This window comes from Massilioclostridium coli (assembly GCF_900095865.1).
In the GTDB taxonomy this organism is placed as follows: domain Bacteria; phylum Bacillota; class Clostridia; order Oscillospirales; family Ruminococcaceae; genus Massilioclostridium; species Massilioclostridium facile.
On record NZ_FMIZ01000005.1, the window covers coordinates 1 to 57,671 of the forward strand.

The window sequence follows — 57,671 nt, forward strand, 5'->3', positions numbered from 1 at the left end:
AGAAAAAAGGAAAAAGTAGTTGACAAAAGGGAGAAGGTGTGATATATTATTAAAGCTGCAACGGAAGAGCGGCCGGGAGGGCAAGAGGCGCCGTTGAGCAAAAAGGAAGAAACGAAAAAAGATGAAAAAACATCTTGACAAAGAGGAAGCGATATGATATAATAAATAAGTCGCTTCTGAGGCAAGCGAAACGAAAGAAACAAAAAACTTTCAAAAAAGCTTGACAAAATCACAGAGATGTGATAAAATAGTAAAGCTGCTTGAGGGCAGCGGTCAAGAAACGACAAAAACAGGACCTTGAAAATTAAACAATATAGTAAGTAACGAAAACGAACCAATCCTTGTTAATTCAAGAGTTTTAGTTATTTTAGAAAAAATGACGTTAGCGTATTCGAGTAATACGAGCTAGATTAAATCATCCGAGAGGATGTTTTGATATGATTAAATTAAGAGTTTGATCCTGGCTCAGGACGAACGCTGGCGGCGCGCCTAACACATGCAAGTCGAACGGAGATACCTGTTAGATCCCTTCGGGGTGACGATGGACTATCTTAGTGGCGGACGGGTGAGTAACACGTGAGCAACCTGCCTTACAGAGTGGGATAACGTTTGGAAACGAACGCTAATACCGCATAACATTAACTTATCGCATGGTAAGATAATCAAAGAAATTCGCTGTAAGATGGGCTCGCGTCTGATTAGATAGTTGGTGAGGTAACGGCTCACCAAGTCGACGATCAGTAGCCGGACTGAGAGGTTGAACGGCCACATTGGGACTGAGACACGGCCCAGACTCCTACGGGAGGCAGCAGTGGGGAATATTGCACAATGGGGGAAACCCTGATGCAGCGACGCCGCGTGAGGGAAGAAGGTTTTCGGATTGTAAACCTCTGTCTTCAGGGACGATAGTGACGGTACCTGAGGAGGAAGCTCCGGCTAACTACGTGCCAGCAGCCGCGGTAATACGTAGGGAGCGAGCGTTGTCCGGAATTACTGGGTGTAAAGGGAGCGTAGGCGGGACAGCAAGTTGAATGTGAAATCTATGGGCTCAACCCATAAACTGCGTTCAAAACTGTTGTTCTTGAGTGAAGTAGAGGTAGGCGGAATTCCTAGTGTAGCGGTGAAATGCGTAGATATTAGGAGGAACACCAGTGGCGAAGGCGGCCTACTGGGCTTTAACTGACGCTGAGGCTCGAAAGCGTGGGTAGCAAACAGGATTAGATACCCTGGTAGTCCACGCTGTAAACGATGATTACTAGGTGTGGGGGGGTCAACCTTCCGTGCCGGAGTTAACACAATAAGTAATCCACCTGGGGAGTACGACCGCAAGGTTGAAACTCAAAGGAATTGACGGGGGCCCGCACAAGCAGTGGAGTATGTGGTTTAATTCGAAGCAACGCGAAGAACCTTACCAGGTCTTGACATCCAACTAACGAGATAGAGATATGTTAGGTGCCCTTCGGGGAAAGTTGAGACAGGTGGTGCATGGTTGTCGTCAGCTCGTGTCGTGAGATGTTGGGTTAAGTCCCGCAACGAGCGCAACCCTTACCATTAGTTGCTACGCAAGAGCACTCTAATGGGACTGCCGTTGACAAAACGGAGGAAGGTGGGGATGACGTCAAATCATCATGCCCCTTATGACCTGGGCCACACACGTACTACAATGGCTATTAACAGAGGGAAGCAATACCGCGAGGAGGAGCAAACCCCTAAAAATAGTCTCAGTTCGGATTGCAGGCTGCAACCCGCCTGCATGAAGCCGGAATTGCTAGTAATCGCGGATCAGCATGCCGCGGTGAATACGTTCCCGGGCCTTGTACACACCGCCCGTCACACCATGAGAGTTGGCAACACCCGAAGCCAGTAGCCTAACCGCAAGGAGGGCGCTGTCGAAGGTGGGGTTGATGATTAGGGTGAAGTCGTAACAAGGTAGCCGTATCGGAAGGTGCGGCTGGATCACCTCCTTTCTATGGAGAACTGACAGGATGGTAAGTGTTAGGAGCTATATTGTTTAATTTTGAAGGCCCTGAGTCTTCAGAAAAATAATTGATGGGAAAAGCGGCAACCTAGAAACCCTGGAAAATGGGGGTGTAGCTCAGCTGGGAGAGCACCTGCCTTGCACGCAGGGGGTCAGGAGTTCGATCCTCCTCATCTCCACCACAACCGAAAGGTTGAACAGGGAAAAGAGAGACCGACAGCCGAATCTAACATGGGCTCATAGCTCAGGTGGTTAGAGCGCACGCCTGATAAGCGTGAGGTCGGTGGTTCGAGTCCACTTGAGCCCACCAAGTTACTTGAAAAAGTAACAAAGAAGAAGTACCTTGAAAACTGAATAAGTAAAGCGATAAAAGTAGTTAAGACAAATATCTTTTTTAAAAAAGGGTAAAAATACTACTACAATTTGAAAAAGTTGGAGAACATAATTCAAATGGTCAAGCTACAAAGAGCGCAGAGAGAATGCCTTGGCATTAGGAGCCGATGAAGGACGTGGTAAGCAACGATATGCTACGGGGAGTCGCAAGCAGACATCGATCCGTAGAATTCCGAATGGAGGAATCCGGCAGTGGTTATGCACTGTCATCATATACTGAATCCATAGGTATATGAGGGGAACCGCCTGAACTGAAACATCTAAGTAGGGCGAGGAAGAGAAATCAACCGAGATTTTCCTAGTAGTGGCGAGCGAACGGGAAAGAGGCCAAACCAAAGGTAGCAATATCTTTGGGGTTCGGACTGCAATGTGTATCTGACGAGTTAGGAGAAGTGCATGGGAAGGCACACCAAAGGAAGTGAAAGTCTTGTATCCGAAAACAGATCAGAGCTAGCAGTATCCAGAGTACCGCGGGACACGTGAAACCCCGTGGGAAGATAGGGGGACCACCCTCTAAGCCTAAATACTACCTAATGACCGATAGCGAAAAGTACTGTGAAGGAAAGGTGAAAAGAACCCCGGGAGGGGAGTGAAATAGAACCTGAAACTCTGTGCTTACAAGCAGATAGAGCACGTCAAAGTGTGATATCGTACCTATTGTAGAATGGTCCGGCGAGTATACGTATGTAGCAAGGTTAAGAACTTCAGGTTCGGAGCCGAAGCGAGAGCGAGTCTGAATGGGGCGTTTAGTTTCATGCGTATGACCCGAAACCAGGTGACCTATCCATGTCCAGGTTGAAGTGACGGTAACACGTCATGGAGGACCGAACCCACTCCCGTTGAAATGGTAGGGGATGAGATGTGGATAGCGGAGAAATTCCAATCGAACTTGGATATAGCTGGTTCTCCCCGAAATAGCTTTAGGGCTAGCGTTGCCATAAAGATTACCGGAGGTAAAGCACTGAATAGTCTAGGGGCCGAGAGGCTACCGAAACTTATCAAACTCTGAATGCCGGATAATCATGGGCAGCAGTCAGACTGTGTGAGATAAGTCTCATAGTCAAAAGGGAAAGAGCCCAGACCCACAGCTAAGGTCCCAAAGTACATTTAAGTGGAAAAGGATGTAGGATTGCGAAAACAACCAGGATGTTGGCTTAGAAGCAGCCACACATTTAAAGAGTGCGTAATAGCTCACTGGTCGAGTGGTCCTGCGCCGAAAATTTAACGGGGCTAAAATGTACACCGAAGCTTGGGCTTGATACGTAAGTATCAGGGGTAGGGGAGCGTCGTATACGGAGAGAAGTCATAGCGGAAGCGGTGGTGGACTGTATACGAGTGAGAATGCCGGAATGAGTAGCGAGAATTATGTGAGAATCATAATGGCCGAAAGCCTAAGGTTTTAGGAGGAAGGTTCGTCCGCTCCTAGTAAGCCGGGAGCTAAGGTGAGGCCGAAAGGCGTAGCCGATGCACATACGGTTGATATTCCGTAGCCTCCAAAAGATTTAAGCAAAGGGACACTTTAGAAGGGTGTAAGCCGGGCGTTGGTAGACCCGGTCGTAAGGGACTGAAATTAGAGTAAGGAAGTACACTTGGATGAAGGCGAGAAAAGCTTTGTGGATATCTTCGGAGCCCGTACCGCAAACCGACACAGGTAGGTAGGAAGAGGATTCTAAGGCCAACGGGAGAAGGGTTGTTAAGGAACTCGGCAAGTTGACCCCGTAACTTAGGGATAAGGGGTGCTCTAGCAATAGAGCCGCAGAGAATAGGCCCGGGCGACTGTTTATCAAAAACACAGGTCTCTGCTAAATCGAAAGATGACGTATAGGGGCTGACACCTGCCCAGTGCTGGAAGGTTAAGAGGAGGAGTGAGAGCTCTGAATTGAAGCCCCAGTGAACGGCGGCCGTAACTATAACGGTCCTAAGGTAGCGAAATTCCTTGTCAGGTAAGTTCTGACCCGCACGAATGGTGTAACGATCTGGGCACTGTCTCAACAATCCACCCGGCGAAATTGTAGTACCGGTGAAGATGCCGGTTACCCGCGACTAGACGGAAAGACCCCATGGAGCTTTACTGTAGCCTAATATTGGATTTTGGTATTTCATGTACAGGATAGGTGGGAGGCTAGGAAGCAAAGGCGTCAGCTTTTGTGGAGCCATCGTTGGGATACCACTCTTGGAGTGCTGAAATTCTAACCTGCGGCCATGAATCTGGTCGGGGGACATTGTTAGGTGGGCAGTTTGACTGGGGCGGTCGCCTCCTAAAAGGTAACGGAGGCGCTCAAAGGTTCGCTCAGTACGGACGGAAACCGTGCATTAGAGTGTAAACGCATAAGCGAGCCTAACTGCGAGACTGACAAGTCGAGCAGTAACGAAAGTTGGAGTTAGTGATCCGGCGGTATGTGAGTGGAAATGCCGTCGCTCAACGGATAAAAGCTACCCTGGGGATAACAGGCTGATCTCCCCCAAGAGTCCACATCGACGGGGAGGTTTGGCACCTCGATGTCGGCTCATCGCATCCTGGGGCTGGATTCGGTCCCAAGGGTTTGGCTGTTCGCCAATTAAAGCGGTACGCGAGCTGGGTTCAGAACGTCGTGAGACAGTTCGGTCCCTATCTGTCGTGGGCGTAGGATATTTGAAAGGAGCTGTCCCTAGTACGAGAGGACCGGGATGGACGCACCTCTGGTGTACCTGTTGTCATGCCAATGGCACGGCAGGGCAGCTATGTGCGGATCGGATAAACGCTGAAGGCATCTAAGCGTGAAGCCGTCCTTAAGATAAGATATCCCACTGGGTTAACCAGGTAAGACCCCTTGTAGACTACGAGGTTGATAGGCTCAAAGTGTAAGCGTCGTGAGGCGTTAAGCTAGCGAGTACTAATCGGTCGAGGGCTTGACCAATGATATGTTCTAAAATCGTGATACTTATTCAGTTTTGAGGGTACTGAACCTTCAAAAGAAATAGACGGTGTTAATGGCGATGAGGATCCACCTGTTCCCATACCGAACACAGTAGTTAAGCTCATCAACGTCGAAGATACTTGGCTGGAGACGGCCTGGGAAAATAGAAAAATGCCGTCACTTAAAAACAAGAGCGAGTAGGAGAATACTCGCTCATGTTTTCATATTATATGCGGTTGCATTTTTATGCGCCCTTAGCTCAGTTGGTAGAGCAACTGACTCTTAATCAGTGGGCCTAGGGTTCGAGTCCCTAAGGGCGCACCAATATGGCCCGTTGGTCAAGCGGTTAAGACACTGGCCTCTCACGCCGGAAACACGAGTTCGATTCTCGTACGGGTCACCAAACCCGTTTCTCTTTTAATTGGGATTTTATATGTGGGCCTTTAGCTCAGTTGGTTAGAGCAACCGGCTCATAACCGGTAGGTCCCGGGTTCGAGTCCCCGAAGGCCCACCATTTCAATTTTATACTTTATAGGGGTGTAGCTCAGTTGGTAGAGCAGCGGTCTCCAAAACCGCGTGCCAAAGGTTCGAGTCCTTTTACCCCTGCCAATGCTGCTATGGCTCAGGAGGCAGAGCACGTCCTTGGTAAGGACGAGGTCACCAGTTCGAATCTGGTTAGCAGCTCCAAAAAGCACGGTATTTATCCCGTGCTTTTTTTGTTGCCTATAAAAGTTTAACAAAATCCCTGGCAGAATCAGGAATAAATAAAAAATTCTTAAAAAAATAAGAAATTCTAACAGATGAAAAATACATTTTGTTTGAGAATGAAATGAAAGATTTCACAAAAGTAATTCAGGAATTTTTTTATACGATTTTCTTGCTACATAAGAGTAGGGAAAGAAAATCCGGACTGGTTTATCAGTAGTGGGGCAAGCGATGCAATAGTAGTCCTTCAATATTTTTTCCAAGAGTCGGTAAGTACTGACTCCTTTTGGATCTAAGGAAACCACTAATAAATTCATGGTTTTGATTGTATTGTTTATTGATAGAATAAAACTTAGGTGGAAAAAGTTGTCGTAATAGGGTTTTCTGTAGAACAGCATAAAGCGTTTTGAAGATGAAAGGCTAGATATCTAACTCACTTTTTAGAGCAATTGGATAGCAGTTTATAGTGCACATATAACAAAGAGAATTGTTAATTTTGGTTTGAAAAAAGTTATGGAATGCTCCTTAGAATTTATGATAAATGATAATTTACATAGAAAATAACTATAGGTTCGTTACATATTTTATTAAAAATCGTTTTTAAAATTTAAAATATATGGTAATATAGTATATAGAAAATGGATTATTTCTCTGTAACTTATAAATATAGTGTAAAAAATTATATTTTACTGTTTGGCATCATTATTAAAATCATATCGTAGGTATCTAAATTGGTATTTGAGATTAAACTTACTGATTGTGATAAATTAAAAGAACAACAGAAGCAAAAATAAGAATGATTACAGATTTAAGATAAAATCAGTATAGATATTGGATAATGATAATTTCTATAAACCAATAAAATGATATAAGTGGATGGTGGGTTTTGATATCACAGCTCGAATGTATGTTTATATGAGATTTTAAAAACAATGATTTGTTTTTAATCTGGTAAAGGAGTGGAAGGCCTATGGAAAAGAGGTTTGCCGTTTTTATTAGTGTACTCCTATCCGCTATTATCATTATAACAAGTGACATAATTGTTGATTACCGTTATAGGAATTCCTTTAATGAATGGATCCAATATCAAGTACCGCAAACTGCAAAAGCATATAAAAAGATACAACAAGATTTTCACTATACAATGGATAACGATGCTATCATTCCAAAAAAGTTTGATTTTACTTATGAAAAGAATTCTATCTTTCATGAGGATGAGAATAAAGATGCTTATTTTATGCTAAATAATTATCAAGAGAAACATGTGTCGGTTATATTTCAGTGTAATTATGCTATGGGGTCTCATATATCCCGTTCTTTTTATATTAACTTATTAGAAATAGAATCGGATCATGCTGCTTTAATTGACATCATCTCAGCCAGTTGTAATAAGGTAGTTGACTCATCTTTAACACTAGAAGAAGCAAATGGATTGGCGGTACAAATTTTATTACAGCAATCTCTTCCTTATCATACACCGCTCCATTACTTTAAAAACTATTCTTTTTCCTTATTTGTGGATGAAGAAGCACCACTTTCATATGGAGAAAAAATATTGCAGTTGGCAGTAAGATATCCATATACGGCTTCCATATTGTATGATGAAATAGCAGACTATAAATAGGAAATAAAAAAACTGAGGGTAACTAAACCCTCAGTTTTTTGTTTTATTTTTAGAGAGAAGTGAAACAAGGAAAAACGATTATTTCTTTTTACGGGAGATTGCCAATGCTGCACCTGCTGCTGCCAATACTGCGATTCCTGCGATTGGAGCAAAGTCCCCTGTTTTTGCTGCGGTTGCTTTTGTGGTTGTAGATTCTTGGCCTGTTTGTGTACCTTGTTCTACTGGATGATCTGGATCGGTGTTTGGTGCTGTAGATGGAGTTGTTTCGTCTACTGCTACTAAGCCATCTATTGCAGTTTGTACGTTTGCTACTGCTGTGTCCACTTCGTCTTGGGTTGCGTTTTCGTCTGCCAATACTGCGTTTGCGTTATTTACAGCAGCTGTCAGTACCGCATAACTTTCGGCTGTGTATGCATTTGCATCTTTTCCAATTGCTTCCGTCACTACATCTTCCAAGATTGATTTATCTGCTTTAAATCTCAGATTCAGCATTGCGTTTAACAAGTTGTTTTCCGCTTCATCAATTTCTGCCTGCATTGCATCGCCATTATTGTAAACCGTTTTAGCTGCGTCCAATGCTGTGGTGAATTCTGCTTTTCCAGCTTCTACATAGCGGTCCAAATCTGCGTTGATTTCATCCGCTGCTTGAATCACCAGTGACAAACTATCTTTATCTCCGGCTACAAAACCTAATTTATGGATTTCGTTGAGCAATGTAGTCCATGCGCTGTAAATGTCTTCTTCGGTAGAAGCTGCATTTGCGACAACTTCTTTGGCGTTTTCCAATGCTGCTTTGAAGGATTCCTGTACGGATGGGATTACATTGTTGAATTCTGGGTCAGCCAATTCTTTTTCCGCATATGCGATAACTTTATTAATGATTCCTCTGTCAGCCATAGCAACATAACCATCTGCCATAGATACGGTCAGTTTACCATCAGTGATAGCGAAGTTATATCCACCAGCTTCCAAGTTAAATTTCGCTGTCATCAAACCGTTATGTTCTTCCATACCTTTGTAAGTAACGCCGTCAATATTTTCAAATTCTGCTACAGCGTCTTCGGATACTGGTAGATATAAGGTTGCGGTTGTATTGGCTGGAACAACTGCTTCGTAAGTGGATAAATTGCCCTCGTCAGAAGTCCAGTTGGATTCGATTTCTCCATAAGCAGAATCGTAAGAACCATTTACATAATTGATACGTTCTTCGCTGTTATACTGTGTACCAGTATCCATTGTTGGTTGTAGAACAATTGATTTATAACCAGGATTGGATTCATCTGCGGAGATACCAGCCATGTATTTGTACAGCCATTCACTTACAATACCATAAGAATAGTGGTTGAACGAGTTCATTCCAGAAGAGCCAAAGCTGTATTCAGCGGAATATCCATCCCATTGCTCCCACATAGAGGTGGAACCTAATTTAACCTGGTTCAGCCAAGATGGATATTGGTCTTGTAATAACAGGTCATAAGCGGATTCCGCACCGCCTACTTCCGTGATAGCGGACAATACTACGTTTAATCCAAGGAATCCAATAGAGATTGTATTTTCAGAAGAAGTTGGACGGAAAGATTGGTCTTCATTTGCGATATTTTCTTGTAATCTATCGTATAATTGTTGTTTTTGTTCTTCACTGTTGTAGATACCTGCTCTTAAAGCCCACATAATACCGGTTTGTGTATCCATGCCTTTATGGGTTCCAATGGTATCCAAGTATGTTTTGGCATATTCTCTTGCTTGCTCTTCCAAACCATTATATTTTTCTACCATTGCCTGGTTGCCTACTGCAGCAGCCATTTTGCTCATTAATTGAGAGCAGTATACTTTATAAACTGCATTCATATAGGAATTATCCGTCTTTTCGAAGCCTACCCAGTCACCCAATGCACATTTATAGCCTTTTGCAAAATAGGCATCCATATAAGCGTCCATTTGGTCATAATATTTGGTAATGTAGCTGGTATCACCAGTAGTCTGGTAGAGATTCCATGGGATAATAACCCCTGCATCGCTCCATCCAGTTTCAATTGTACCACCGAAAAAGCCTTTGCCAGGTGTTGTTGGTACAAAGGTACCATAAGCATTGTCGCTGCGTTTCGCAAAGTCATCCATCATATCATTGTAAATGGAGAGGAAAGCTGTTACATCATAGTGATACAAAGCAGCTGGCGCAAAAATTTGAGCGTCACCTGTCCATCCAAGGCGTTCCGCACGGTTTGGGCAGTCGGTTGGCAATGTAATGTAGTTCGCTTTTTGGCTCCATTTTGTATTTTCAAACAGTTTGTTCACATCTGCATTGGAGGTTTCGATAAATCCGCGTTCTTCTCCTACAGAGGTAATATCTTCCGCATACAAGTCATATAGAGTAATGTCTTCTGTTGCGGTGATTTCAACATACTGGTAACCATGCCATGTGAAATTTGGCGTAAAGGTTTCCTGTCCTTCACCATCCAGATAGTAACGGTCGGCAAATGGTTTATCGTTTAAGGTTTCCCTAAATTGTCCGCCATCTGTCAAACCGGCCCAGTACAAAGTGCCTTTTGGACCGCAGCTTCCGCCTTGTTTATCAGTTGGGTTTAAGTTACCATCGTTTAACATTTCAGCTTGACGTACGTCAACCTGGGTTCCAGCAGGACCAGAAACAGTGATAGTGTTATAACCGGCAATATTTTGTCCAATATTCAAAATCAAGGTTTCGCCCTTTTTAATTTCGATTGGCTGGTTTACATCTACTGCAATTGGAACGACTTCTCCAGTAGCATATTCAGATGTACCGCCATTTTCTTTGGATTCAATTACTTCACTGTATTTAAAGGAGTCTTTTGCGATTGGATGAATTTTGTTGTCTTCTACATATGCAATTGCGCCGCTGTTTGCTTCCAGACGGCCAACTTTGCCTGTGAATTGTGTAACGCCATCCCAGGAAGAATCGTCAAATCCAACGGTGTTCCAGCCTTCCACAGAAGCTTCTTTTCTAGCATCATATTCAACGCCATTGAAGAAGTCGTTATCAATCAATGGGCCATTATCAAAGGATTTCCAATCTTGTGTGTTGGAATCAATAATTTGTTTGGTTCCATCTTCATATGTAATAATCATTTTTGCCAGGAATGACAATTTATCGCCAATCTGTTTTTCAAATTCACACCAGCTTTGGATACCGCCAGCAAACCAGCCACGTCCCAACTGTACGCCAAATGCAATATCTTTCTGGTCTTGTACATAGGAAGTAACATCGTAACCCTGATAATAAATATAGGAGTTGTAATCTGTCCAACCTGGAGCCAGAGTATCATCAATTGGATTTCCCTCTGCATCCTGCATCATTACCTGTTGCCCATTGATATAAGCATCATATACCCCTAAAGAGGTAATGTATAAACTAGCATTCGCTACTTTTTTGCTGGAATCCAATTTTTGTTCTGTGCGGAAATATGGGGAACGTTGATTTTGGTTTTCCGCATAAATCCATTGGGTATCACCCCAGTCGCAACCTGTCTGGAAATGAGCTGTAGCTGTTTCTTCTTGACCTAAGCTGTCTATGACAGTTACAGTCCAAAAATATTTGGTTTCCAAATCCAGCGGATCCCCTGCATATGGAATGGCAGAAGATAAGGAACTGTTTATAACTCCACTATCCCAAACAACCTCACCATCTTCGGAGCCTTTATGTAATTGGATCTGATAGGATACCTGTTCTTGCCCAACTAAATTGGAATCCATTTTCCAACTAAAACGGATGTTGTCCTGCTCAATACCGATTGGATTGTCTTGGAAATTTGTTTGCAAATCATAAATTTTTGTTTCCACTCCATTGACAATCGTCGTACCATTGATGATCTGGTCAACAGCGGATGACATTGGAGCTACCATCACAGAGATTGCTACACCAGCAGCCACCACTGAGGTGAAAATTTTTAACATTTTAGTATGTCGCATATTATTTTCTCCTTCCTAAATTCCAGTTTAAAACTGCTTTATTCACAAATATTGGCCAAACATTTATGATTTATCCCAATTATAGCATGATGAGAAAATATTTCCACTGTGATAATTTTCCTGGATTCTGCTTTTATTTGAATTTTACATAAAAACCTATTATTTTTTTGAATGTTTGTGTTATAATAAAACACAAAGGAGGGAAGAGAACCAATGTCTAATCTGAAATTAGAGTTAGCAAAAAAAGTTAAATCATCTGGATGCCGTTTAAAAAGAGATTTAAATACCACACAGGGAATGGAAGCTTCCCAATATATTGATTATTATGAGCATTTTCATTTTGAAGGAATGGCAGATAACATTATTCTATTTCCCCATTTTGGAAAAACAAGGGATCCTTATTTACATAACCATAACTTTTTTGAGCTGTTTTATGTTTATAAAGGCTCCTGTTTAAATATTCTTCCAGAAAAAGAAATGGTATTATCAGAAGGGGATTTTATGTTGTTAAATCCTAACGCGTTACATTCCCCGTTTACTCCAAGTGATGAGAATACCATTATCAATATTATCATCAAACCTTCTGTATTTGAGGATGTTATGTTGTCTTTAATTGCGGATAACAAGTTGTTTTCCAATTTTTTTGTAAACTACCTCTATCACATCAATATGACTTCAAACTACCTCTATTTTCCGAAGGATGACGAATATCCTACAAAATTTATTGTGGATATGTTGATTAAGGAATATATTTCACATGATATTTGCTGTACCAGCGTGATGCAGGCTATTTTGGTGAAGTTATTTGCAACGCTTTCCCGCAGTTACCGAAAATTAAACCAAGAGATTTTAGATGATACGCCAAAGAGCCAATTAGTAGTGGATATTATTGCTTATATTAACCAAAATATCTCCAATGTTTCACTAAAATCACTATCGGAACAATTTCAGTATTCTACTAGCTATATTTCTAAGATTATAACCAATTATACCGGTAAGAATTTTTCTGACATTGTCCATTTTTTGCGGTTAAACCAATCCAAAAAATATTTGGAAAATAAGAATTTAACGATTAATGAGATAACCCAAATGGTTGGGTTTAGTGATGCCAACTATTTTTATAAAGTGTTTAAAGCGAGGTTTCATATGTCTCCATCCGAATATCGAAAACAAATCTATGTAGATTTATCAGCAGCAAAATAAAGGCGATATTAAAACATGCACCTTCATTTTTTGAAGGTGCATGTTTTTTGTCTCTTCTATGATAAAAAATATTATATTATCAATAAACACAATATGATTAAATATCATAAAAAGGACTTCTCCATAAAAACATGGAGAAGTCCAACATAATATACTAACTACTAAACGAATTGATTGGTTTCAAAAAATCAATCATTTTTCAAGATAATATTAAAATACGGCAGTACCGAATACAATCCATAGTTGACTATTTTGATGTTATGATAAATCTACTTTTGGAAGCCCTGCAAATCCTTTTTCCAGATCCGCATCAGTTGGAACATAATCACTCATTTCACCATTATTGAATTTTTCGTAAGCCACCATATCAAAGTAGCCTGTGCCTGTCAAACCGAATAGGATTGTCTTTTCTTCTCCAGTTTCTTTGCACTTTATTGCTTCGTCTATGGCAACCTTAATGGCATGGCTGCTTTCTGGTGCAGGAAGAATCCCTTCAATCCGTGCGAATTTTTCGGCTGCTTCAAATACAGAAGTCTGTTCTACCGCTACCGCATCCATTAAGTTGTCATGATAGAGCTGTGATAGGATGGAACTCATACCATGGTAACGTAAACCTCCAGCATGGTTTGCGGATGGAATAAATCCGCTGCCCAGAGTATACATTTTTGCCAGCGGGCAAACCATTCCGGTATCACAATAATCATAAGCGAATTTACCCCTTGTGAAGCTTGGACAGCTGGCTGGTTCTACCGCGATAAATTGATAATCCTTTTCACCTCTGAGTTTTTCTCCCATAAATGGTGAAATCAATCCGCCAAGGTTGGAACCACCGCCAGCGCATCCAATGATAATATCCGGTTTTTCATCGTATTTTTCAAAAGCGGCTTTTGCCTCCAAACCAATAACAGTCTGATGTAGTAGAACCTGAGAGAGGACCGAACCCAATACATAACGGTAACCTTCCTGTGTAGTAGCAGCTTCCACCGCTTCAGAGATAGCGCAGCCCAAGCTTCCGGATGTACCCGGGAATTCTTTTAGAATTTTTCTTCCCACTTCAGTGGTGTCAGAAGGGGATGGGGTGACACTGGCACCATAAGTGCGCATTACTTCACGACGGAAGGGTTTTTGCTCGTAGGAGCATTTTACCATGTACACCTGGCAATCAAGCCCGAAATAAGCACATGCCATAGAAAGGGCGGTACCCCATTGGCCCGCACCGGTTTCTGTGGTAACCCCTTTTAGCCCTTGCTGTTTTGCATAGTATGCCTGTGCAATGGCGGAATTTAATTTATGGCTGCCAGAAGTGTTGTTCCCCTCAAATTTGTAATAGATTTTAGCGGGGGTGTCCAACGCTTTTTCCAAACAGTAAGCGCGCACCAATGGGGATGGACGGTACATTTTATAAAAGTCAATAATTTCCTGGGGAATATCAAAATAAGGGGTAGTATCATCCAGTTCCTGTTTTACCAGTTCATCACAAAAAACAGGGCGCAACTCTTCAAATGTAATTGGTTTTAATGTTTGAGGGTTTAAGATTGGAGCGGGTTTGTTTTTCATATCCGCACGTACGTTGTACCATTGTTTTGGAAGTTCGCTTTCTTCCAGATAAATCTTATAAGGTATTTTTTTCATAACAACTCATCCTTTCTATAAACAAAAAATCCCTTGCCCTAATCATAGGACAAGAGATCAAAACTCCTGCAGTGCCACCTAAATTCATTCATAATGAACGCACTTTTTCATGTACTACCATACATGCTCCACAATAACGGTTGGAATCCGTCGCCCCTATCTGCAAATACCATTGCTTTCAGTTTGCCCTCACAAGCCCATTCACCCAAATAATATTACTATGCTTCCAGCAACACATAGCTCTCTGAGAATATTGCTTTTAGGTTACTCTTCTTGTTCATTGGTTTTCGTTTTTTTTGATTATACTATTAAACAAAAACATTGTCAATACAAATTTTTATAATTAAGCAGTTATTGATAATTTATAAAAGAAAATTTTGTACAAAATAGCTATCCTTCATCTATGGATTTTTGCATTTGTTTTCGATATTCCGAGGGGGATAGCCCATATTTTTTCTTGAAAATCCGATGAAGGTAGCTGGTATCGTTTACGCCAATATTGTCAGCAATATCCCCCATGGAAAGCGACGTTGTTTCCAGCAATTTTTTTGCGGTTTGTAATTTAATATTATAAACAACTTCGGAATAGCTTTTTCCTAAGCTTTTCCGGAACAGCCGAGATATATGGGAAGTAGAATAATTAAATTCCTTTGCAACAGACTCTAATGATATGGTATCCAAGTGAGTCTGGATATACTGGATAATTCGGATGGCTACCTGATGATTTTTCATATCAGTATCATTGGCGACATAGTAATCGTTGCATATCCGTGCCAAATGGGCAAACAGTTGCAGGCAAATCCCTTTTAAAGCGGAATCACAACACAAATCATCATTTACATATTCTTCAATTAATTGCTTAATAAGGGACTCTACCGGATATTTTTCGATATAGGGGAATAAAATAAAATCCTCCACCTGGTTTAAATGGTAAAAGTAATCCAAAAAGAAATTAAACATTAAACGGTTGTCCGTCATCCAAGGGAAAACCGTCTGTTCCAGAAAATCTTTGGACAGCAAGATGTTAAACACAATATCGGTGGGATGTTCGAGATAAAGCCAGTGTAGGATGTGGGGGTTCATCAGTAAAACATCCCCTTGGTGGAGATGGATCGTTTCATCGTGGGTGACATGTACACAACTCCCACGGTAAACATACACCATTTCAAAATAATTATGCACATGAAAAAGGGGTTTTTGCTTATAATCTGGGTCATAAAGGTGAGGTAAGGCTACTATTGTATTTTCTCCAAATGTTTCTATATTTAGCGTATAATACCCTTTTTCCCGTACGATATCCATCAGTTTTTTTCCAAGGTCATTCGGCTTTGAAGGTTGAGAAGAAGCACCATTCTTGGTACGTCCCTGCCATCTCCCTTTTATTTGGTCTAACCATTTATCCATATTGCTGCCATCCTAACTTTTAATATTATATGCAATTATAACATATTTTTTATGTATTGTATAGGATATTTGCTGAAAATGAATTGCAAATGATTTCAGAATACCTGAAATTAATCATCAAATTACATGAATTTTTTCAAAAACATTTTATAATGGGTTATACAGTAAGTTACATGAGAATTTTCAAAAATTTTGAGGAGGAGGAAACTATGAAAAATCTCAAAACAAAAATATTGTCTGTATTGCTGTCCGTTGCTATGCTGGCAAGTATGACAGCTACTGTAATCCCTGCGTCAGCAGCAAATGGATACAGTACAACAATTACTTCTATGGAAACCAATTCCCTGGAAGATGCAACAACAGTGGATGATACCACCCCAAGGTTTAGTTGGGCAATGGATTCCAATCTAATCGGGCAAAAACAAACCGCTTACCAAATCCGGGTCACCAATGTAGAAACAGGAGAAGAGGTTTGGAACAGCGGAAAAGTAGAAGATAGCAATTCCACTTGGGTTGAATATCCGGGCACAGCAACTCCATTGCAGCCAAAAACTGCATATGAATGGGTGGTAACTGTGTGGGATAAAAATGGAACTCCAGTGGTATCTGAACCAGAACAGTTCACTACAGGGCTAATGAGCGAGGATTTAAGCACATGGGAAGGTGCTGAATGGATTGGTGCGGATGAACTGTATTTGGATGCGGCTTCCATGCCAGTATACCGGATGAACTACACCATGAGGATTAAACAAGGCGGAGAAAAATCCGGATTTGTATTTGGCGCGGATGATCCTAGGTTTAGCGCAACCATCTACAACAACTATTTAATCCATGGGGAAAACTACATCGCATACCAACTGAATGTTAGCCAAATGCCGGCAACAGTGGAAGTGTACCGTGTAGGATATTGTTCAACAGATACAGTGGAAACCCCAATCGCCACAATCGAAGTACCAGAAACAATCATCAATGACAAAAACAAAAATGGCTTCCATGATTATGAAATTGTGATTTCCGGAAACCAGATGGAAAGCATGAGCATTGATGGTCAAAAAATTTCTGATGCATTAACATTAAATCCAGGTGGTACGGAGTTATATCCACGTTTGAATAGCATTGGCTTTATCACCAGTGAAAATAATCAAAAAGCAACTGATTTCTCTAATATCTCGATTAAAAACTATCGTGAACCACAGGCGGAAGTGTTTGGAAAAGATACAGGCGCCACCTATGATATCTTTGAAGGAATAAAAGGCGTAACCGTAAAAGAAGATGGATCTATTTTGGTGAACAAAGGGATGCTTGCTTATGCGGACCCATCCTATGGTTCCATTCCAATGCTCAGAAAAGATTTTACAGCGGACAAAGAGATTGAGCGTGCAACTGTGTACGCCACTGCACGTGGTATTTATGAAATGAGCATCAACGGCCAGAGGGTAGGAGACGAATATTTTACTCCTGGTAACTCTGATTACCGCCAACAAATTCAGTACACATCCTATGATGTAACAAAGCTGTTGCAGAAAGGGGAAAACACCATCGGCGCAACATTGGCGTCTGGCTGGTATGGCGACGAGGCATCCTTTAATTTAACAGACTATAACTTCTATGGTGACCATCAGTCCTTCCTAGCAATGATGGAAATCAAATACACGGACGGGACAAGCTCCATTGTGAAAACAGATGATACCTGGCAGTATTATGGGGAAGGACCAGTAAGATACGCAGGAAACTTTAATGGCGAAACCTATGACGCAAATCTGGAAGCAGCAGTAGCAGGCTGGGATACCCCAGACTATGACGCATCCGCATGGAGAGCGGCAACCGTAATGGATTCTAAAGTAAGTGGGTATGAGCCAAAAATCGTAGCAAAAACAGACGAAGGGGTAAAACAGGTAGAAACCCTGGATGCAACTTTTGTCAGCAAAGAAACCCGTGGGGATGATAACCACACCGTATATATCTATGATATGGGTACTAACATGGTAGGTGTCCCACAGATTACCTTGCCAGAAGGTGAAGCGGGACAAGAAATCACACTGAGATTTGGTGAAAGTATTTATCCAGATCTGCCAGAAAACAACGAATATAACTATGGCGATTTGGCAGGCTTAATCTTAACTGAAAACTATAGAACCGCATTGAGTACAGACCGCTATACGATGAAAGGTGCAGAAGGCGGAGAAACTTTTGTACCAGAATTCACATTCCATGGATATCGGTATATTGAAATCTCCGGCGTAGACGAACAAATTCCAGAAGAAAACATCAAAGGGATTGTATTAAGCTCTATCACAGAACAGACAAGTAACTTTGATTCTTCCAACGAACTGGTAAACCAGTTGTTTGAAAATATCATGCGATCCACTTATGGGAACCATCTGTCCATCGCAACAGACTGCCCACAGCGTGACGAAAGGCTGGGATGGTCCGGAGATGCTCAGGTATTCTCCAGAACCGCAACCTATATGGCGGATATGAACTCTTTCTATGGTAACTTTCTATCCCTGATGAGAGATGCTCAGGGTAAACAAGATGGTACTTACGACAAATACGCTCCTAGCTATAATGCTGTTGTAGGAAATGCCATGAATTTGGGATATTGCTGGCAGGCAGCAGGTGTTGTTGTACCATATGAAACCTATTTGCAGTATGGAGATACCTCCATCATCACAGAGCACTACGATTCTATGAAGCTGCATATGGATGGTATGATGAGTAAAAAAGCAGCAGGTAAGGAATATTTGACTTCTAACACCGGTTTCCTGGCAGACCATCTGTCCGTTGCCTCTACCGATACCCCAATGTTATCTAATGCAACTTTCTACTATGTAACAAAAGCAATGGCGGATATGGCAGCGGCAATTGGCGAAACAGAAGACGCCCAATTGTATAGCGATTACGCGGCAGGCATTAAAGCAGAATGGAACGCCACCTATGTAGACCCAGAAACCCATAAAACTACTGCAAGTGGAAAAGTCCAGGATACCCAGGCATCCTATTCTTTGCCATTGGCATATGATGTATTTGACGAAACGAACAAACCATACGCAGAAGATTACTTGGTAGAAGCATGCGCAAGAGAAAATTATACGATTACAACAGGATTTGTAGGGACTGCCCCATTGTTACCAGCTTTGACAGAAGGTGGTAACATTGAAGATGCTTACAAAATGTTGGAACAAACCGAATATGCATCCTGGCTGTATCCAGTAACCCAGGGCGCAACCTCTATTTGGGAACGTTGGAACTCCTACACCGTAGAAAATGGCTATGGTGGAAATAACGGAATGAACTCTTTCAATCATTATTCCTTAGGCGCGGTAGGCGCATGGATGATGGGTTACCAGGTTGGTATCCAAAGGGATGATACCGCAGGATTCCAGAGCTTTGAATTACAGCCAACACCAGGTGGAAGCTTTACCTATACCAATGGTAGCTATGAATCAGATTATGGAACTATCGTTTCCAATTGGACAGCGGATCAAGGTGAATTGACCTCTTATGAAGCGGTAGTACCTGCAAATACAACCGCGACCCTATACTTGCCAGTAAGTGAAGAAGCAGTAGCAGACTTTACAGCAATAGATGGTATTACTTATGTAGGCATGGAAGAACACAATGGCCAAATGACAGCAAAATTCAACTTGGAAGCAGGTGGCTACAACTTTTCACTGCAAGATGGTAAATTGGTAGCAAGCATTGCAGATGGCTATGTAGCAGATGAAACAGAAACAGCAGATAAAGGTATCTTAAATTCTGTTATCGAATACGCAGATGCAGCAAAAGCAAGCGGTGAATATGATAATGCCATCGAAAGTGTACAAAAATCCTTTGATGAAGCGTTGACAAATGCGAAAGCAGTTGCAGAAAATGATGCAGCAACTCAAGAAGAAGTGGATGCAGCATGGCAGACCTTATTGAACGAAATCCATAAATTAGGATTTGTAGCAGGCGATAAAACAGAATTAGCAAGCTTAATTGCAGCAGCAGAAGAAATCGACCTGAGTAAGTATGTAGAAGCAGGTCAAGCGGAATTTACCACAGCATTGGAAGCAGCTCAGAGCGTATACAAAGACGGAGACGCAATGCAGACGGAAATCAATGAAGTAGCGGATAATCTGTTAAACGCAATGTTGAACCTGAGATACAAAGCAGATAAATCTATCCTGGAAGAAGTAGTAGCAAAAGCAAATCAGATAGATGCGAACGCATACACAGCAGAAAGCTACGCAGTACTGGAAGCGGCATTAAAAGATGCGAATGCAGTATTAGCAAATGAAAATGCAACTCAGGAAGAAGTAGACGCAGCAGTAACCAATGTACAGAGTGCAATGGATAGCTTAGTAGCAGTAGAAGGAACAGAAACTGAAACACCAACTACTGACAACAATGCTACCCAAACGGGACAGGAAAGCACAACAACCAAAGCGAACGCAGCAAAAACAGGGGACATTGCCCCAATTGCAGGCATCGCAGTATTAGCAGTAGCAGGTGCAGCACTGTTCCTCTTCAGCAGGAAAAAGTAATTCATATCTTGTAACCAAAAAGGAAGGTTCATAGTGAACCTTCCTTTTTTGATTGATTAGGGATACCACCGGCTATGCCGGTGGAGGTGCCTCGTAAAAAAGCTTTCGCTTCAAGTATCGAGCGAAGCGAGCTACTAACAAGCAATCTAGCAAGTTCATCAAGCTCGGAAAGAAGCATAAGTGCCCGTTTACGGGTGGCGGAGCAGTAGATGCAAGAGAAAGAATGTTCAGTGCGTCTTTAGATGCCCGCCAGTAAAATGCCCTTCTAGGGCTTAATCAAGCCTCCGGCTTTGCCAGAGGTCATGACTTTCGTTATTATAAAAAAGCGGTTAATTGAAGTATGGAATGATTTTATCTAGCAGTGAATGATGGCATCAAGGCAATACTCCGGTTTATACAATTTGTTTCAAATGCTAATTCTGTAGTTGATTATAAGGTTATTGTTTTTAATATGGTACCTTTAGATGTAAAAAATCCCCCAGTTTTACCGTGGAAAGAAAAAGAGTATAGCAACAATTGTAACAGCGAGTTTTATGCAAGCTGAAAAAGGAAAGACTGTACAAAAAATAGTAAATGAAAAGATTACCATTTTTGATCCGTTTACAGGTAAAATGCGTGTGATGCGATAATATCATTCATTACCCCTGATAGGGATTAAGCCGGTAATATCCCCTTTTAGAGACTGTGTAAGACAAACTTACGTTTAAAGCAATAATTATTATGTGGGAGTATAAAAGGTATTGTAAAAAACAAAATGTATTCTGTAAATAAAAAGTCTATTATTGAAAAGAGGCTCTATTTTTTATTTTTACAACGAAATATACTATAATAGCTAAAGGAACAGTAAGCAATAAAGCGGGATAAAATAAGGACAAATTTAAGTTTCCAAACAAAAATCCCCCAATCGCAGGGCCCAAAGCCATCCCTAAATCCAACCCGATATAATAGGTGCTGTTTGCCAACCCACGTTTTTCTTTCCCTGCCAATAAAATGGCGGTGGATTGACATATAGAGCACATCATGCCATATCCACCCGCCATAAATAAGGCAGCAAAAAACAATATAATATTATTTTTCAGAAACGTCAAACACAAAATCCCAGCAAAAGCGCTGATAGAACTGCCAAATAAAAAATATTGAAAAGGGAGTCGGTCAAACAAGCTTTTCAGGCAAAGGCGAAGAACCAATAGAACAACCGCGTAAAGAGGAAAAAACAGACTTACTGATACAGAAAGGTTTCGAGCTTGTACATAGTTGACAAGAAAGGATTGGGTAGCACAATAAGGAATGGAAAACAGCATGATAATAATGGCAACAGGGACAGCTTTCCATTCCGCAATCTGCAATTTGGTTTTTACTTTTTGAGTTTGGGGTTCTGGCTCGCCTTTATTTCCAATAAATTGAATTATAATCATTGTCATCAAAGAGGTAAGTAGAGCAATCCCAAAAGAGAGCCGATAACCAAATACTTGATAAATACTAATACCGATTGCAGGAGCAACCGCCATGCCAAGGGCGTTCATCATACCATAAATCCCCATGCCGGAACCAATTTTCTCGTTGGGCAACATGTTGGACATCCAGGTAGCCATACAAACAGAGCAGCAGGCAAACCCCACGCCATTTATCATTCTGGCAACAAAAACAATCATTGGGTTTGTTGCAACCATATATCCCAAACAGGAAAGGCACATCAATCCCGCGCCAAGAAAAGAAACTTTATATTTGCTGATTTTGTCCGCTAAATTCCCGACAAAAGGGCGGCAAACAAGGGAGCATAAATTCATGAACCCGCCAATCATCCCCATCATGGTAGCGGAAGCCCCAATACTGCCCGAAAAACCAGTAATCAAGGGAGTTATCAGCATGGGGCTACAAAAATAGAAAAAGCTGGCTATCAATATTAAAATAATATCTTTTGAATAAGTTTTTTGTTTCATGAATACCTCCTAGATAATATAGTAAGCTATGTATCTGAAAAAATGATATTGTTTCAGTAATATCTATCCAATCTATATCGTTATCATTCCCAAAATAGTGGACAAACACACTATAACATTATTTTGATAACCTTCGATTGGATTCGACCATTTCATGTTCCGATATGTTTTTTGTAGCACCGTTTGATCCAGCAGAATATTTTGAAAATAGAGATACTAAAAGTGCACAGGAAAAAGAGCAAAGCCATTTTATGCTTTGCTCTTAATATAGATAATATAGAATTCTATTTTTTATGCCTTGCCAATCGAACCAAACAGTTCCATTTTTTCTTTTACAGTTTCTTTGATGGCTTCTGCACCTGGTTTTAACAGTTTTCTTGGGTCATAACCTTTCCCTTGTAAATCTTTCCCGTCCTCAATGTATTTTCTAGTAGCTTCTGCAAAAGAAAGCTGACATTCTGTATTTACATTGATTTTGGAAACGCCCAGGTCAATTGCTTTTTTAATCATATCGGCTGGAATCCCTGTACCACCATGTAATACCAAAGGGAGATCTCCTGTTAATTTTTGAATTGCGTCTAAAGTTTCAAAGGATAAACCTTTCCAGTTTGCGGGATATTTACCGTGAATGTTGCCGATGCCAGCAGCTAGCATGGTAACTCCAAGGTCCGCAATCATTTTACATTCTTGTGGGTCAGCACATTCACCAGCGCCGACAACGCCGTCTTCTTCCCCACCAATAGAACCAACCTCAGCTTCGATGGAAATTCCTTTTTCTGTTGTGAGTTTTACTAGCTCTTTTGTTTTTTCAATATTTTCTTCGATTGGGCAATGGGAACCATCAAACATAATGGATGAAAAACCTGCCTCAATACAAGCCAAGGCACCTTCATAGCTACCATGATCTAAGTGAAGGGCAACTGGTACGGTGATGCTCATATCTTTTAACATGCCGTTTACCATGCCTACAACGGTATGGTAACCAACCATCCATTTCCCAGCGCCTTCCGAAACGCCTAAGATGACAGGTGATTTTAACTCTTCTGCTGTTTGCAGGATAGAACGTGTCCATTCCAAATTGTTGATATTAAACTGTCCAACTGCATAATGGCCTTTTTTTGCTTTTTCCAGCATCTCTTTCGCGGATACTAACATAGAAAATCCTCCTACTCGTCATTTTGACGTATAATTTGAATAGGAATTGCTTTTGAGCCTTCCTATCCTGCTTGATAATTTTATTATATGCTCTATGGCTGGAAATATCAAGGGGATTTTGCAGAATTGTTAATTTATTAACAATTTGGGCTGTAGAAATTTTTCCAAAATATTTGTTGATAAATACCAATTTTACCAGTATAATAAAATTAATATTCTAGTAGTTCTAACATGGTTGAGGTTTGTAGCAACAGAATACATAAAAATGGCATGTTATCTATCGGAATAGGCCAGTAGGACATTGTGAAAATTGTACAAGGAATCGAGTGAAATCAGGGGTAAACTAGGATGAATATTGTGGCGGGAGTAATCTTATTGATGGTATTATCTGTGGGAATCGCTGTTATCATTTATGCTGGTATCTACTATGTCCGTTTTTGTATCAGAGGATACTTTGTTTGTGTAAGCGTGGGAAAAGTTTCATCTACCATTATGGAAACTTGCCTTTTCCGTTCATGTGTGAAATGAAGTTTTGGTGGTTTTCCTTTATTATGGCGCAAAAGAGTATATGGAACTGAAGTTAAAACAAAAAATAAGCAACAGAAAAAGGTGGTTGATCAATAATGAAAAAAATTAATTGGGGTATTTTAGCAGCAGGCAGGATTTCCTCCTGGTTTTGTACTGGGCTGCAAACAGTTAGCAATGCGAATATTTTAGCAATTGGTTCCCGTTCCCAGGAAAAAGCGGAGCAATTTGGGGACCGTTTTGGAATCGAGCGGCGTTATGGCAGTTACGAGGAGTTAGTGAACGACCCAGATATAGATGTTATTTATGTAGGCGTTCCAAGTAGGTGGCACCATGAATATACTATGTTGGCGCTGCGGGCTGGAAAAAACGTGGTATGCGAAAAGCCGTTTTCCATGAATGCCAAGGACACCAAAGAACAAATTACCTATGCCAGGGAACACAATTTATTTTTGATGGAAGCCATGTGGACCAAATGTACTCCGGTTTACCGTACTGTCATGGATTGGGTAGGCCAAGGAAGGATTGGGGAAGTTCGTTTCTTTAAAGCGGACTTTTTTACTCCGGGGAAAGCAAATCCACCTCACCGGTTGTATAACTATGAAATTGGCGGAGGTGCGTTGTTGGATTTAGGAGTATACCCCATTACATATGCTTGTTCCTTATTGGGACATCATCCAACAGAGATTTTATCCACTGCGGATTTTGCCCATACTGGTGTGGATATTAATAATTCCATTATTTTAAAATATGAAAACGGAAGCTACGCGGCAATTTCCAGTGGATTTAATGTGCATCAGCAAAATCCTGCCGTTATTGTAGGCACAAAAGGGAAGATTACCATTGACCATAACTTCTTATGTGCGGAATCTGCCCAATTGCGGGATTTAAACAATGAAATAATCCAACAGGTCCACTATCCATTTGAGAAAAACGGCTACGAATATGAAGGCATGGAGGCAACCCGATGCTTACAGGCGGGATTAAAGGAATCCCCTTGGATTCCATTGGAACATACCCAGGCTGTTATGGAAATTATGGATACCTGCCGTAAACAATGGGGGTTTGCATATACTTTTGAAAAATAAATCCTTGTTTGACAATCTTCACAAAATATGCTATACTTATTTATATGATTTGCTGACAACGAGGAAGGCTCTTCCTCGTTGTTTTTCTATGTACAACACGTAACATGACAAAAGCATTCTTGCACTTTTGCCGTAGCTTTTGTATTTAAAATAGGGTGTTTGATGTATTTTGATAAAGACGATTACAATTATGTTCCAGCAATTACTGGAATTAGAAAGAGGACTAGAATGAACCCAAAACTCTCATTTTCAGAATTAAACCTTTCGCCATCATTGGAACGAGCTGCTTACGCAATGGGGTTTTCTACGCCAACGGATATCCAGGCGCAGACGATTCCGCTTATTTTGCAGGGAAAAGATGTAATTGGACGTTCCCAGACTGGAACGGGAAAAACCGTTGCGTTTGGGATCCCAGCAGTGGAAATGATTGAAACAGATTTGGATTCTCAACGTGCGGGTAAAGTACAGGTGTTGGTGGTATGCCCTACCCGGGAATTGGCAATGCAGGCTGCGGATGAACTGCGAAAAGTTGCCCGTTATAAAGAAGGGGTAAAAATTGCGGAAGTATATGGCGGTTCCTCAATGGAACGCCAAATTTTAAAATTAAAACGTGCTTCGATTGTAGTGGGGACACCGGGCAGAATTATGGACCATCTTCGCCGCCGCACTTTGAGGCTGGACCAGTTAAAAATGGTTGTTTTGGATGAAGCGGATGAGATGCTCAGCATGGGATTCCGTGATGACATCGAAACTATTCTAAAACAATCCCCAGAAAATCGCCAAACAGTGCTGTTTTCCGCAACTATGCCCCCAGCTATTTTGGCGTTGACCAAACAATATCAAAAAAATCCTAAAATGATCCAGATCAACAGCAAAAAAGTAACGCTAGACGCCATTTCTCAACGTTATTATGAAGTACAACAGGACAAAAAATTGGAAGCACTGGAGATTTTGCTGGAAACTTATGACCCTTCTTTGGCGATTATTTTCTGTAACACCAAAAAAATGGTGGAACAGCTGGCAGATGCTTTGGCAATGGCAGGTTTTTATGTGGATGGATTACATGGGGATATGGACCAATCCCAGCGGACCCGTGTTATGAATGGCTTTAAAACAGGGCGCTTAAACCTGTTGGTAGCAACTGATGTGGCAGCCCGTGGAATTGATGTAAATAATGTGGACTATGTATTTAACTATGATATCCCACAAAATCCAGAATACTATGTCCATCGGATTGGCCGTACTGGCAGAGCTGGAAAAGAGGGGATTGCAGTTACTCTTTGTTGTGGCAAAAGCCAGGTGGATGATTTATACCAGATTGCCCGTATGACAAAATCGAAACTAAACCGGTGTAAACTTCCTGTCCGTGGATGGACATTGGAGCAGGCAGAAGAAAAGTATACCAAGGAAGTTTTGTCTGTTTTAAACGGGGATAAACCTGACTTAGCATGCCGTTCCACAGTAGAGCAGTTGGTGCGCCAGGGATATGACCCTATGCAGCTTGCAGCAGCTGCGCTGGAACTACATTTTGGCAAAACAGAATTGGTTCCAGCTAGCCAGATAAAAGAGATAAACCGTACTCCAAAAGTGAGGATTACCAAAGAGCCATATACCAAGATTGTGTTAAATGCAGGCAAGATTAATCATGTAGCAGCCAACCATATTCTAGGGGCATTGACAGAACACACCGGCTTTCCAGGGAGTGAAATTGGAAAGATTGATGTACAAGACTATCAAACCATTGTATCTATTCCAGAGAGTATTTCAGAACAGGTGATCCAATCCATGCAGCAATGCCGGATTTGTGGTAGAATGACTTCCGCTAAAAAATATACAGAGGAGTCTTCCAAACAGGGTAACTATTCCAAGAATAACCGCCAAAAACCGTTGTATCCTGTAAAACCGAACCAGCGGAACCGGAGAAATTTCCAAAATCGAAATAATCGGCATCTTTAATTGAAAAACCCTTTTGCTTCATTATTAGCAAAAGGGTTTTTCTTATTAGTAAACTTTTGGCTATAGATGAGTTCTAATAAGGTTGATCAAAGAAACGTGTAATGAGGATTCATATTATACAAAAAGAACAGAACATTAGTCGTTATTGGAAAAAAGAAACTGTATATCTCTTTTAATATAATCTAGTAGTATAGCTTATTATGAATATTATTTGCCTGTTTTAGAATTTAATTGACAAATTTATAGGCTTGATGGTAATATATGATTTATTCAGGTAAATATATTAGTTTTTATCCAAATTTACCATATTAAACTGTATAATAAAATAATAAGGGGAATTATAATGAATTTAATAAAAATTCCAAAAGAAGAATATCAAGACCGTTGGCAAAAAGTCCAAGAAATGATGAATGAAAATGAGTTAGATGTTGTTTTGACTTATAGCGATGATAGAGCTACTTATGGAAATGCTTATGCAAGATATTATTCTAACCTACCAACACATTTTGAGCCAGTAATTCTTATGTTTGTTCGAGGAAAGGATCCAATTGTTTTAACAGGACCGGAAACAGATGGATACGCTCAACAGGTGGGAATCATTCAGGATGTAACCGTCCTTCAAGAAATGTCAGCAGAAGATGAGGATTATCCATTTTCTGTAATTAAACCGTTTGTAGAAATGTTAAAGAATAGAGTGCAATATGATGTCAAAAAAATTGGTATTGCAGGAAAGATATACATGGGAGCCCAGTTATATGAATCGATTGTAAAAGCTTGCCCTGAAATTGAATTTGTTGATGTGGACCAACAGATCAATGTATTACGTGGTATTAAATCACAAGCAGAAATTGCGGTTATTCGTAGAGCTTACGAAATTGTAAACCTGGGTATGAAAACAGCAATTGATGCGATTAGGCCTGGAGTTACAGAACGTGAGGTTGCAGCAGAAGCGGAATATATCATGCGTAAAAATGGCGCGGAAGGGTTTGGAATCGATACTATGGTTTCATCTGGACCAAACACCCGCCATATTATTTCCCGTACAACAGATAGAGTAATCCAGAAAAATGATGTAGTAGTAGTTACATTAGCACCAAGATATGAAGGATATCATGGAGCTTGTGGTAGGCCGGTATTTCTTGGTACTCCCAATGAACAAGAATGGAAAGCTGTATTAGCTATGGAAAAGGCGCAACAAGTTTGTTCTGAGAATTTAAAGATTGGAAATATAGGCAGCGAAGTAGAGGCAATGGGGCGTTATGTGATGAAAGAGGCAGGATATGAAAAGAATTTTATGTATTCTGGCCTACATAGTGTAGGTGTTATCGAATTTGAAGCTCCAATTCTAGGACCATCCAGTAAAACAGTTATTCAAAAAGATATGGTGATATCAGTTGATATTCCATTATATGAAGCGGAAATCAATGGTATGAGAATGGAAGATGGATATTTAATTACGGAGAATGGAGCAGAAAGATTAACAGATGCACCAAGAATCGTGAGAAAATAACTTTTGCAGTATTACGGTATATATTTTTTAAATATATACCGTAATAAGTTACGAAAAGTTTTATTAGCTGTCTATCGGATAATAGAAAAATTTCATAAAAACATTGCTTATAAAAGAGGATAAACGTATTATGCGTTAATTTCCTCCGTTTCAAGTATTCTTTTTCTTGACATAATATAGGTATCGTTTTATAATAAAATTATACACCGTTAGGTGAGGTTACTCCACGGATATGGCTGTTGCCCGGAAATGTCGAGAGACGCCAACGGGTCAGCTGGCACTACCGAGTTAAGGTTTTGTCTAACACAGCTGATAGTGTTTTCTATCTATGCCCTGGAGAGCCAAAACTCGGCGAACAGTGGGTGTAGCTGTTTTGTCGTGTGCAAAACGGCTTTTTTATTGCCCAAAAATAAGTTTGCGTAAAATAAAAGAAAGGAGTACATATATGGCTGACGATGTCGGACGAAAGCGAATTGTAAATACGATAATAGCCATATGTGAACCATGTGGCTAAATAAGAAAGGAGGAGTTCTACGATGATGGAATTCTATAAAACACTGGATGGCCACATTACTCCCATTAGCCAGCTAGAAGACTATACTTGGATTAATATGGTTGCTCCTACTACAGAGGAACGCAACTTTATTATTAAAGAATTAGGGGTAGAACCTACTTTTTTTAGTTCTGCGTTGGACGAGGAAGAAACCCCTCATATTGATACAGAGGATGACCAGACCGCCATTATCATCGACATTCCCGATAGAACCAGTGATGAAAAGGGAAATATTGAATTTTGCACCTTGCCTTTGGCGATTATTATGAAAGGAAAAACCTTGATTACGGTTTGTATTAAGGATTCTCCTATTATTCGAGATTTTACCAATGGATTAATTCGCAATACCTATACTCAGTATCGGACTCGATTAATTTTTCAAATTTTTTACCGGATTTCTCAAACTTATCTGGCTTACCTAAAACAGATTGACAAAATTACCGATTTCGCGGAGCAGCAATTGCATAAATCCATGAAGAATAAAGAATTGTTCCGCATGATGACCATTGAAAAGAGCTTAGTTTATTTTTCCACTTCTTTAAAGGCGAATGAGGTGACGCTCCAAAAGATTTTCCGTGGTCGTTTGTTGAAATTATATGACGATGATAAAGATCTGTTGGAAGATGTATTGCTGGAAGTAAAGCAGGCAATTGAAATGTGTACCATCTACCGGGACATTATGGGTGGAACCATGGATGCCTATGCGTCCATCATTTCCAACAACCTGAATATTGTGATGAAGGTACTTACTTCTATTACCATTTTAATGGCGATACCAACACTGGTTAGTAGTTTTTATGGAATGAATGTATCGTTCCTTCCGCTGCCGGTATTCTGGTTCCCCATTTGTATCTCTATTTTACTTGTCATTATTGTGGCGGTTATCCTGCATAAAAAAAATATGTTATAGAAAATAAAATCCTGATAGAACAAAAATCTATCAGGATTTTATTTTATACTCTTTAATTTTAACGCATGTTGAATAATGTGAAGTATCTCAATTTTTTCCAATTCTGTGGTGTTTTTTAGTTCATACAAAATTTGTCCAGTTACAACGTCGGTTTCGTTTTGTTTCAATGGCTGATTGCTAAAAAAATCGGAAAGAGAAATTTCTAAAGCATTGCATAACTTCTCCATGATAACAACAGTAGGGTTTTTTTCATTTCGTTCCACTTGGCCCAAATAAGCAGTTGTAATATCAGCCCTCAAGGCCAACTGTTCTTGGGAAAGTCCTTTGGAGCGCCTTAATTCACGAAGGCGTATTCCTATACTATAATTATTATTCATACATATCACCAAAGTTTATTATGAAAGATTGATTTTCTTTCATCAACGTGATATAATTATTTTAAATTATATAAACTATAGTATATGCTATTATTGTGATAATATTGGACAGATACAAAAGGTGAGGAAAATGAAGGTACTAAAAGGAATTACTCGAATAATGGTTGGAGTATTGTTGAGCATTATTGGCTTTTTGATAGCAACAACTTCCCTAATGGAAAGCCAATCTGGTCTGATAAAAATGATCCTATTTATTATTTTGTTCGGAATTAGTTATGGAATGGCGAGTTTTTTGTGCTTTGGAAAACAGTTGAATGATATTTTTTTGTATTTTCCTGTTGCGTGTATTCTTGGAATGATAGTTTGGATCTGGGTAATTATTTTTTCATTATTTATAGTATTTCCGTTTAATTTAGTAGATCGTTGGATTTTGACATTGGGCTTTTTATGGTGCGCAGTTACAATAATATGTAAAAACCATTATTCGTGGATGCAACAATCAAATTAATCTGTTTTATAAGGAAATGAATCATGTTTATGCTCTGGTTTTGCTTTTTTGGAATAGCCTTTATAAATCTGATACAACTTTTAGTAGGATGTTTTTATTTGTTAAATATTTTATAAAAATTATCCTTTTTTAATAATATATTTTAATTAAATTGAGGAAATTGAATTAGATGGGTTGATTTAAAAAAATGCTGGGTATATAATAAAGCCAACGAAACAATTGAGAAAAGGCAAAGGCGCCATTACAGATGGTGTCTTTGCCTTTTTTGTTTTGTTTAAAAAATGAAAGAGGAGTGTAGTTATGAAATCAAAATTAAGCTCTCGTATTCTGGCAATCACCGTGGCTGTTACCCTTGCGGTTAGCTCATTTGTTACTACAACAGCTGCTACTAGCGGGCAAAGCGCTACAAAAACAATCCAGCCCGGGGAACTGGCGGTTGTCAATTTTTCTCCTGTGTGGGGAGACAAGGAGGCAAATAAGGAAAGCATACTTTCTTATATGAAACAGGCGGACGAGCAAGGAGTGCAAATGATTTTGTTCCCTGAGATGTGCTTGACTGGTTATGCTTCCTCTAGCGATCCAAATTCGGAAATTTATCAGATGGCAGTAAACGAGGCAGAAACAACAACCAGTCCGATTACCCAGGAAATTGCCTCCTATGCAGACCAATATGATATGTGGGTATTTTTCGGCACATCTGAGCAAATATCGGGGGATAAGGAACACGCTTATAACTCTGAGTTTGCCTGTTCTCCGGATGGTACAGTAACTGCCTACCAGAAAATAACCCCAGTAGAAGGAAGCTGGTGTACACCGGGCGATACTCCTGTTATGGTGAACACACAGTGGGGGAAAGTAGGCATTAGTATCTGCTATGATACCTATGCTACACCGGAGTTGGAACGGTATTACGCTGCGCAAGGATGTAGTATTGTGTTAAACCCGACTGCTACCTCCCGTTCCTATACCGATGTAGATGGTGATAATATTCGGGATGACCAGGGCTGGGAATGGTATTATAAAAACCGCCTGGAAAGCATAACATCTAGGGAAGGCATTCTGGTTGCCAGCGCAAACCTGGTAGGTGGGGATGGTCCAATCAAACAGGATGGGTCTTCTACGTACAATTTCCCAGGGGGCAGTGTTATTTTAGCAAGCCGGTTTAGCGGACCTGTATATTATGCGGGGACAACTGGGGATGATGATATCATTACTGCAACCGAAGGGATGCTCTCCAACTCCCAGGCGATTGATTTAAGTGGTATGCCAAGCTCTACCTGTAAAGTCAGCTCGGATTTCCATCCCGATTATTATGCAAAATGGTATAAAGAGCTTGCTGACAAACAGGCTTCCGGGGAGACATTACGGTATTCTTCTGATGTAACTGACGGTCCTATAGCTGCTGTGGCCAATGTGTCCGCAACATGGGGGGACAAGGATGCGAATATTCAGATGATGGTCGGCTATATTGAACAAGCGGCACAAAATGATGTTGACATCCTCGTATTCCCTGAAACCGTGCTTACCGGCTATAGCTGTGAAGATCCGGAAACGGATGGCATTGAAGGCGACCAATATATGCAGGTCGCACTGGCGGAAACAATACCGGGCCCTTCTACCAACATCATTGCGGAATATGCCAAAAAGTATAATATGTATATCGTTTTTGGTATGCCGCAAAAGATGGATACCCCAATGTACGAAGCGTTAAAAGGTGAAATGGTGGAAAAAGTTTATAACTCAGCTGCGATTTGTAAACCGGATGGCACAGTGGATTCCTATCAGAAAATGCATCGCGCAGGGGTAGAGTCTTATTGGTCTGTTTGTGGGGATACCCCTTATATGTTGGATACACAATGGGGTAAAATTGGTGTTGATATCTGCCGGGATGGACATTTCTACCCAGAATTAGGCCGCTATTATGCTGCTATGGGATGCACAATGTTAATCCATCCAACCGCAACTACAGGAAACCCATGGTATCGTGAAACTAGGATTGGATCTTATACCGACCGTGATGGTATGGCGGCGATCACTTGTAACCTGTTAGGTCCAGATGGCATCTACAATGAAGAAACCGGAAGCTATTCCGGTGGGGAATTTGCAAGCACCAGTATGATTGTTACCAAATACCATAACGAAAATGGACGCACTGGATTTGACCCGGAAACAGGTTCCGCTATCGATTTAAACGGGACTGGTTCCGAATCCGAAGGGTTTGATGAACGTGGCACCAGCCCAGAGGGGCTTGAAATTGCCAAGATGGATCTTAGTGGATGTGGGTTTCAAATTACGAACTTCAATCCATTGTTGTTCGCCAAAATGTATGACCAATTGGCAGTAGAAAATATTCCTGGATACCAGTCGATTTTTAGCACCAATACAACAGTACTAGATCAAGTGATCACTTATGCGGAAGCGCAACAAACATCTTCTTCTTTTGATGATGTCATTCCAATGGTGCAGCAGTCCTTCCATCAGGCTCTGGAAGCCGCTAAAACTGTCCAGACCGACCAGTTTGCAAGCCAGGAAGAAATTGACCAAGCATGGGTTACTTTGTTGGAAGAAATCCATAAACTGGGATTTGTAAAAGGGGATAAAACGCTGTTAAAAACATTTTATACCTATGCGAACGGGTTGGATTTAGATCTTTATGCGGATGGGGATGCAAAACAGGCATTTTTAACCGCATTGGAAAACACGGCAGATGTTATTGCGGATGAAAATGCAATGGCGGATACGGTTGAACCCGCTTACGACGCCTTGATTCAATCCACTATGGATTTACGGTATAAAGCGGATAAATCCATTCTTGAATCCCTAGTTCAGCAGGGGGATAGCATAGACGCAAATCTGTATACAGCTGAAAGCGTGGCAGTGCTAAATGCCAGCCTAGCAGAGGCCAAAGCTGTTTTAGAGGATACTACACTTTCGATTGATGACCAGTCCGCTGTAGACCAACAGGCAGTAGCGCTCCAAACCGTTCTTGATAGCCTGGTCTTAATCGGTCAGGACACTACCTCAACAATTTCTACCGATGGATCTACCGAAGAACAGTCTGGAGGGCAGAATTTATCCGAATCTTCCTCCGAAGCAGTTACACAAACTGGATACACTACTCCGCGTACAGGGGATAACACTGTGGCTGCGGTAGGTGCGGTACTGGCAGTGGCAGTAGCAACCGCTGTTTTGGCAGGGAAACGAAAAAAATAGCAATTATCTTTCCTTTATCTTGACCATATCATAGAATAATGCCCATCCTATCTCAAATAGGATGGGCATTATTCCAACTGCAAAGGGGGAAAAGTGGTTACAGAATCACTTCCATAGTGGTAATCTCCATTTCACTTTCTAACAATGGTGAAATCCGCTGGATCAACACATTAAAATGTTCACTGTTTAAATGCAGGGCAACCGCCTGCTGGTCCTTCCATTTTTCCACAAAAGCAAAATAGTTATCCGGCTCTGGGGCTTGGCACAGCTCGTAGGAAACATTGCCCGGTTCCAGACGGCTGGCGTCAACTAAGGTATTTGCTAGTGTGAGGAAAGCCTGTATATTTTGTGGCTTTACCAAACATTTCGCATAAGTACAAAGCATGGCTTACACATCCTTCCTTTTTCTTAATCATACTGCAAAATAAAAAACCTGTCAACGCAATGAGAAATACAACTATTCCTTATAAAAAGTTTATAAACTACCATCGCTTTTCAACAATAAGATAAGAATATTTTGAAAATAATGAAATTTTCTTGTGGACTATTGCATAAAAATATTGTATGATAAGAATATCAGATTATTTTGCTTGAAAAAAGCAAATGGAGGTTTTATCATGATTTGTCCTAATTGTAATTTTGTAACTGAAAATGATGTTGCATACTGTCCACAATGTGGTGCCCCGATGGCTGCGGCATCCAACGACCCAACAAATCAGCCACAAGTACAACCACAGGATACTGCTCAAATGCCACAACAACAATACAGCCCAAACGCAGGCTATGGTACATATACAGCGCAAGTTACTTATAACCAACAAATGCCACAACAGCAGGCTTATCAAGGTCCACTTTATTGTAAAAACTGTGGTAGACCACTTAATCCTGGCGCAGCGGTTTGTGTAAACTGTGGTGTAGCTGTTGGGGTAGGGAACCAGTTCTGTGCCAACTGTGGTAATCAGGTTGATCCAATGGCTGCCATCTGTACCCACTGTGGAGCTGCCCAACAAGGTGGAAACTATGGTGGTGTAAGCCAAGCAAAATCCAAATTAACAGCAGGTTTGCTGGGGATTTTTCTGGGATTGTTCGGAGTCCATAATTTTTATTTAGGCTTTATTGGAAAAGCAGTAATTCAGTTAGTAGTAAGCATTTTGGGAATATTCCTGGCATGTGTAATGATTGGCGGCTTGATGATTTTTGGTATGTGGATTTGGGGTCTGGTAGAAGGAATTATGATTCTGACAGGGTCCATTCCAGCGGATGCCAAAGGTATTCCACTACGGGATTAACAGATTAATATGGTAAGAAAAACCGGTGTATTGGAATACACCGGTTTTATGTTATGTGTTATGGAAATCGTTTTGCGTTTTCTAAAGCTAAAATATTAGATGCAGACTTTTTTAAGAGAAATAAGAATTGCTGTTTTTCCTGTTCTGTAAACCCATAAGTAAGGGATTCACAGCTTTGTTGGATTGCTTCTAGAATAGCTGAATACGCCTTTTTTGCCTGTTCTGTAGGAAACAAGTGGAATGTCCGTTTGTCTTGCTCGTTTGGGAAACGCAATAAAAACCCGGTTTTTTCTAGTTGGTTCAGGGCACGGGTAATATTGCTTGGATTAACATGGATAAAAGATTGTAGTTTATCTTGGGTAATCCCTGGGTTTTCACATATTTTAAGAATGTAGAAATACTGGCTGTTATTAATGTTTAAATTGGCTAGATTTTTGTCTAAGCTTAGCCTTGTAAATCGGTCGGCAATGGAGAGCCATTTAATGAGTTCCCGCATGGGTTACCTCGCTTTCTATGAAAAAGTTAGTAGTTTGCGGTCGCAATCATTATAATGCGGATCTACAGGCTTGTCAAGAAAAAGGAGTGAAAAAATGTTACGGTATCAAATACGCCTTACAGGCTGGGTTCAAGGAGTTGGGTTGAGATGGTTCATCAATACTAGAGCAGCAGTGAATCAATGTACTGGCTGGGTGCAAAATCAATGGGATGGAAGCGTATTGTGTGAACTGCAAGGGGAAGAATCCAATGTAGACGCTGTATTAAAGGAAATCCGCCGAGGAAACCAATTTATTGTGGTGGAGCAGATGGAAATTCATGAAATATCCACGCAAACAGAGAGTGGGTTTCATATACGATAATAAATCTTCCTTATAAAATTTATGTTTATAGGTTTTGATCAAATTTAGTTGGACGTTTACAACCCAATATTTAAGATGAATTTGGCGTGATGGCAACAGTAAGAATGCTTTCTCATTTTGTAGGAAGAAATTTTTGTCATATAGGAAATTTAATGGAACATATTTATGGTTGCAGCATGATTTAGAATAGCCTATATTGTTTTATTTTTAATAAATTTCTTTCTGCTGTTTTATGAAGGGAGGACAGTTTACCACGGTCACTTCAATCCGCTGTTTTTTTGCTGAATATCGTTGTACCATCTATTTATTATACCGGAATAGAAACATCATCTTTCATTGACTTTTATGTGTAAAAAAGTTATAATAAATACTGTATCAGTATATTCTTAGCGCACTGGAATTCCAGTGTCGCAAAAGATCGTTATAATCTGGTGAAAATCTGCTGTATAGCGGAGAAAACAGCTTGTTCATGCGCTTTTGGAGGCGCAACCAAAAGCGTATAAGGGCTGTAACCAAGAATTATTTTCGTTTTATCATATTGATGTTGTTTGATTTTTTGTAAGAGAAAAAAGAAAATTTTCTCAATTTGTTTTTGCTGGTAAAAAGTTTAATCCAGCGTTCATTCTAAAAGAATCGTGTCACCGACAAGGAGAATGACAAATGAAAGAATATTACACCCGTTCCATTCCAGTTAGCCCTAGAATTGGAAAATTAAAAGAGGATCTGTTTGCTAAGATGCCTCAAATGGAAGCGGACCGTGCGGAGCTGCTCACCGAGTCTTACCAACAGACAGAAGGCTTACCAATTATTACACGCCGCGCAAAAGCGTTCGCCCATATTTTAAAGCATATTCCAATTGTGATCCGTGATCATGAACTGATTGTTGGAAGCAATACGGTTGCACCACGTAGTAGCCAGGCTTTTCCGGAGTTCTCTTTCCAGTGGGTAGCGGATGAATTTGATACCATGGAAACCCGTGAAGCGGATCCATTTTATATTTCCGAAGATACCAAACAACGTTTGGCAAAAGCGTTCCAGTATTGGGAAGGCAAAACAACCAGCGATTTGGCTACTTCTTATATGACTCCAGAAACATTGACAGCAATCGAGCATAATATTTTTACTCCAGGAAACTATTTCTACAATGGGGTAGGGCATGTTACCGTATGTTATGGTAAAATCCTGCAAGTTGGGTTTGAAGGGATTATAGAAGAAGCAAAAGCTGCTTTGGCAAAATGTAATCCAGGGGATGCGGATTTTGCAAGACGCAGCCACTTTTTAGAAGCAGTCATTGAAAGCTGTGAAGCAGTCATTGGTTATGCACACCGTTATTCTGAACTGGCGGCAGCACAGGCAGAAGAATGTACGGACCCAACCCGTAAAACAGAGCTGTTTAAAATTTCCCGCAACTGTGCCCAGGTTCCAGGTAAACCTGCCCGCAATTTCTATGAAGCTTGCCAGTCCTTCTGGTTTGTACAGCAGTTGCTACAGTTGGAATCCAGCGGCCACTCAATTTCCCCAGGCCGTTTTGACCAATATATGTACCCTTATTTTGAAAAGGATTTAAAAGAAGGTAAAATCACCCACGAATCCGCTCAGGAACTGTTGGATTGTATCTGGATTAAATTAAATGACCTGAACAAAGCGAGAGATGCTGCCTCTGCAGAAGGGTTTGCTGGATATAGTTTGTTCCAGAACCTTTGTGTTGGCGGTCAGGATGAAAACGGTATGGACGTTACTAACGACCTGTCCTTTATGTGTGTGGAAGCTTCTATGCACGTATTTCTGCCACAGCCATCCTTGTCCTGCCGTGTTTGGAATGGTACCCCAAACGAATTGCTGATTAAATGTGCAGAACTGACCAGAACAGGGATTGGCTTACCAGCTTATTATAACGACGAAGTGATTATTCCATCTCTGGAAAGCCGTGGTTTGACATTACAGGATGCCCGTGATTACAATATCATCGGTTGTGTAGAACCACAAAAATCTGGAAAAACTGAGGGATGGCATGATGCTGCGTTCTATAACATGCTCCGCCCTTTGGAACTGGTATTCTCCCGTGGTATGGATAACGGCGTAATGGTTGGGATTGATACTGGCGATGTTACACAGATGAAAACATTTGACGAGTTCTACAATGCGTATAAAAAACAAACAGAATATTTAATCAGTTTGTTAGTAAACGCAGATAATGCAATTGATGTTGCCCATGCAGAACGCTGTCCATTACCATTCCTTTCCTCTATGATTGAGGATTGTATTGGACGAGGTAAGAGTGTGCAGGAAGGTGGAGCAATCTACAACTTTACCGGCCCGCAGGGCTTTGGGATTGCCAACATGACAGACGCACTTTGGGCAATCAAAACTTTGGTATTTGAACAGCATAAATTGACCATGGCAGAATACAAACAAGCTTTGGATGACAACTTTGGACATGGTATGTCGGATGAAAAAGCAACCCAGATTACCGCTGAAATTGTAAAACAGTTAGCTGCTGTTGGAAAAAATGTTAGCAATGAACAGATTGCTGCTGTTTATAACCAGGTAAAATCCCAAGCTTGTTCCCCAGAAAAACAAGCAAAATACAACCAGTTATTAAACTGGATTGATGAATTACCGAAGTTCGGTAACGATATTGAAGAAGTAGACCGGTTTGCGCGTGATGTTGCTTACACTTATACAAAACCATTAGAGCAGTACCATAACCCACGCGGCGGTATTTTCCAAGCTGGTTTGTATCCAGTATCTGCTAACGTTCCTTTAGGTGCGCAAACAGGTGCTACACCGGATGGCCGTTTAGCTGGAACTCCAGTTGCAGACGGTGTATCCCCAGTATCCGGAAAAGATGTACATGGACCAACGGCTGCTTGTAACTCGGTATCCCGTTTGGATCACTTTATTGCATCCAACGGAACACTGTTTAACCAGAAGTTCCATCCATCTGCATTGTCTGGTACACAGGGATTGGCGAACTTTGCGTCTTTAATCCGTGCTTACTTTGACCAAAAAGGTATGCACGTACAGTTTAATGTTGTCAGCAGGGAAACTTTGATAGACGCCCAGAAACATCCAGAGAATTATAAAGGTCTGGTCGTACGTGTAGCAGGATACAGTGCGTTGTTTACCACATTATCCAAGTCCTTGCAGGATGATATTATTAAACGTACAGAACACGTTTTCCAATAAAATAGAAAACAAAAGGTAGGCCCGTATTTGATCAGACAACCGGGCAGTTTGCCTGTTGGAGGAAATATGGATCACAGTTATTTAGAAGAAACAGGGCGTATTTTTGACGTACAGCGGTTCTCTGTACATGATGGCCCGGGTATCCGTACCATTATCTTTTTAAAGGGTTGCCCATTGCGCTGCAAATGGTGTTGCAATCCAGAATCTCAGCAATATGAGATTCAAAAGATGGTGGTAAATGGTGTACCAAAGACAATGGGGCGGGACGTTACCGTTCAAGAAGTATTAAATGAAGTTCGTAAAGACTTAACTTATTATTGGCGTTCCGGCGGAGGGGTAACCCTTTCTGGTGGAGAATGCCTGTTCCAATCAGATTTTGCTGCGGCAATCCTGCGTGCTTGCAAAGAACAATGTATTAACACTGCAATTGAAACAACGGGTTTTGCGCCATTTAGTAATATCCAAAAGCTGCTGCCCTGGCTGGATGTGGTTTTAATGGACATCAAACATGTGGATGATGAAAAACACAAGGCATTTACTGGACAATCCAATCGGCTGATTTTGGAAAACGCAAAAAAAATTGCGGAATCAGGTGCTAATTTGGTGATTCGTGTTCCAGTTGTTCCGGAGTTCAACCACACCCCTCGTGAGATTTATCAAATTGCAAAATTTGCGGAGCAGCTGCCTGGAGTAAAACGAATCCACCTACTTCCTTACCATCGCTTAGGGGAAGATAAATATGCAGGACTTGGACGTAAGTATGAGTTAAGCAATATTGATCCTCAGAACAATGAGGCGTTAGAAGAACTTTTAAATACTGTAAGAAATAATACTGCTTTAGAGTGCCAGATTGGCGGCTAATTTTCTATTATTTTAAATAGGCAAAATCCCACTGTATTCGCAGTGGGATTTTGTGATTTTTATAGGGTTTCGTTATATTATTTATAAAATATAACCCCTTTTTCTTTCCTAGCAAATGTGGTATAATAATTTTATTAAGATAAAATGATTTATTTTGCTTTTCTTTATGAATTGTGTTTGATTCAGAACGAATTAGTTGTAATGATAAGGCTTTATCTTAACCAATGATAAGATACTGTCCTTTTTAGGGTTAAGATAGTTGAAGCAACATCATAAGTATTAGGAAATGTCTATTTTATTTTTTGTTTTTGGCAAATAGGGAGTCCACTTATTTTGTGGTTTCTATGTTTCCTTAAAGAAAGGAAACAATTAGTTCATAGCAACCAATCCCTATTAAAACTAGGGCGGACAAAATAGAAGAATATTTACCAAGTAACTTTTGGGCAATGTGTTTTCCTAGGAAATTTCCCAGAATAAAGCATAGAATTGTGATAATAAAGGTTACCGTGGTAGCTATAACGATGGATAATCCGGCAACCCCTGCTGCAAATCCAATGCCAGCATTATTTATAGTTAACGCAATTGCTAAAAAAATAGAGGATTGAAATGATATCTCTGTTGTTTGTTGGGGTTGGTTGGTATGCAAAATCGAGTCCATCAGCATCCATATCCCAATCAGTACCAGTAATGCTGCGCCAATTTTATCCGGAAGCCATGTGGAGAGCAAGCCGGAAAATAAGCTTCCCACTATAAGAGATGCCCATGTTCCAAAAGTAGAAATTACTGCAATACATAGAATATGCTGTATGGTAAATTTTTTGTTTGCCGCGGCAGTGGTGGCAGATAAAATAAGTGTATCAATATTTGCGGAAAAACAAAGAACGATAATAGAAAAGAATTGTTCCATGCCATTCCTCCTTTTTCTTCCATCCCATTATCCTATGAAATGGGGACGAAAAGGTTGCAAGGAATGGACAAAAGAATAACAGGAAAGGTGGAAGATGGTTGGAAAGAGAAAAATTTTCATCCAGGCTGGGATTTTTGTTAATTTCAGCCGGCTGCGCAATTGGTTTGGGTAATGTATGGAGGTTCCCATATATTACGGGGCAATATGGCGGTGCAGCGTTTGTGCTGCTTTATATTGTGTTTTTAATTATATTGGGATTACCTATTGTAGTAATGGAATTTTCGGTTGGCCGTGCCAGCCAAAAGAGTCCTATTCGGTCTTTTGAGGTGTTGGAGAGAAAAGGACAAAAATGGCATTTATTTGGATATGTCGCCTTGGCAGGTAACTATATTTTAATGATGTTTTATACTACAATTGCAGGCCTAATGCTGTTGTATTTTGCCAAAACAGCAAAAGGAGATTTTGTAGGGATGACGACCTCACAAATAGAAGGGGTTTATGGAGAAGTGACAGCACAGCCATGGCTAATGCTGATATGTATGGTATTGGTAGTGTTCATTGGCTTTGGGATTTGTTCTTTAGGGCTAAAAAATGGGGTAGAAAAAATCACAAAAGTCATGATGCTTTGCCTGCTATTTCTTATTATTGTTTTGGTAATCCGTTCTTTAACTTTGCCAAATGCATCAGAGGGATTAAAATTTTATTTGTTGCCTGACTTTGGAAGGATGATGGAAGCAGGGTTAGCGGATACCATTTTTGCGGCGATGAGCCAAGCATTCTTCACATTAAGTATTGGAATTGGATCGCTAGCGATTTTTGGAAGTTATATTGGAAAAGAACGCCGCTTGACTGGGGATGCTATTAGCATTACAGTATTGGATACCTTTGTAGCGGTAATGTCCGGTTTGATCATTTTTCCTGCTTGTTTCTCCTTTGGTGTGGAACCAGGAAGTGGACCTGGACTGATCTTCCAGACCCTGCCAAATATTTTTAATGAAATGCAAGGAGGCCGCATTTGGGGGAGTTTATTCTTTATCTTTATGGCATTTGCGGCGTTGTCTACCGTAATTGCAGTATTTGAGAATATCATTTCCTCCTGCATGGATAAATGGGGATGGTCCCGTAAAAAAGCGGTTTTAATCAATATTGTGTTGGTGATTATCCTTTCTTTACCTTGCGTTTTAGGATTTAGTGTGCTAAGTGGGATACAACCGTTTGGTGCTGGCAGTACGATTATGGATTTGGAAGATTTTATTGTCAGCAGCAACCTGTTGCCATTGGGTTCCTTGGTATACCTTTTGTTTTGTGTTACCCGCTATGGTTGGGGATGGGACAATTTTATCGAAGAAGCCAATACTGGCAAAGGAATCAAATTCCCAAAATGGACAAGAAAATATATTACATTTGTCCTCCCGTTGATTGTACTGGTTATTTTTGTACAAGGATATATCAGTAAATTTTTCTTATAACAGAAAAAACTCCAGTTGTTTTCCAACTGGAGTTTTTTGCTTTTTTGGAGGTTTTACTGAAAAATTAAATCATCGAAAATAGGAAAATATCATATAAATGTATTTTTCATCATTATTTTTCTCATCTCATAGAAACAAGAAAGCATTGTTTCTAGAATAATATTTTCCGGTATAGAAGTATGATAGAATATCTGGGTAATCTGATAGAATCTTCTTTTGATAGGAACCTGTTTTTTCCTCATTACGTAATATAGAGTAATGAAATAAATGGGGGAAATGATATGGTCAAGATCAGTTTATGTATGATTGTAAAGGATGAACAGGATGTTTTAGCTAGGTGTTTGGACCACATAAAAGATATTGTAGATGAGATTGTTATTGTGGACACTGGATCTACGGACAATACAAAGCAAATTGCGATGCGGTATACCGACCAAGTATATGATTATATATGGCAGGATGATTTTGCGGCAGCCAGGAATTTTGCCTTTTCCAAAGGGACAAAAGACTATTTATTCTGGTTGGATGCGGATGACGTTGTATTAGAACAGGATGCAGAAAAACTGCTCCAGTTAAAACAAACCCTTTCCCCGGAAGTTGATATGGTTATGATGCAATACCATGTAGCCTTTGATAAGGAAGGGAATCCCAGTTTCTCATACGAGAGAGAACGACTTGTAAAACGGGAAAAGGGTTACCAATGGAAGGGTGCCGTCCATGAAGCAATCACACCATCAGGGAATATCCTCCATACTGATATTGCAATCACTCATCAAAAACTTCATCCCAGTGACCCTGACCGCAATCTACGCATTTTAGAAAAAATAAAGAAAAATACTGAATTGGACCCAAGACAGCAATTTTACTATGCCAGAGAACTGATGAACCATCATCGTGACAAGGAGGCTATATTGGTATTCCGCAACTTTTTAGATTCTGGAAAGGGCTGGGTAGAAAACAATATCAATGCTTGTTTGGATTTATCCCAATGTTATCAACGATTGGGACAGAAACAAAAAGCATTGGAATCCTTATTTTACAGTTTTATTTTTGATCGGCCAAGGGCTGAAATTTGTTGTGAAATTGGAGCCTGTTTTTTGCGAGAAGAGCGGTATCAACAGGCAATTTATTGGTATCAAGCGGCATTGCAGTGCGATAAAGGGGACTCGAAAGGTGGTTTTATCCTACCGGATTGTTATGACTTTATCCCCAATATCCAGTTATGTGTTTGCTATGATAGGATAGGGGAACATCAGACCGCCTACCAGTATCATCAAGTAACAGAACGCTTGAAATCCCACCATCCCATGGTAGTACACAACAAAAATTATTTTCAGTCTATTTTGTAAAATGAATCAAATTAAAAGGCTAATAAACATCATTTCACGTAGTTTGTGATAGATTCCAGGTAGGTCTGAAATAGGAAGAGGGTTTTCTCCTTTTCCAATTTCAATGGTAAACCCATTCCTATGGGTGTGGTTGATAAACCAATCCTTTAACCCTCCGTGAGAGGCAAGGCCAGTTGGATTCATTACTTGGTATCCAGAACTGGCTTTCAAGGCATCTGCAATCATTTTTGCGTTTTTAGGGGTGTTCGGGCCATAACTATAGTAGATTTCTTCTCCTTGGGAATGGAATGCCAATAGTTTTTTTATATTTAGCCCTAGACATAGGTGGACTAATGCCCTTGTTTCTGGTTCCGACTGTGGAGTATATCCCCCAAATTGACGTTCACAGGGGCGTGTGATTCCAGCAGCGCGCTCCATAGCTTTTAATTCCTGGAAACCAGCATTAAAATTATGATTTAGGTCGATTCCTCGGGCATTAGCCTGCCAGGAACGTGTACTGGCTGTTAACATCCGGTCTACCTGACGGCGAAGATGTTTGGCGGAAGCTGCACCATTCAATGCAATCTCTACTCCATCTGGATTTGCCATTGGTACTACAATTAGCCCTCTCTCGGCAAACATATCCGTTAAATTGGTATCGAATAAGGGTTTTTGATTTTGTTCATGGTAACACAAATCTTCCAGGAAGTGTGTTACTAACATACAGGTTAGCCATTCCTGTGCGTGGATGGCGGCAACAAATAAAGTGGCGTTTTTTAAATTACCAATCCCTAAAGCAAAAATTTTTCTACCAAGGACGGATTTTCCAATTGAGAAATTTCGCATGTGGGGATAGGTATTTTTCATCTGTTGTACTTTGTCGCAAAGCAGCTCATAAGTAGGCGGATTTTGATAAAACTGGTCCATATCATTACTCCTTCGTGTTTAGGTTATTCCATATATATTGAAAAATTTTTCTGTTTATGTGATAATAAAAGAAACAGCTTTTTCTTAGATTAGATAAAATAGAAATTACTGGTATTATGAAGCCAGAAAGGAGAATCCCAAAATGAAATTGACCGAAAAACGTTTGGATGGAACAACGATTTACGAAGGAAGAATCATTACCGTAATTAACGATAAAGTAGAATTGGAGAATGGAACAGTAAGTGCCCGTGAGGTAGTGCGGCATCCCGGTGGAGTATGTGTAGCTGCCTTGAGCGATGACCGTTGTATTTACCTGGTGCGTCAGTTTCGTTATCCTTACCAGGAAGTTGTTGTAGAGTTACCTGCGGGGAAATTGGACAAAGGCAATGAAAATTCTTTGGAAGCTGGAAAGCGGGAATTACTGGAAGAAACAGGAATTGTAGCGGACCATTATTATGATTTAGGAAAACTCTATCCTTCTCCTGGCTATTGCGATGAAATTATCTCGATGTATGTGGCGACAGGGCTGCATTTCCGTCAGCAGCAGCTGGATGAAGGGGAATTTTTAGAGGTAGAAAAAATGCCTTTAGCCCAAGCGGTAGACCTGGTGTTGAAGGGTGAAATTAAGGATTCCAAAAGCCAGGCAGCGATTTTAAAACTTTCTATTTTATTAGAACGGGGTATCATTGAGTAGGATGCAACGGAAAGAATTAGCGGAACGGCTAAACCAGGCGGGAATTTCCCTTTTTGGAGTTGCTCCCATGCCAGCGGAAGAATTTTTGTTGCAATGCAGGGCGAAATCTAAAATTCCGGAAGGGGCAAAATCAGTAATTGTCTGTTTATTTCCTTATTATTCTCCTGAATTAGAACAGGGGAATATTTCTCAGTATGCCATGGTGGAGGATTATCATAAAGTGGTTGGTAGTTACCTGAGTCGGGCCTGTGAGCTGCTCTCTCAAGTGGGAGGGAAGTTTGTTCCTTTTGTGGACAATTCTCCGATACCAGAAGTATCCATTGCATTACAGGCCGGACTTGGAAAACAAGGCAAGAATGGTTTGTTGATTACCAAACAATATGGAACTTACCAGTTTATTGGGGAAATAGTAACCGACCAGCTGCTAGAATACGATGTTTCATCAAAAGCTTTCTGTTGCGGTTGTGGCAGATGCGAAACTGCCTGTCCAGGGAAAGCAATCCAACACGGGAAAATCAGGTTGGAACAATGTGCTTCCCATATTAACCAACTTAAACGGGACTTAACAGAACAGGAGCAGCAGTTGGTAAAGGATTGTGGGCTGGTTTGGGGATGCGATATTTGTCAAAAAGTTTGCCCTCATAACCAGAATATCCAAACCACTACAATACCAGAATTTTTACGTCCTCCAGTTTGTTCTGTATCATGGGAGACAATTCCTAAACTGGTTCAAACAAGGGCGTTCGGATTCCGAGGACCAAAGCCGTTGTTACGGAATTACCAGCTGTTATATCCGGAAAGCTGTATAAAATAAAGAAATCATTCCCATACTACCAACATCATAATTGGGGAGGTAGTAAAGATGTTAATTAAGGATGTTATGAGCCGGCATATTGCTACAGTGGGGGAAGAAACCACCATTGCAGATACAGCAGTTTTAATGGAAGAGTACGATATTGGAGTTGTGCCTGTAGTGGAACAAAAACAGCTACTAGGTGTGGTTACTGACCGGGATATTGTTCTCCGTTGTGTGGCAAAAGGAAAGGATATTACTCAAACAAAAGTGAAAGAGGTTATGAGTAAAAATATGGTTTCTGTATCCCCAGACCAGCCTTTGGATATGGCGTTACAAGCGATGGCAGGGCGACAAGTAAAGCGTTTGGCAGTAACAGACCAGGGAAAATTGGCTGGAGTAATCAGCTTATCGGACATTGCAAGGATACGGAGTTCAGCAGAAACTTCATGGGCATTAACCGAAATTTCCATGCCTTAAATTCGGCGTATTCCGCCGATACATATATTTTGTTAATTTTGTTAATTAAGTTCATAATTTAGAGTACAAAAAGTCAATAATCCCTTTTTATTTTTTTATCATTTATTCACCTTTGTAATTGTGAATATGTTATACTTATATTATAAATTCATAATTGTAGGCGTTTCATCTGCCATTCTCCTACAAAAACCCCAACAAATTTTCTTTTCCTGTGAGAAAATACAGGATAAAAAGGAGGACATTATAAATGGCTGCGGAAAAAATATTAGTTGTAGATGATGATAAAAACATATGCGAGTTACTTCGCCTTTATTTAGAAAAAGAGGGTTACAGTGTTATTCTCTCCCATGATGGGGAAGAAGCACTGGTAAAATTTAATGCGTTAAAACCAGACTTTGTCCTGTTGGATATTATGCTCCCAGGTTTGGATGGCTGGCAGGTATGTCGGGAAATCCGTAAAAAATCCAATGTTCCAGTGATTATGTTAACAGCGAAAGGCGAAACTTTTGATAAAGTGTTGGGATTGGAACTGGGCGCAGATGACTATGTGGTAAAACCGTTTGACGCAAAAGAAATTATCGCCCGTATTAAGGCAATTCATCGTAGATTGGGACAAAACACTCAACAGGCAGAAGTAAAAGAAGTAGTATATGATAAACTGGTTGTCAACATGACCCGTTATGAGTTGAAGGTAGACGGCAAAGTGGTAGATACTCCTCCAAAAGAGTTGGAACTGTTGTTCCACCTTGCTTCCTCCCCAAACCGTGTATTTACCCGTGACCAGTTGCTGGACGAAGTATGGGGATTTGAGTATTATGGCGATTCCAGAACAATCGATGTCCATGTAAAACGTTTGCGTGAAAAACTGGAAGGCGTATCTGATAAATGGGCGTTAAAAACTGTCTGGGGCGTTGGCTACAAGTTTGAAGTAAATGAATAAGGAAAGCCATCTGATTGGATGACTTTCCCATACCAATCAATCAGAACAGGATAGCTGCATAACTGGCGGAAGAAGAGTATTCCGGAGGATGGTTTACAGCGATCCTGTTTTTCCTGTTTTGTTTAAGGGGTTAAAGGAGGAATACAATGAAAAAAAGCCTCTTTGCCAAATATTTTACGGTATGTATTTCGATTATTATTGTCAGCATTATCTTTTTAGGAGGGATGATGCTGATTTACGCCTCCCAGTACTTTCAGGAGGAGCAGTACAATACCTTAAAAGTAAACCTACAAAGAGCTACCATGGCAGTAGAACAAAATTACATAAGCGCGGTGGAAGATGACAACGACCAAACCCACTACACGATTGATGTTGCTTCTTCTTTAAGCATTTACAACATGCTGGCAGGTATTATTGACGCTGACTTTTTTATGACGGATACTTCCGGTAAAACGATTATGTGTACCGAGGATACCCTCTGTCAGCATACTTCCCCTTATACAGTACCGTCCGAAATTCGGGGTATGATTGACCAAAAGGGGATTTATAAGGAAACAGGGACGTTTCAAGGACTGTATAGCAGTAATCACTATACAGTGGGGATTCCAGTACAAAATGATGATGTTACCATTGGCTATTTGTTTGCGTCTTCTTCTTCCTCCAATTTGCAGGTTTTTTTGAAAGAAATCTTTAACATGTTTATCCTTTCTTCTGGCGTGGTTTTATTTTTGGCGTTTGTCATTATCTTTTTAGTTACTTCCCAACTGGTAAAACCATTAAAGGATATGTCCTATGCGGCCCAGCAATACGGAAAAGGAGACTTTTCTCCAAGAATATCCATCGAACGGGATGATGAGATTGGCCAGTTGGCCCAAACCCTTAATACGATGGCATACGACCTCTCCTTGATTGAAAACTCCAGGAGAAGCTTTACCGCGAATGTTTCCCATGAGTTAAAGACTCCAATGACTTCGATTGGCGGCTTTATTGATGGAATTTTGGATGGGACAATCCCAGAAAGTCAGCATAAAAAATATTTGCGTATAGTTTCGGATGAGGTAGCGCGTTTATCCAGGCTGGTTCGTTCTATGTTGAACCTATCTAAAATTGAAGCAGGGGAAATGAAGCTGGAGTGCAAACCGTTTAACGCATTAAATGTAATTGCACAAACGTTATTCAATTTCGAGAATGCTATTAACGAAAAGAATCTGGAAATTCGTGGACTAGATGTGGATGATATTTGGGTAGAAGCGGATGAGGATTTGATCCATCAGGTAATTTATAACTTGATGGATAATGCGATTAAGTTTGTCAACCAAAATGGATATATTGAGTTTGGATTCCGCAATATTGCTTCCCGTACTGAAATTACCATCCGGAACAGTGGGGAAGGCTTAGCGCCAGATGAGATGAATAAGGTGTTTGACCGCTTTTATAAAACGGATAAATCCCGCGGTTTAGATAAAAATGGGGTAGGTCTTGGTCTCAACATTGTAAAGACCATTATCAACCTACATGATGGCGATATTGTGGTTCGTAGCAAAAAAGGGGAGTATACCGAGTTTAGTATTACATTAAAAACAGGGAAACCCCCGGTAAAGCCAAGAAGAAGCCCTGATAAGGAACAACAATAATTTTTGGATGAAAAAAATGGGGGCATCATAACAAGTAGGATGAATTTTAACACCCTGTTGATAATCATGATTTGTTTTTTTGATATAATACTTATAATATACGTAGTGTAGCTTCTAATAGTATTTTGGTTTTCTAGTTAGATTGATAAATTTTATATTAAAATATACAATTGGTAATAGGAGGTGGTAAGATGGAACGGCATAATCCAGAACAGCCAGAAAAAACAACAGAAGTTTTACAGGATGCTGTAGAAGATGGCATTGTAAACGAGCAGTTGACTTTAATTGACCAGATTGAATCGAACCAGGACGATGTTTACGAATGGAATTTTTCTGATTATGAAAAAATAGCGGCTGAAAGGGCTGTACCTACTAAAAAAAGTAGAGGTCTTGTGCTACTAGCTTTTATACTTGGTTTTGCTCTGGTTGCGGTTATCATGATGTTTACAATCTATGTTGTATATGAACAAAAACAACCTTCCTCCATGGGTGTTACTCAATCAAAGCAGCAATTTCCCAGTTTGATTTTAAATGATTCTCCAGCGGAAACTTCAGATACGGGGGATGATGGACAGACGACAGCGGAAATTGCAACAAAGGTTACTCCTTCTGTGGTAGGGATTGTTACCTATAATAAGGATTTAAGCTATGAAGCTGCTGGCGAAGGGTCAGGAGTGATTATGAGTTCAGATGGCTATATTGTCACTAATGCCCATGTATTGTTGGATAGTGAAGGATATCTTACACCTACTATTAAAGTGGTATTGAACAACAGCAGCGAATATGAAGCTGAAGTAATTGGCAGTGATATTAAGACGGATTTAGCGGTGATTAAAATTGACGCGGAAAATTTGACCTATGCAGAATTTGGAAATTCTGATCAGGTACAAGTGGGGGACCGTGTCATTGCGATTGGCAATCCAGGCGGGGTTACCTTTATGGGCTCTGTTACACAGGGAATTGTCAGCGGGTTAAATCGCACAGTAAAAACCAGTAATGGCACAGATATGACATTGATTCAAACGGATGCTGCCATCAATCCAGGGAATTCTGGAGGGGCTTTGGTGAACCGTTATGGTCAAGTTGTTGGAATTAACTCCGCTAAAATCAAAAAATCCAATTATGAAGGGATTGGTTTTTCCCTGCCGACAAATAGTGTAAAACCGATTGTAGATGAATTGATTAAATATGGTTATGTAAAAGACAGGGTAAAAATTGGATTTACTTACCGTGAAATAGATTCTGTTTTATCCAATGCCAATGGAATACCAGAGGGCTTGTATGTCGTTTCGGTTGATGACACCTTGGATGCTGCAACACAAGGACTAAGCGCGGGTGATATTGTCACCAAAATCAATGGGAAATCCATTGGCGATACCAGTGATTTGGCAGATGCCTTGGATGGAAAAAAACCAAATGATAGTATAAAATTAACAGTTTATCGGGAGTCTGGAAATTCCAAAGGGACTACTTTTGAGATTAAAGTAAAATTATATGAGGATCAAAGTACGATCCAAACTGCTCCTTCCGGTTCAGATTATTCCGATGATCGTTATTATAACGCAGATGTCGATGACGACGAGGGTGTTTTTTCGATAAAAAATACCCTTTCCGCTTAAATTTTACCATAGGAGTGGTTGGTAATCGCAAAAACAATTATGATACAGGGAACGGCTTCCGGTGTAGGGAAGTCTACGATTGTAGCTGGCTTATGCCGGCTGTTGGTACAAAAGGGATGTCGAGTCGCTCCATTTAAAGCGCTTAATACTTCGGATAATTCCTATGTGTTTCCCAACGGTCAGCAAATCGCCTGTTCTCAGGCGATCCAGGCACAGGCGTGTAAAATACAACCGTCTACAGACATGAATCCCATCATGATAAAACCTGTCCTAAATAAATATCCTGTGTTAATTGTGAATGGGGAACCGGCAGCATTTCAGGTGGATGTGAAAAAACAGAACCAAATGTTAAAACAAGTGGTATTGCAAGCGTTTCAACGATTGGAAAAGCAGTATGATTATATTTTGGTGGAAGGTGCTGGAAGCCCAGTTGAACTAAACCTGAAACAGAATGAATTTGTCAATATGGGTCTGGCAACCCAACTTCAAGCTCCAGTACTTTTGGTTTCCGATATTGACAGAGGTGGGGTTTTTGCCTCTTTATATGGTACAGTTGCTTTGTTAAATTCAGAGGAACGTAACCTGATAAAAGGGATTATTATCAATAAATTTCATGGGGATCCACAGTCTTTTTTCGATGGCACTCAAATCCTACAGAACCTTACCAAAATACCTGTTTTAGGGATTCTTCCTTCATTCGATCTCAAAATCGAGGATGAGGATATTGTGTTTGGCAACGAAGATATCAAAACAAAAGAGAGTTTCGCCTGTTATGGTGCCTCATATGTTTCGTTACTCGACCAGGAACTAGATCGTTTAGCGCAATTATTTGAAAAGCATTTGCAGATTAGCCAGTTTTTATTTTAAAAGAAAAGGTTGGAACAATTTGTTCCAACCTTTTTGTGCTATATTTATAGTTCTTTTTTGCGATAGATTGTAATAGAAACAAAGAGAGAAACTACATAAATAAAAATTGCGATGATAGGTGCAACCTTTAACAGAAGGGAAATCAAATGAAAATCAATTTGGAAACCAGGCTGTATTAGTAATGCGACAATAATAACGGGGATACCAATGACACCAATTAAAATAAATCTACCCTTTTCGGTGCCAAACTGAAACATCAATGGCAGTAAAATTGCCTGTATTATCGTTCCAATGCTAAAGAAGATGCAAAAGAACTGGAAGGTATCCGAAAAAGAGAATTTTTCTATAATATATGCAATTATAGTGGATAGGATGCAGGAACCTGCCATAAACAGAATCCCCAATAAATATTTACTGCCAACAATCTGCGTCCGTGTAACTGGCATGGTAACCGCAAATTGGTCCCATTTTGCCCGTTCATCATAGGCCAAAGCGGTTACCGGCATCATAACAGCCAACATCATTGCAATTCCAGCAAAAAACCCACTGTTTTTCATGGAAATTGCCAAAACTAAAAATAAAATTAAAAATAAGCCCAACATTTTTAACTGGGATTTTAAATTGTAGTAATCCTTTAACAATAAACCAGCCATTATTGTTCCCCCCTTATGGTAAATAGCATAATATCTTCAATGTTTGCAGGATCAGCCAAAAATCCACGTGGTATTTTGTTTGCCTTTACCAAGGCTTCTACCCCAAATTGGTTTTCTCTTTTTCCGCAAATGGCATTGGCATCAATCTGTTTTAATTCAGCTACCGAACATTTTACAATTCGGTATTGTTCTAATAAATCATCCTTTGATTCGCTGAATATCATCTTTCCATGATGGATAAAAGTGATATAATCGCATACTTTTTCCAAGTCCCCAATGATGTGGGAAGACATTAAAATGGAGTGGCTGTCATCCTGGATAAATTCCAGGAAAAGGTCAAGTAGTTCATCCCGAACCACAGGGTCAATCCCACTGGTAGCTTCATCCAAAATAAGGAGTTTGGTGTTGTGGGATAACGCCACGGCAATGGAAAGTTTCATCTTCATCCCTTTGGAATAGTCTTTTACTTGTTTTTTGAATGGAATCTGAAATTTTTGAACCATAGTAAGGAACTTTTTTTCTTCCCAGGTATGGTATACTTTTTTTAACACTTTGTTGATTTGGTTTGCGGAAAGTGTTTCAGGAAAAGAACTTTGATCCAACACAACGCCAATTTGTTCCTTTAAATGAGGGGGCACATTGGTAGAATCTTGCCCAAACAAACGGATTTTTCCGCTATCCTTTTTAATCAAATCCAAGATAAGCTTAATTGTAGTGCTTTTTCCAGCACCGTTTTCACCAATCAACCCCATAATACAACCAGTGGGAAGGGAAAAATCAATGTGGTTTAAGGAAAAATCTCCATAATGTTTACAAAGGCCCTTTAGTTCTAATGCGTATCCCATGTTTATTCTCCTTTATAAATCAGCGATAACATCTCCACAAGCTCGGATAAACTGATGTTACAACTTGCTGCAGCAGAAACAATTGCCTGCATGTGCTCTTCAATAGAACGAAGCTGCTGTTCCCGTAAAAATTCTTGGTTGATACCAGCAACAAAGCTTCCTTTTCCTGTCATAGAAACCAGAAAGCCTTCCCGTTCCAGCTCTTCGTAAGCCCGTTTTGTTGTTATTACGCTGATGCGTAATTCTTTTGCCAACAGCCGCATAGAAGGAAGGGCGTCCCCTTCTTTCAATTCCCCGGCAATAATCAAAGCCTTTATTTGGGAAACAATCTGTTCATAGATCGGCTGGCCGCTGGAGTTACTAATGATTAGTTTCATAGTTCACCATCCAATATATTGTATATATTTATTATATACAATATACCTGATATGTCAAGAAAAAAATAAATTTTTTATTCTATTATTTTTTGTATATAAGAAAAAATAGAATAACCCTCATTTTATATTATAAATGAAATATTGTTGATCTGTTTTATGACCACTATCTAGATAAAAAATAATCCCAAATAAAAAGGAATATAAATAATAATCCAATGTAAAAAGCCACAATCTTAACTGAGATTGTGGCTTTCAAATTAAGCGGTTACATGTTTTTTCTTTTTTAATTGGCCGTTTTGTTTCATCCAGGAAATTGTATCTGAGATTGTTTGAAATAAATCTCGAGGGCGATATCCCAGTTCACTAGTGGCTTTGTCATGGGAAAATTTATCGTTGCTTTTTAAAGTATACAAAGAATATTTTGTATAAAGCGGACGGCGTTTTTTCTGTTTTGCAAGCCACTCTATCAAAGGAACGAATAGCTTTGCCATCCATACTGGTAGAATAGGAAGATGTTTACCGCCATATATTTTCTGCACTATCTTGAGTACATCTTTAATTTCGTAGTGACGATTGGAAAGGATATAGCATTCACCAATTGTACCTTTTTGTTCTGCTAGGAGGCAACCTTGTGCAACATCCCTTACATCTACAAAATCGTATCCTCCATTTACACAGGCTGGTAGTTTTCCAAGAATATAGTCGTGTACTAACTGGACTAAATGGTTCCCAGAACTATCATAAGGTCCTAGGATGCCAGAAGGATGTACAATGACAGCAGGGAGACCTTCGGAAACAAAATCTAGAACAGCTTGGGTAGCCTCCGCTTTTGTTTTTGCATACCCACCAATCACATTATCCTTAGAGAAATGGGAAATTTCTTTTAATACTTGTAAGGTGCTATTTTCTGGGATTGCATGGACGGAGCTGACATAAACCATCTTTTTTAATTTGTATTGCAATGCCAATTCAGCAATATTTTTTGTTCCGTTTACATTCACATTATATAAAGTGGAGGAAACTTTTTCTGAAATATCAATGATACCTGCTGTATGAATCAGGATGGTTTGCTCTGGATTGATATCTTGAAATAGAGGAAGTAACGTTTCTTTTTTACAAACATCCCCATAAAAATAAGTGGTGTTGTGAAATTGGCTGGCTGGTGTCTCATTGGGCAAAATAAGTCCTCGGATCTGGCAGTTTTCCTTTTGTAATAAGCGGATAATGGTATTTCCTAAATGGCCATTCGCTCCTGTAATTAAATATAATTTTTGACCCATAATAATACACCTTTTCATTTAATTAACATGTGTTGATTTTCTTTCCTAATTGTATTATAATTTAAGTTAAGATGGAATTCAATCATCAGTTTTCCCAGATTTTGAAATAAAATTCAACATATTAACCATGGATTGTTGAGAGGTGAGGGTTGTTTTGAAAAAAGTAACAAATGATCACCGGATTAGGGTGACAAAATTATTAATAAGAAAAGCGTTTACTAATTTATTGAACCAAAAACCGATCCAAAGTATCTCTGTAAAAGAACTTTGTGAACTGGCAGGAATCAATCGTGGAACATTTTATAGCCATTATACCGATATTTATGATTTATGTGATCAGATTGAAGCGGATATGCTGCAAGATTTAAAAAATTCGATGGAACCAATGCTCCATAAAGATGCCATGGTAACTCCTGTACAGATTACTACCGAAATTTTCCGCTGTTTAAAGGAAAATTCAGATCTTTGTACGGTTACATTAGGGAAATACGGTGATAAAGAATTTATGATGAAATTGATGAATTTGGGCAGGGAACAGTGTTTGGAATCTTACTCCCACTATTTTAAAAATACATCCCCTAGAAAAATGGAATACTTTTATGCATTTGTTAGTTCCGGCTGTATTGGACTATTGCGGAAATGGCTGGCGGATGGGATGGTAAGCCCAATAGAAGAGATTGCAAAAATAGCAGAAAAGATTATGTTATCGGGAATTGGATTTTTACAGGAAACAGAAGATTGATAATATCAATAGAATAAAAATGAGAAAATGGCAGTATTCTGAATACTGCCATTTTCCTAAAAGGTAGATCAAATATAACAAAGATTCGAATTTATCAAAAATAGTTAATTAGGTTAACGCATAGGTATATATCGCCTTTGAAAAGTATCCTATCGTCCAATTATGAGAATTTTATTGGAAAAGTTTCCTGATACATCACATGGATTGCCACAGTTTCCTTCATTTTGTCTATTTTGATCTAATTTTTCAACTGCTATTTTGTTTTTGTTTATGCTAACGAGGAAAGCCTTTATCGAATGAACAAATGGGTTTGTGTCTAATACATCTGCATTAAAATAGGGCTAGCGATAATTCTTTTATCACTAACCCTATTATTCATTTCATTAGCTTTAAACTTCAGCATATTGTCACCATAACACTTGGATGGACAACTGTCAATCTGTTTTCATAAATTTATGCCTTTGTTCAATCAATATTGTAAACAACAATATATCCATATTCATAAGAAAAAAAGCTTGTTCCTATGAACAAGCTTTTTTGGTGACCCGTGCGAGAATCGAACTCGCGATACCGCCGTGAAAGGGCGGTGTCTTAACCTCTTGACCAACGGGCCATAATGGTAGCGATAAGTGGATTCGAACCACTGACACTGCGGGTATGAACCGCATGCTCTAGCCAACTGAGCTATATCGCCATATTGCTTTCGTGGTGCTGAGCACTTAATTATTATACACTAGTCATTTCAATTTGTCAAGCATTTTTTTAAAAAAATTGAAAAACTTTGTTTTCTAGTTTCACACCCGAACTTGCGGTAAACATATTATACTACAGCATAATTTGTTTGTCAACAATTTTTTTGATTTTATTGACGAATTTTTTTTATTGTGATAACATGGGTAAGGAATCTGTCATAATAGGTTGTTTCGATAGATGTTTTTTCTTGTTTTTATGATATCCAAAAAAACAGGAAAAATAGGTTTTCGTATAAAAATATAATGGCTTACCAATAAGTTCTATTTTATTAGGGCTGCTATAATACCTTGTTATGATAAGACTTAAACAGAATTGAAAGATAAGCCATCAGTAAAATAACGGGAACAATTTTATTCCACTGCACTGCGAAATGGTGCCTTGCGATAAAAATAGATAATGAATTCAAATAATAAAAAAGGGGTATTGTTATGAAACTTGGTATCGTAATAAATTAGCCTTTTTTCATAAATCCATGTACCTCCATAAAAGTCCGTAAAACCGCATGGTTGCAAGGTTTCTTAAAAAAGCAAAAGCATAAAGCTCCATGTAAAATCACATAATTTAATGCCATTTGGGCGTAGAAATGGGCGTAGATTGATAGTTCAAAATCGGAGTCCAATGCAATTTTTACTGATAAATAGTACGCTTATAAGTTTCTACGGATAAGACCATACGGCATAACAGAACAAACCGAAAATTTTATATTGCACCGCACAAGCGGCGTTTCCCACTTCCACACGGAAGAACAGGAACGCCGCTTTTTTCATGCCCTTTGTTACGCAGTAGGGGCAGAAAAAGCCTTGCTACAAGCGGCTTTGCGGAAGCAATTTTGACAGGGCAAGGGGTTTATACCTTTTCCCTCAAAATCGCCGTTCTACTGCGTAACAAATCCAAAGCAAAGGAGTGATGAAGCTATGGCAGTATTCCGCGTGGAGCGCAACACAGGCTACACCGTAATGAGCAACCACCACTTACGCAATAAGGAGCTTTCCTTAAAGGCAAAGGGGCTGTTATCTCAAATGTTGTCTTTGCCGGAGGATTGGGACTACACCCTTGCGGGGCTGTCCTATATCAACCGGGAAAGTATCGACGCTATCCGTACCGCCGTTTGGGAGCTTGAAA

The 57,671-nt window shown here is 40.0% G+C and carries 39 protein-coding genes, 9 tRNA genes, 3 rRNA genes, 1 riboswitch and 1 other annotated feature (1 of these 53 running past the window's edge); of the genes, 35 read left to right on the forward strand and 16 right to left on the reverse strand.

Features of this window, described 5'->3' with window-relative positions; all coding sequences use genetic code 11:
• Positions 1-442: 442 nt before the first annotated feature.
• The 11 genes from BQ2683_RS00535 (at position 443) to BQ2683_RS00585 (ending at position 7,597) form a co-directional block, all read left to right on the forward strand.
• Positions 443-1,967, forward strand: a 16S ribosomal RNA gene (locus BQ2683_RS00535).
• A gap of 117 nt (positions 1,968-2,084) precedes the next feature.
• A tRNA-Ala gene (locus BQ2683_RS00540) sits at positions 2,085-2,160 on the forward strand.
• A gap of 51 nt (positions 2,161-2,211) precedes the next feature.
• Positions 2,212-2,288 (forward strand) — tRNA-Ile (locus BQ2683_RS00545).
• A 142-nt stretch (positions 2,289-2,430) separates the two neighbouring features.
• Positions 2,431-5,268 (forward strand): 23S ribosomal RNA (locus BQ2683_RS00550).
• 63 nt (positions 5,269-5,331) lie between these two features.
• Positions 5,332-5,448, forward strand: a 5S ribosomal RNA gene (gene rrf / locus BQ2683_RS00555).
• The 16S, 23S and 5S rRNA genes sit together here with 7 tRNA genes alongside, the layout of an rRNA operon.
• Before the next feature lie 68 nt (positions 5,449-5,516).
• A tRNA-Lys gene (locus BQ2683_RS00560) sits at positions 5,517-5,592 on the forward strand.
• A 4-nt stretch (positions 5,593-5,596) separates the two neighbouring features.
• Positions 5,597-5,671: transfer RNA gene (locus tag BQ2683_RS00565), tRNA-Glu, on the forward strand.
• Positions 5,672-5,705: 34 nt separating this feature from the next.
• Positions 5,706-5,782: transfer RNA gene (locus BQ2683_RS00570), tRNA-Ile, on the forward strand.
• 19 nt (positions 5,783-5,801) lie between these two features.
• Positions 5,802-5,877, forward strand: a tRNA-Trp gene (locus tag BQ2683_RS00575).
• A gap of 2 nt (positions 5,878-5,879) precedes the next feature.
• A tRNA-Thr gene (locus BQ2683_RS00580) sits at positions 5,880-5,955 on the forward strand.
• A 988-nt stretch (positions 5,956-6,943) separates the two neighbouring features.
• Complete coding sequence (locus tag BQ2683_RS00585) at positions 6,944-7,597, forward strand: hypothetical protein (protein ID WP_069986804.1); 654 nt, start codon at positions 6,944-6,946, stop codon at positions 7,595-7,597.
• Between the two features lie 78 nt (positions 7,598-7,675).
• Here the strand turns inward: BQ2683_RS00585 and BQ2683_RS00590 are convergent, their stop codons facing one another.
• Complete coding sequence (locus BQ2683_RS00590) at positions 7,676-11,542, reverse strand: family 78 glycoside hydrolase catalytic domain (RefSeq protein ID WP_069986805.1); 3,867 nt, start codon at positions 11,540-11,542, stop codon at positions 7,676-7,678.
• Between the two features lie 213 nt (positions 11,543-11,755).
• Here BQ2683_RS00590 and BQ2683_RS00595 point away from each other — a divergent pair, with 213 nt between their 5' ends.
• The gene (locus BQ2683_RS00595) at positions 11,756-12,745 is read left to right on the forward strand and encodes an AraC family transcriptional regulator (protein ID WP_069986806.1); all 990 of its coding nucleotides are present in this window, start codon (positions 11,756-11,758) and stop codon (positions 12,743-12,745) included.
• Positions 12,746-13,003: 258 nt separating this feature from the next.
• Here BQ2683_RS00595 and BQ2683_RS00600 read toward each other — a convergent pair whose 3' ends face one another.
• Together BQ2683_RS00600 and BQ2683_RS00605 are read right to left on the reverse strand one after the other, a co-directional pair.
• Complete coding sequence (locus BQ2683_RS00600) at positions 13,004-14,377, reverse strand: TrpB-like pyridoxal phosphate-dependent enzyme (protein ID WP_069986807.1); 1,374 nt, start codon at positions 14,375-14,377, stop codon at positions 13,004-13,006.
• A gap of 42 nt (positions 14,378-14,419) precedes the next feature.
• Positions 14,420-14,667, reverse strand: a binding site (T-box leader).
• Positions 14,668-14,767: 100 nt separating this feature from the next.
• Positions 14,768-15,781, reverse strand: coding sequence for a helix-turn-helix transcriptional regulator (locus BQ2683_RS00605; protein WP_069986808.1), 1,014 nt, complete (start codon positions 15,779-15,781; stop codon positions 14,768-14,770).
• Positions 15,782-15,990: 209 nt separating this feature from the next.
• On the opposite strand from BQ2683_RS00605, the gene BQ2683_RS00610 reads away from it, so the two are divergent.
• The gene (locus tag BQ2683_RS00610; protein ID WP_069986809.1) at positions 15,991-20,310 is read left to right on the forward strand and encodes a family 78 glycoside hydrolase catalytic domain; all 4,320 of its coding nucleotides are present in this window, start codon (positions 15,991-15,993) and stop codon (positions 20,308-20,310) included.
• 779 nt (positions 20,311-21,089) lie between these two features.
• On the opposite strand, the gene BQ2683_RS00615 is transcribed toward BQ2683_RS00610, so the two are convergent.
• Positions 21,090-22,250 carry an MFS transporter gene (locus BQ2683_RS00615; protein WP_069986810.1) on the reverse strand — a complete coding sequence of 387 codons (1,161 nt, stop codon included), beginning with the start codon at positions 22,248-22,250 and terminating at the stop codon, positions 21,090-21,092.
• A 291-nt stretch (positions 22,251-22,541) separates the two neighbouring features.
• On the reverse strand, positions 22,542-23,405 hold the full coding sequence (gene fba, locus BQ2683_RS00620) for a class II fructose-1,6-bisphosphate aldolase (RefSeq protein ID WP_069986811.1): 864 nt from the start codon (positions 23,403-23,405) through the stop codon (positions 22,542-22,544).
• 348 nt (positions 23,406-23,753) lie between these two features.
• On the opposite strand from fba, the gene BQ2683_RS00625 reads away from it, so the two are divergent.
• The 5 genes from BQ2683_RS00625 (at position 23,754) to BQ2683_RS00645 (ending at position 29,947) form a co-directional block, all read left to right on the forward strand.
• Positions 23,754-23,933 (forward strand): hypothetical protein, encoded by a 180-nt coding sequence (locus BQ2683_RS00625; RefSeq protein ID WP_069986812.1) that lies wholly within the window; start codon positions 23,754-23,756, stop codon positions 23,931-23,933.
• A gap of 95 nt (positions 23,934-24,028) precedes the next feature.
• A complete protein-coding gene (locus BQ2683_RS00630) occupies positions 24,029-25,018 on the forward strand; it encodes a Gfo/Idh/MocA family protein (protein WP_069986813.1) in 990 nt (329 codons plus the stop codon).
• 228 nt (positions 25,019-25,246) lie between these two features.
• A complete protein-coding gene (locus BQ2683_RS00635; protein WP_069986814.1) occupies positions 25,247-26,974 on the forward strand; it encodes a DEAD/DEAH box helicase in 1,728 nt (575 codons plus the stop codon).
• Positions 26,975-27,317: 343 nt separating this feature from the next.
• A complete protein-coding gene (locus BQ2683_RS00640) occupies positions 27,318-28,484 on the forward strand; it encodes a M24 family metallopeptidase (RefSeq protein ID WP_069986815.1) in 1,167 nt (388 codons plus the stop codon).
• Positions 28,485-28,682: 198 nt separating this feature from the next.
• Positions 28,683-28,851: riboswitch (M-box (ykoK) riboswitch) on the forward strand.
• Positions 28,852-29,020: 169 nt separating this feature from the next.
• Positions 29,021-29,947, forward strand: a complete 927-nt coding sequence (locus BQ2683_RS00645) for a magnesium transporter CorA family protein (RefSeq protein ID WP_069986816.1) — start codon at positions 29,021-29,023, stop codon at positions 29,945-29,947.
• 38 nt (positions 29,948-29,985) lie between these two features.
• On the opposite strand, the gene BQ2683_RS00650 is transcribed toward BQ2683_RS00645, so the two are convergent.
• Positions 29,986-30,324 (reverse strand): helix-turn-helix domain-containing protein, encoded by a 339-nt coding sequence (locus BQ2683_RS00650; RefSeq protein WP_069986817.1) that lies wholly within the window; start codon positions 30,322-30,324, stop codon positions 29,986-29,988.
• 130 nt (positions 30,325-30,454) lie between these two features.
• On the opposite strand from BQ2683_RS00650, the gene BQ2683_RS00655 reads away from it, so the two are divergent.
• Complete coding sequence (locus tag BQ2683_RS00655) at positions 30,455-30,832, forward strand: hypothetical protein (RefSeq protein ID WP_141720159.1); 378 nt, start codon at positions 30,455-30,457, stop codon at positions 30,830-30,832.
• 300 nt (positions 30,833-31,132) lie between these two features.
• A complete protein-coding gene (locus tag BQ2683_RS00660) occupies positions 31,133-34,045 on the forward strand; it encodes a nitrilase-related carbon-nitrogen hydrolase (RefSeq protein WP_069986819.1) in 2,913 nt (970 codons plus the stop codon).
• A 97-nt stretch (positions 34,046-34,142) separates the two neighbouring features.
• On the opposite strand, the gene BQ2683_RS00665 is transcribed toward BQ2683_RS00660, so the two are convergent.
• Positions 34,143-34,430 carry a putative quinol monooxygenase gene (locus BQ2683_RS00665; protein ID WP_069986820.1) on the reverse strand — a complete coding sequence of 96 codons (288 nt, stop codon included), beginning with the start codon at positions 34,428-34,430 and terminating at the stop codon, positions 34,143-34,145.
• Positions 34,431-34,662: 232 nt separating this feature from the next.
• Here BQ2683_RS00665 and BQ2683_RS00670 point away from each other — a divergent pair, with 232 nt between their 5' ends.
• Entirely contained in the window at positions 34,663-35,334 is a 672-nt protein-coding gene (locus tag BQ2683_RS00670; RefSeq protein WP_076939098.1) for a double zinc ribbon domain-containing protein, read from the forward strand.
• 58 nt (positions 35,335-35,392) lie between these two features.
• Here BQ2683_RS00670 and BQ2683_RS00675 read toward each other — a convergent pair whose 3' ends face one another.
• Positions 35,393-35,830: a MarR family transcriptional regulator gene (locus tag BQ2683_RS00675; RefSeq protein WP_069986821.1), complete on the reverse strand. Its 438-nt coding sequence runs from the start codon at positions 35,828-35,830 to the stop codon at positions 35,393-35,395.
• A gap of 94 nt (positions 35,831-35,924) precedes the next feature.
• Here BQ2683_RS00675 and BQ2683_RS00680 point away from each other — a divergent pair, with 94 nt between their 5' ends.
• From BQ2683_RS00680 to BQ2683_RS00690, 3 genes are all read left to right on the forward strand, one after another.
• On the forward strand, positions 35,925-36,191 hold the full coding sequence (locus BQ2683_RS00680) for an acylphosphatase (RefSeq protein WP_069986822.1): 267 nt from the start codon (positions 35,925-35,927) through the stop codon (positions 36,189-36,191).
• A gap of 660 nt (positions 36,192-36,851) precedes the next feature.
• Entirely contained in the window at positions 36,852-39,380 is a 2,529-nt protein-coding gene (locus BQ2683_RS00685) for a glycyl radical protein (protein ID WP_069986823.1), read from the forward strand.
• Positions 39,381-39,446: 66 nt separating this feature from the next.
• A complete protein-coding gene (locus tag BQ2683_RS00690; RefSeq protein ID WP_069986824.1) occupies positions 39,447-40,241 on the forward strand; it encodes a glycyl-radical enzyme activating protein in 795 nt (264 codons plus the stop codon).
• A 352-nt stretch (positions 40,242-40,593) separates the two neighbouring features.
• On the opposite strand, the gene BQ2683_RS00695 is transcribed toward BQ2683_RS00690, so the two are convergent.
• On the reverse strand, positions 40,594-41,148 hold the full coding sequence (locus tag BQ2683_RS00695) for a manganese efflux pump MntP (protein WP_069986825.1): 555 nt from the start codon (positions 41,146-41,148) through the stop codon (positions 40,594-40,596).
• A gap of 98 nt (positions 41,149-41,246) precedes the next feature.
• Between BQ2683_RS00695 and BQ2683_RS00700 the strand changes: the two genes are divergently transcribed.
• Together BQ2683_RS00700 and BQ2683_RS00705 are read left to right on the forward strand one after the other, a co-directional pair.
• The gene (locus tag BQ2683_RS00700; protein WP_069986826.1) at positions 41,247-42,617 is read left to right on the forward strand and encodes a sodium-dependent transporter; all 1,371 of its coding nucleotides are present in this window, start codon (positions 41,247-41,249) and stop codon (positions 42,615-42,617) included.
• Between the two features lie 281 nt (positions 42,618-42,898).
• Positions 42,899-43,966, forward strand: coding sequence for a tetratricopeptide repeat-containing glycosyltransferase family 2 protein (locus tag BQ2683_RS00705; protein WP_069986827.1), 1,068 nt, complete (start codon positions 42,899-42,901; stop codon positions 43,964-43,966).
• A 6-nt stretch (positions 43,967-43,972) separates the two neighbouring features.
• Here BQ2683_RS00705 and BQ2683_RS00710 read toward each other — a convergent pair whose 3' ends face one another.
• Positions 43,973-44,872, reverse strand: coding sequence for a M14 family zinc carboxypeptidase (locus BQ2683_RS00710; RefSeq protein ID WP_069986828.1), 900 nt, complete (start codon positions 44,870-44,872; stop codon positions 43,973-43,975).
• A gap of 142 nt (positions 44,873-45,014) precedes the next feature.
• Between BQ2683_RS00710 and BQ2683_RS00715 the strand changes: the two genes are divergently transcribed.
• From BQ2683_RS00715 to BQ2683_RS00745, 7 genes are all read left to right on the forward strand, one after another.
• Positions 45,015-45,566, forward strand: coding sequence for an NUDIX domain-containing protein (locus BQ2683_RS00715; protein WP_069986829.1), 552 nt, complete (start codon positions 45,015-45,017; stop codon positions 45,564-45,566).
• Between the two features lies 1 nt (position 45,567).
• A complete protein-coding gene (locus BQ2683_RS00720) occupies positions 45,568-46,380 on the forward strand; it encodes an epoxyqueuosine reductase (RefSeq protein ID WP_069986830.1) in 813 nt (270 codons plus the stop codon).
• Positions 46,381-46,428: 48 nt separating this feature from the next.
• On the forward strand, positions 46,429-46,839 hold the full coding sequence (locus tag BQ2683_RS00725) for a CBS domain-containing protein (protein WP_069986831.1): 411 nt from the start codon (positions 46,429-46,431) through the stop codon (positions 46,837-46,839).
• Positions 46,840-47,086: 247 nt separating this feature from the next.
• A complete protein-coding gene (locus BQ2683_RS00730; RefSeq protein WP_069986832.1) occupies positions 47,087-47,779 on the forward strand; it encodes a response regulator transcription factor in 693 nt (230 codons plus the stop codon).
• 146 nt (positions 47,780-47,925) lie between these two features.
• Positions 47,926-49,413 carry a HAMP domain-containing sensor histidine kinase gene (locus BQ2683_RS00735; protein ID WP_069986833.1) on the forward strand — a complete coding sequence of 496 codons (1,488 nt, stop codon included), beginning with the start codon at positions 47,926-47,928 and terminating at the stop codon, positions 49,411-49,413.
• Between the two features lie 191 nt (positions 49,414-49,604).
• The gene (locus BQ2683_RS00740) at positions 49,605-51,032 is read left to right on the forward strand and encodes a S1C family serine protease (RefSeq protein ID WP_069986834.1); all 1,428 of its coding nucleotides are present in this window, start codon (positions 49,605-49,607) and stop codon (positions 51,030-51,032) included.
• An 18-nt stretch (positions 51,033-51,050) separates the two neighbouring features.
• Positions 51,051-51,899 carry a cobyric acid synthase gene (locus tag BQ2683_RS00745; protein WP_069986835.1) on the forward strand — a complete coding sequence of 283 codons (849 nt, stop codon included), beginning with the start codon at positions 51,051-51,053 and terminating at the stop codon, positions 51,897-51,899.
• A 44-nt stretch (positions 51,900-51,943) separates the two neighbouring features.
• Here BQ2683_RS00745 and BQ2683_RS00750 read toward each other — a convergent pair whose 3' ends face one another.
• The 4 genes from BQ2683_RS00750 to BQ2683_RS00765 form a co-directional block, all read right to left on the reverse strand.
• Positions 51,944-52,552, reverse strand: a complete 609-nt coding sequence (locus BQ2683_RS00750) for an ABC-2 transporter permease (protein WP_069986836.1) — start codon at positions 52,550-52,552, stop codon at positions 51,944-51,946.
• Positions 52,552-53,397: an ABC transporter ATP-binding protein gene (locus BQ2683_RS00755; protein WP_069986837.1), complete on the reverse strand. Its 846-nt coding sequence runs from the start codon at positions 53,395-53,397 to the stop codon at positions 52,552-52,554. Before BQ2683_RS00755 ends, BQ2683_RS00750 begins: the two co-directional genes overlap by 1 nt.
• A 2-nt stretch (positions 53,398-53,399) precedes the next feature.
• Positions 53,400-53,774, reverse strand: coding sequence for a GntR family transcriptional regulator (locus BQ2683_RS00760; RefSeq protein ID WP_069986838.1), 375 nt, complete (start codon positions 53,772-53,774; stop codon positions 53,400-53,402).
• A 257-nt stretch (positions 53,775-54,031) separates the two neighbouring features.
• Complete coding sequence (locus BQ2683_RS00765; RefSeq protein ID WP_069986839.1) at positions 54,032-55,054, reverse strand: NAD-dependent epimerase/dehydratase family protein; 1,023 nt, start codon at positions 55,052-55,054, stop codon at positions 54,032-54,034.
• Positions 55,055-55,208: 154 nt separating this feature from the next.
• Between BQ2683_RS00765 and BQ2683_RS00770 the strand changes: the two genes are divergently transcribed.
• Positions 55,209-55,796: a TetR/AcrR family transcriptional regulator gene (locus BQ2683_RS00770; protein ID WP_069986840.1), complete on the forward strand. Its 588-nt coding sequence runs from the start codon at positions 55,209-55,211 to the stop codon at positions 55,794-55,796.
• A gap of 538 nt (positions 55,797-56,334) precedes the next feature.
• Here the strand turns inward: BQ2683_RS00770 and BQ2683_RS00775 are convergent.
• Together BQ2683_RS00775 and BQ2683_RS00780 are read right to left on the reverse strand one after the other, a co-directional pair.
• Positions 56,335-56,409: transfer RNA gene (locus BQ2683_RS00775), tRNA-Glu, on the reverse strand.
• Between the two features lie 4 nt (positions 56,410-56,413).
• A tRNA-Met gene (locus BQ2683_RS00780) sits at positions 56,414-56,490 on the reverse strand.
• Positions 56,491-57,463: 973 nt separating this feature from the next.
• Here BQ2683_RS00780 and BQ2683_RS00785 point away from each other — a divergent pair.
• A protein-coding gene (locus BQ2683_RS00785) for a DUF6017 domain-containing protein (RefSeq protein WP_069986841.1) crosses the window boundary here: on the forward strand, positions 57,464-57,671 show its 5' portion. Its footprint extends 776 nt past the window's final position; 208 of the gene's 984 nt are visible here — the first part of the coding sequence; it begins with the start codon at positions 57,464-57,466; the stop codon falls past the right edge of the window.

Bases quoted from the DNA above. Each gene is read 5' to 3' on its own strand.
- BQ2683_RS00585 (WP_069986804.1), top strand. From the start codon at position 6,944: ATGGAAAAGAGGTTTGCCGTTTTTATTAGTGTACTCCTATCCGCTATT.
- BQ2683_RS00590 (WP_069986805.1), bottom strand. From the start codon at position 11,542: ATGCGACATACTAAAATGTTAAAAATTTTCACCTCAGTGGTGGCTGCT.
- BQ2683_RS00595 (WP_069986806.1), top strand. From the start codon at position 11,756: ATGTCTAATCTGAAATTAGAGTTAGCAAAAAAAGTTAAATCATCTGGA.
- BQ2683_RS00600 (WP_069986807.1), bottom strand. From the start codon at position 14,377: ATGAAAAAAATACCTTATAAGATTTATCTGGAAGAAAGCGAACTTCCA.
- BQ2683_RS00605 (WP_069986808.1), bottom strand. From the start codon at position 15,781: ATGGATAAATGGTTAGACCAAATAAAAGGGAGATGGCAGGGACGTACC.
- BQ2683_RS00610 (WP_069986809.1), top strand. From the start codon at position 15,991: ATGAAAAATCTCAAAACAAAAATATTGTCTGTATTGCTGTCCGTTGCT.
- BQ2683_RS00615 (WP_069986810.1), bottom strand. From the start codon at position 22,250: ATGAAACAAAAAACTTATTCAAAAGATATTATTTTAATATTGATAGCC.
- fba (WP_069986811.1), bottom strand. From the start codon at position 23,405: ATGTTAGTATCCGCGAAAGAGATGCTGGAAAAAGCAAAAAAAGGCCAT.
- BQ2683_RS00625 (WP_069986812.1), top strand. From the start codon at position 23,754: ATGAATATTGTGGCGGGAGTAATCTTATTGATGGTATTATCTGTGGGA.
- BQ2683_RS00630 (WP_069986813.1), top strand. From the start codon at position 24,029: ATGAAAAAAATTAATTGGGGTATTTTAGCAGCAGGCAGGATTTCCTCC.
- BQ2683_RS00635 (WP_069986814.1), top strand. From the start codon at position 25,247: ATGAACCCAAAACTCTCATTTTCAGAATTAAACCTTTCGCCATCATTG.
- BQ2683_RS00640 (WP_069986815.1), top strand. From the start codon at position 27,318: ATGAATTTAATAAAAATTCCAAAAGAAGAATATCAAGACCGTTGGCAA.
- BQ2683_RS00645 (WP_069986816.1), top strand. From the start codon at position 29,021: ATGATGGAATTCTATAAAACACTGGATGGCCACATTACTCCCATTAGC.
- BQ2683_RS00650 (WP_069986817.1), bottom strand. From the start codon at position 30,324: ATGAATAATAATTATAGTATAGGAATACGCCTTCGTGAATTAAGGCGC.
- BQ2683_RS00655 (WP_141720159.1), top strand. From the start codon at position 30,455: ATGAAGGTACTAAAAGGAATTACTCGAATAATGGTTGGAGTATTGTTG.
- BQ2683_RS00660 (WP_069986819.1), top strand. From the start codon at position 31,133: ATGAAATCAAAATTAAGCTCTCGTATTCTGGCAATCACCGTGGCTGTT.
- BQ2683_RS00665 (WP_069986820.1), bottom strand. From the start codon at position 34,430: ATGCTTTGTACTTATGCGAAATGTTTGGTAAAGCCACAAAATATACAG.
- BQ2683_RS00670 (WP_076939098.1), top strand. From the start codon at position 34,663: ATGATTTGTCCTAATTGTAATTTTGTAACTGAAAATGATGTTGCATAC.
- BQ2683_RS00675 (WP_069986821.1), bottom strand. From the start codon at position 35,830: ATGCGGGAACTCATTAAATGGCTCTCCATTGCCGACCGATTTACAAGG.
- BQ2683_RS00680 (WP_069986822.1), top strand. From the start codon at position 35,925: ATGTTACGGTATCAAATACGCCTTACAGGCTGGGTTCAAGGAGTTGGG.
- BQ2683_RS00685 (WP_069986823.1), top strand. From the start codon at position 36,852: ATGAAAGAATATTACACCCGTTCCATTCCAGTTAGCCCTAGAATTGGA.
- BQ2683_RS00690 (WP_069986824.1), top strand. From the start codon at position 39,447: ATGGATCACAGTTATTTAGAAGAAACAGGGCGTATTTTTGACGTACAG.
- BQ2683_RS00695 (WP_069986825.1), bottom strand. From the start codon at position 41,148: ATGGAACAATTCTTTTCTATTATCGTTCTTTGTTTTTCCGCAAATATT.
- BQ2683_RS00705 (WP_069986827.1), top strand. From the start codon at position 42,899: ATGGTCAAGATCAGTTTATGTATGATTGTAAAGGATGAACAGGATGTT.
- BQ2683_RS00710 (WP_069986828.1), bottom strand. From the start codon at position 44,872: ATGGACCAGTTTTATCAAAATCCGCCTACTTATGAGCTGCTTTGCGAC.
- BQ2683_RS00715 (WP_069986829.1), top strand. From the start codon at position 45,015: ATGAAATTGACCGAAAAACGTTTGGATGGAACAACGATTTACGAAGGA.
- BQ2683_RS00720 (WP_069986830.1), top strand. From the start codon at position 45,568: ATGCAACGGAAAGAATTAGCGGAACGGCTAAACCAGGCGGGAATTTCC.
- BQ2683_RS00725 (WP_069986831.1), top strand. From the start codon at position 46,429: ATGTTAATTAAGGATGTTATGAGCCGGCATATTGCTACAGTGGGGGAA.
- BQ2683_RS00730 (WP_069986832.1), top strand. From the start codon at position 47,087: ATGGCTGCGGAAAAAATATTAGTTGTAGATGATGATAAAAACATATGC.
- BQ2683_RS00735 (WP_069986833.1), top strand. From the start codon at position 47,926: ATGAAAAAAAGCCTCTTTGCCAAATATTTTACGGTATGTATTTCGATT.
- BQ2683_RS00740 (WP_069986834.1), top strand. From the start codon at position 49,605: ATGGAACGGCATAATCCAGAACAGCCAGAAAAAACAACAGAAGTTTTA.
- BQ2683_RS00750 (WP_069986836.1), bottom strand. From the start codon at position 52,552: ATGGCTGGTTTATTGTTAAAGGATTACTACAATTTAAAATCCCAGTTA.
- BQ2683_RS00755 (WP_069986837.1), bottom strand. From the start codon at position 53,397: ATGGGATACGCATTAGAACTAAAGGGCCTTTGTAAACATTATGGAGAT.
- BQ2683_RS00760 (WP_069986838.1), bottom strand. From the start codon at position 53,774: ATGAAACTAATCATTAGTAACTCCAGCGGCCAGCCGATCTATGAACAG.
- BQ2683_RS00765 (WP_069986839.1), bottom strand. From the start codon at position 55,054: ATGGGTCAAAAATTATATTTAATTACAGGAGCGAATGGCCATTTAGGA.